Origin of the sequence: Stakelama sediminis (assembly GCF_014199335.1) — a bacterium.
GTDB lineage: Bacteria > Pseudomonadota > Alphaproteobacteria > Sphingomonadales > Sphingomonadaceae > Sphingomonas > Sphingomonas sediminis.
In genome coordinates, this window is record NZ_JACIJI010000008.1 from 1 (window position 1) to 54964 (window position 54964).

60 protein-coding genes and 1 tRNA gene (1 of these 61 cut by a window edge) are annotated in these 54964 nt (G+C 61.2%); 31 read left to right on the forward strand and 30 right to left on the reverse strand.

Features of this window, described 5'->3' with window-relative positions:
- Positions 1–64 precede the first annotated feature (64 nt).
- Positions 65–628 (forward strand): tyrosine-type recombinase/integrase, encoded by a 564-nt coding sequence (locus FHR23_RS14630; RefSeq protein WP_184005488.1) that lies wholly within the window; start codon positions 65–67, stop codon positions 626–628.
- 39 nt (positions 629–667) lie between these two features.
- Here the strand turns inward: FHR23_RS14630 and FHR23_RS14635 are convergent.
- Both FHR23_RS14635 and cpdR read right to left on the reverse strand, forming a co-directional pair.
- Positions 668–742: transfer RNA gene (locus FHR23_RS14635), tRNA-Val, on the reverse strand.
- Positions 743–808: 66 nt separating this feature from the next.
- Entirely contained in the window at positions 809–1186 is a 378-nt protein-coding gene (gene cpdR, locus FHR23_RS14640; RefSeq protein WP_184005490.1) for a cell cycle two-component system response regulator CpdR, read from the reverse strand.
- 100 nt (positions 1187–1286) lie between these two features.
- On the opposite strand from cpdR, the gene FHR23_RS14645 reads away from it, so the two are divergent.
- Positions 1287–2138 (forward strand): N-formylglutamate amidohydrolase, encoded by an 852-nt coding sequence (locus tag FHR23_RS14645; protein WP_343043176.1) that lies wholly within the window; start codon positions 1287–1289, stop codon positions 2136–2138.
- Between the two features lie 192 nt (positions 2139–2330).
- Here FHR23_RS14645 and FHR23_RS14650 read toward each other — a convergent pair whose 3' ends face one another.
- From FHR23_RS14650 to FHR23_RS14660, 3 genes are read right to left on the reverse strand one after another with little or no spacing between them, the layout of a single operon-like run.
- Positions 2331–2873 (reverse strand): cytochrome b, encoded by a 543-nt coding sequence (locus tag FHR23_RS14650; RefSeq protein ID WP_343043177.1) that lies wholly within the window; start codon positions 2871–2873, stop codon positions 2331–2333.
- A gap of 4 nt (positions 2874–2877) precedes the next feature.
- Entirely contained in the window at positions 2878–3657 is a 780-nt protein-coding gene (locus tag FHR23_RS14655) for a SapC family protein (RefSeq protein ID WP_184005492.1), read from the reverse strand.
- Positions 3658–3696: 39 nt separating this feature from the next.
- Positions 3697–5145, reverse strand: coding sequence for an FAD-binding oxidoreductase (locus FHR23_RS14660; protein WP_184005494.1), 1449 nt, complete (start codon positions 5143–5145; stop codon positions 3697–3699).
- Between the two features lie 79 nt (positions 5146–5224).
- Between FHR23_RS14660 and FHR23_RS14665 the strand changes: the two genes are divergently transcribed.
- From FHR23_RS14665 to FHR23_RS14675, 3 genes are all read left to right on the forward strand, one after another.
- Positions 5225–5683, forward strand: coding sequence for a hypothetical protein (locus tag FHR23_RS14665; protein WP_343043178.1), 459 nt, complete (start codon positions 5225–5227; stop codon positions 5681–5683).
- Between the two features lie 90 nt (positions 5684–5773).
- Entirely contained in the window at positions 5774–7144 is a 1371-nt protein-coding gene (locus FHR23_RS14670) for a DEAD/DEAH box helicase (protein ID WP_184005496.1), read from the forward strand.
- A 15-nt stretch (positions 7145–7159) separates the two neighbouring features.
- Entirely contained in the window at positions 7160–7369 is a 210-nt protein-coding gene (locus tag FHR23_RS14675; protein ID WP_184005498.1) for a DUF1289 domain-containing protein, read from the forward strand.
- 8 nt (positions 7370–7377) lie between these two features.
- Here the strand turns inward: FHR23_RS14675 and FHR23_RS14680 are convergent, their stop codons facing one another.
- From FHR23_RS14680 to FHR23_RS14710, 7 genes are all read right to left on the reverse strand, one after another.
- Positions 7378–7998: a glutathione S-transferase family protein gene (locus tag FHR23_RS14680; protein ID WP_184005500.1), complete on the reverse strand. Its 621-nt coding sequence runs from the start codon at positions 7996–7998 to the stop codon at positions 7378–7380.
- A 110-nt stretch (positions 7999–8108) separates the two neighbouring features.
- Positions 8109–8786, reverse strand: coding sequence for a DUF1013 domain-containing protein (locus tag FHR23_RS14685; protein WP_184005651.1), 678 nt, complete (start codon positions 8784–8786; stop codon positions 8109–8111).
- Positions 8787–8909: 123 nt separating this feature from the next.
- Complete coding sequence (locus FHR23_RS14690) at positions 8910–9935, reverse strand: glycosyltransferase family 4 protein (protein WP_184005502.1); 1026 nt, start codon at positions 9933–9935, stop codon at positions 8910–8912.
- 4 nt (positions 9936–9939) lie between these two features.
- The gene (locus tag FHR23_RS14695) at positions 9940–10827 is read right to left on the reverse strand and encodes a UDP-2,3-diacylglucosamine diphosphatase (protein ID WP_184005505.1); all 888 of its coding nucleotides are present in this window, start codon (positions 10825–10827) and stop codon (positions 9940–9942) included.
- 200 nt (positions 10828–11027) lie between these two features.
- On the reverse strand, positions 11028–12746 hold the full coding sequence (locus tag FHR23_RS14700) for a flotillin family protein (protein ID WP_184005507.1): 1719 nt from the start codon (positions 12744–12746) through the stop codon (positions 11028–11030).
- 3 nt (positions 12747–12749) lie between these two features.
- A complete protein-coding gene (locus tag FHR23_RS14705; RefSeq protein WP_184005510.1) occupies positions 12750–13379 on the reverse strand; it encodes an OB-fold-containig protein in 630 nt (209 codons plus the stop codon).
- Positions 13380–13479: 100 nt separating this feature from the next.
- Entirely contained in the window at positions 13480–14478 is a 999-nt protein-coding gene (locus FHR23_RS14710; RefSeq protein WP_246359925.1) for an NAD(P)H-quinone oxidoreductase, read from the reverse strand.
- Positions 14479–14556: 78 nt separating this feature from the next.
- On the opposite strand from FHR23_RS14710, the gene FHR23_RS14715 reads away from it, so the two are divergent.
- From FHR23_RS14715 to FHR23_RS14735, 5 genes are all read left to right on the forward strand, one after another.
- Positions 14557–14754: a DUF1192 domain-containing protein gene (locus tag FHR23_RS14715; protein ID WP_184005512.1), complete on the forward strand. Its 198-nt coding sequence runs from the start codon at positions 14557–14559 to the stop codon at positions 14752–14754.
- A 139-nt stretch (positions 14755–14893) separates the two neighbouring features.
- Entirely contained in the window at positions 14894–17218 is a 2325-nt protein-coding gene (gene clpA / locus FHR23_RS14720) for an ATP-dependent Clp protease ATP-binding subunit ClpA (protein ID WP_184005515.1), read from the forward strand.
- 85 nt (positions 17219–17303) lie between these two features.
- Positions 17304–18998 carry a GGDEF domain-containing protein gene (locus FHR23_RS14725; protein ID WP_246359926.1) on the forward strand — a complete coding sequence of 565 codons (1695 nt, stop codon included), beginning with the start codon at positions 17304–17306 and terminating at the stop codon, positions 18996–18998.
- Between the two features lie 70 nt (positions 18999–19068).
- On the forward strand, positions 19069–19275 hold the full coding sequence (locus FHR23_RS14730) for a hypothetical protein (protein WP_184005517.1): 207 nt from the start codon (positions 19069–19071) through the stop codon (positions 19273–19275).
- Positions 19276–19318: 43 nt separating this feature from the next.
- On the forward strand, positions 19319–21007 hold the full coding sequence (locus FHR23_RS14735) for a long-chain-fatty-acid--CoA ligase (protein WP_184005518.1): 1689 nt from the start codon (positions 19319–19321) through the stop codon (positions 21005–21007).
- Positions 21008–21067: 60 nt separating this feature from the next.
- On the opposite strand, the gene FHR23_RS14740 is transcribed toward FHR23_RS14735, so the two are convergent.
- The 3 genes from FHR23_RS14740 to FHR23_RS14750 form a co-directional block, all read right to left on the reverse strand.
- Positions 21068–21643 carry a sel1 repeat family protein gene (locus tag FHR23_RS14740; protein WP_184005520.1) on the reverse strand — a complete coding sequence of 192 codons (576 nt, stop codon included), beginning with the start codon at positions 21641–21643 and terminating at the stop codon, positions 21068–21070.
- Positions 21644–21873: 230 nt separating this feature from the next.
- Positions 21874–22056, reverse strand: coding sequence for a hypothetical protein (locus FHR23_RS14745; RefSeq protein ID WP_184005673.1), 183 nt, complete (start codon positions 22054–22056; stop codon positions 21874–21876).
- 128 nt (positions 22057–22184) lie between these two features.
- Positions 22185–23549, reverse strand: a complete 1365-nt coding sequence (locus FHR23_RS14750) for an NAD-dependent succinate-semialdehyde dehydrogenase (RefSeq protein WP_184005522.1) — start codon at positions 23547–23549, stop codon at positions 22185–22187.
- A 92-nt stretch (positions 23550–23641) separates the two neighbouring features.
- Here FHR23_RS14750 and FHR23_RS14755 point away from each other — a divergent pair, with 92 nt between their 5' ends.
- From FHR23_RS14755 to ychF, 7 genes are all read left to right on the forward strand, one after another.
- Complete coding sequence (locus tag FHR23_RS14755) at positions 23642–23887, forward strand: exodeoxyribonuclease VII small subunit (protein ID WP_184005524.1); 246 nt, start codon at positions 23642–23644, stop codon at positions 23885–23887.
- A 16-nt stretch (positions 23888–23903) separates the two neighbouring features.
- The gene (locus FHR23_RS14760; RefSeq protein ID WP_425506378.1) at positions 23904–24794 is read left to right on the forward strand and encodes a polyprenyl synthetase family protein; all 891 of its coding nucleotides are present in this window, start codon (positions 23904–23906) and stop codon (positions 24792–24794) included.
- A gap of 28 nt (positions 24795–24822) precedes the next feature.
- The gene (coaD, locus tag FHR23_RS14765; RefSeq protein WP_184005528.1) at positions 24823–25329 is read left to right on the forward strand and encodes a pantetheine-phosphate adenylyltransferase; all 507 of its coding nucleotides are present in this window, start codon (positions 24823–24825) and stop codon (positions 25327–25329) included.
- 92 nt (positions 25330–25421) lie between these two features.
- Positions 25422–26135, forward strand: a complete 714-nt coding sequence (locus tag FHR23_RS14770; protein ID WP_184005530.1) for a peptidylprolyl isomerase — start codon at positions 25422–25424, stop codon at positions 26133–26135.
- Positions 26136–26160: 25 nt separating this feature from the next.
- Positions 26161–27186: a tRNA preQ1(34) S-adenosylmethionine ribosyltransferase-isomerase QueA gene (queA, locus tag FHR23_RS14775; RefSeq protein WP_184005532.1), complete on the forward strand. Its 1026-nt coding sequence runs from the start codon at positions 26161–26163 to the stop codon at positions 27184–27186.
- Positions 27187–27306: 120 nt separating this feature from the next.
- Positions 27307–28254, forward strand: coding sequence for a cation diffusion facilitator family transporter (locus tag FHR23_RS14780; protein WP_184005534.1), 948 nt, complete (start codon positions 27307–27309; stop codon positions 28252–28254).
- A gap of 99 nt (positions 28255–28353) precedes the next feature.
- A complete protein-coding gene (gene ychF / locus FHR23_RS14785) occupies positions 28354–29454 on the forward strand; it encodes a redox-regulated ATPase YchF (RefSeq protein WP_184005536.1) in 1101 nt (366 codons plus the stop codon).
- A 27-nt stretch (positions 29455–29481) separates the two neighbouring features.
- Here ychF and FHR23_RS14790 read toward each other — a convergent pair whose 3' ends face one another.
- Positions 29482–30366, reverse strand: coding sequence for an SDR family oxidoreductase (locus FHR23_RS14790; protein ID WP_221227561.1), 885 nt, complete (start codon positions 30364–30366; stop codon positions 29482–29484).
- Between the two features lie 80 nt (positions 30367–30446).
- Between FHR23_RS14790 and FHR23_RS14795 the strand changes: the two genes are divergently transcribed.
- Positions 30447–31310 carry a helix-turn-helix transcriptional regulator gene (locus FHR23_RS14795; protein ID WP_246359927.1) on the forward strand — a complete coding sequence of 288 codons (864 nt, stop codon included), beginning with the start codon at positions 30447–30449 and terminating at the stop codon, positions 31308–31310.
- A gap of 56 nt (positions 31311–31366) precedes the next feature.
- Complete coding sequence (locus FHR23_RS14800; RefSeq protein ID WP_184005540.1) at positions 31367–31819, forward strand: MaoC family dehydratase; 453 nt, start codon at positions 31367–31369, stop codon at positions 31817–31819.
- Positions 31820–31828: 9 nt separating this feature from the next.
- Here FHR23_RS14800 and FHR23_RS14805 read toward each other — a convergent pair whose 3' ends face one another.
- The 5 genes from FHR23_RS14805 to petA form a co-directional block, all read right to left on the reverse strand.
- The gene (locus FHR23_RS14805) at positions 31829–32455 is read right to left on the reverse strand and encodes a hypothetical protein (RefSeq protein ID WP_184005542.1); all 627 of its coding nucleotides are present in this window, start codon (positions 32453–32455) and stop codon (positions 31829–31831) included.
- Positions 32456–32607: 152 nt separating this feature from the next.
- On the reverse strand, positions 32608–33153 hold the full coding sequence (locus FHR23_RS14810) for an adenine phosphoribosyltransferase (RefSeq protein WP_184005544.1): 546 nt from the start codon (positions 33151–33153) through the stop codon (positions 32608–32610).
- A gap of 136 nt (positions 33154–33289) precedes the next feature.
- Positions 33290–34132 carry a cytochrome c1 gene (locus tag FHR23_RS14815; RefSeq protein WP_184005546.1) on the reverse strand — a complete coding sequence of 281 codons (843 nt, stop codon included), beginning with the start codon at positions 34130–34132 and terminating at the stop codon, positions 33290–33292.
- A gap of 12 nt (positions 34133–34144) precedes the next feature.
- On the reverse strand, positions 34145–35440 hold the full coding sequence (locus FHR23_RS14820; RefSeq protein ID WP_184005547.1) for a cytochrome b: 1296 nt from the start codon (positions 35438–35440) through the stop codon (positions 34145–34147).
- Between the two features lie 32 nt (positions 35441–35472).
- Positions 35473–36057, reverse strand: coding sequence for a ubiquinol-cytochrome c reductase iron-sulfur subunit (petA, locus tag FHR23_RS14825; RefSeq protein ID WP_184005549.1), 585 nt, complete (start codon positions 36055–36057; stop codon positions 35473–35475).
- 195 nt (positions 36058–36252) lie between these two features.
- Here petA and FHR23_RS14830 point away from each other — a divergent pair, with 195 nt between their 5' ends.
- The 3 genes from FHR23_RS14830 to FHR23_RS14840 are packed head-to-tail and all read left to right on the forward strand — an operon-like array spanning position 36253 to position 38142.
- A complete protein-coding gene (locus FHR23_RS14830) occupies positions 36253–36702 on the forward strand; it encodes a tRNA (cytidine(34)-2'-O)-methyltransferase (RefSeq protein WP_184005551.1) in 450 nt (149 codons plus the stop codon).
- Positions 36699–37541: an oxygen-dependent coproporphyrinogen oxidase gene (gene hemF / locus FHR23_RS14835; protein WP_184005554.1), complete on the forward strand. Its 843-nt coding sequence runs from the start codon at positions 36699–36701 to the stop codon at positions 37539–37541. The genes FHR23_RS14830 and hemF overlap by 4 nt, the downstream gene beginning before the upstream one ends.
- 4 nt (positions 37542–37545) lie before the next feature.
- Positions 37546–38142, forward strand: a complete 597-nt coding sequence (locus FHR23_RS14840; protein ID WP_184005556.1) for a GNAT family N-acetyltransferase — start codon at positions 37546–37548, stop codon at positions 38140–38142.
- Here FHR23_RS14840 and FHR23_RS14845 read toward each other — a convergent pair.
- Both FHR23_RS14845 and FHR23_RS14850 read right to left on the reverse strand, forming a co-directional pair.
- Positions 38119–38868: a hypothetical protein gene (locus tag FHR23_RS14845; protein WP_184005558.1), complete on the reverse strand. Its 750-nt coding sequence runs from the start codon at positions 38866–38868 to the stop codon at positions 38119–38121. The genes FHR23_RS14840 and FHR23_RS14845 overlap by 24 nt on opposite strands.
- Positions 38865–39677 (reverse strand): hypothetical protein, encoded by an 813-nt coding sequence (locus FHR23_RS14850; protein WP_184005559.1) that lies wholly within the window; start codon positions 39675–39677, stop codon positions 38865–38867. Before FHR23_RS14850 ends, FHR23_RS14845 begins: the two co-directional genes overlap by 4 nt.
- 82 nt (positions 39678–39759) lie before the next feature.
- Between FHR23_RS14850 and lipB the strand changes: the two genes are divergently transcribed.
- The 3 genes from lipB to FHR23_RS14865 all read left to right on the forward strand — a co-directional run bounded on the left by lipB (position 39760) and on the right by FHR23_RS14865 (position 41681).
- Positions 39760–40452, forward strand: a complete 693-nt coding sequence (lipB, locus tag FHR23_RS14855; RefSeq protein WP_246359928.1) for a lipoyl(octanoyl) transferase LipB — start codon at positions 39760–39762, stop codon at positions 40450–40452.
- Between the two features lie 88 nt (positions 40453–40540).
- On the forward strand, positions 40541–40795 hold the full coding sequence (locus FHR23_RS14860) for a hypothetical protein (RefSeq protein ID WP_184005561.1): 255 nt from the start codon (positions 40541–40543) through the stop codon (positions 40793–40795).
- A gap of 181 nt (positions 40796–40976) precedes the next feature.
- Positions 40977–41681, forward strand: a complete 705-nt coding sequence (locus FHR23_RS14865; protein WP_246359929.1) for a hypothetical protein — start codon at positions 40977–40979, stop codon at positions 41679–41681.
- 150 nt (positions 41682–41831) lie between these two features.
- Here the strand turns inward: FHR23_RS14865 and queE are convergent, their stop codons facing one another.
- From queE to FHR23_RS14895, 6 genes are all read right to left on the reverse strand, one after another.
- Entirely contained in the window at positions 41832–42464 is a 633-nt protein-coding gene (gene queE, locus FHR23_RS14870; RefSeq protein ID WP_184005563.1) for a 7-carboxy-7-deazaguanine synthase, read from the reverse strand.
- On the reverse strand, positions 42461–43150 hold the full coding sequence (gene queC, locus FHR23_RS14875; protein ID WP_184005565.1) for a 7-cyano-7-deazaguanine synthase QueC: 690 nt from the start codon (positions 43148–43150) through the stop codon (positions 42461–42463). Before queC ends, queE begins: the two co-directional genes overlap by 4 nt.
- A gap of 156 nt (positions 43151–43306) precedes the next feature.
- Entirely contained in the window at positions 43307–43768 is a 462-nt protein-coding gene (locus FHR23_RS14880) for a DUF3617 domain-containing protein (protein WP_184005567.1), read from the reverse strand.
- A 61-nt stretch (positions 43769–43829) separates the two neighbouring features.
- A complete protein-coding gene (hslO, locus tag FHR23_RS14885) occupies positions 43830–44741 on the reverse strand; it encodes an Hsp33 family molecular chaperone HslO (RefSeq protein ID WP_184005569.1) in 912 nt (303 codons plus the stop codon).
- A 117-nt stretch (positions 44742–44858) separates the two neighbouring features.
- Positions 44859–45785 carry an ornithine carbamoyltransferase gene (argF, locus tag FHR23_RS14890; protein ID WP_184005571.1) on the reverse strand — a complete coding sequence of 309 codons (927 nt, stop codon included), beginning with the start codon at positions 45783–45785 and terminating at the stop codon, positions 44859–44861.
- Positions 45786–45833: 48 nt separating this feature from the next.
- Positions 45834–47030, reverse strand: a complete 1197-nt coding sequence (locus FHR23_RS14895) for an aspartate aminotransferase family protein (protein WP_184005573.1) — start codon at positions 47028–47030, stop codon at positions 45834–45836.
- Between the two features lie 223 nt (positions 47031–47253).
- On the opposite strand from FHR23_RS14895, the gene FHR23_RS14900 reads away from it, so the two are divergent.
- Entirely contained in the window at positions 47254–47922 is a 669-nt protein-coding gene (locus FHR23_RS14900) for a DUF2490 domain-containing protein (protein WP_184005575.1), read from the forward strand.
- Between the two features lie 37 nt (positions 47923–47959).
- Here FHR23_RS14900 and FHR23_RS14905 read toward each other — a convergent pair whose 3' ends face one another.
- Positions 47960–48796 (reverse strand): ABC transporter permease, encoded by an 837-nt coding sequence (locus FHR23_RS14905; protein ID WP_184005577.1) that lies wholly within the window; start codon positions 48794–48796, stop codon positions 47960–47962.
- 71 nt (positions 48797–48867) lie between these two features.
- On the opposite strand from FHR23_RS14905, the gene FHR23_RS14910 reads away from it, so the two are divergent.
- The 5 genes from FHR23_RS14910 to FHR23_RS14930 all read left to right on the forward strand — a co-directional run.
- Positions 48868–49524, forward strand: coding sequence for a GcrA family cell cycle regulator (locus FHR23_RS14910; RefSeq protein WP_184005579.1), 657 nt, complete (start codon positions 48868–48870; stop codon positions 49522–49524).
- 233 nt (positions 49525–49757) lie between these two features.
- On the forward strand, positions 49758–50186 hold the full coding sequence (locus tag FHR23_RS14915) for a TadE/TadG family type IV pilus assembly protein (RefSeq protein ID WP_221227562.1): 429 nt from the start codon (positions 49758–49760) through the stop codon (positions 50184–50186).
- The gene (locus FHR23_RS14920; protein ID WP_184005583.1) at positions 50183–51826 is read left to right on the forward strand and encodes a TadG family pilus assembly protein; all 1644 of its coding nucleotides are present in this window, start codon (positions 50183–50185) and stop codon (positions 51824–51826) included. Before FHR23_RS14915 ends, FHR23_RS14920 begins: the two co-directional genes overlap by 4 nt.
- 59 nt (positions 51827–51885) lie before the next feature.
- Positions 51886–53871: a DNA topoisomerase IV subunit B gene (gene parE, locus FHR23_RS14925; RefSeq protein ID WP_184005663.1), complete on the forward strand. Its 1986-nt coding sequence runs from the start codon at positions 51886–51888 to the stop codon at positions 53869–53871.
- A gap of 23 nt (positions 53872–53894) precedes the next feature.
- A protein-coding gene (locus tag FHR23_RS14930; protein WP_184005585.1) for a serine hydrolase crosses the window boundary here: on the forward strand, positions 53895–54964 show its 5' portion. 250 nt of this gene lie beyond the right edge of the window; the window shows 1070 of its 1320 coding nt (coding positions 1–1070); its start codon is at positions 53895–53897; its stop codon lies beyond the right edge, outside the window.

Sequence of the window (54964 nt, forward strand, 5' to 3'; positions counted from 1 at the left end):
GCCATTCATATCTGGGGGGCATTAGCCCACTCGCGTTTGAAGCCAAGGTGGCATAATGAGATAGGTGACCGGCACAAAACCGGTACAAGTCCAGAGCATCGCCCAAGAGCGCGGGCAATGGATGCAGAACGAGCGCCGTTTTGCGCTCAATCCCGAGGGGCGCCTTCAAACCAAGAAAGTCCGTCCGGTCTTGCCAGTTGTCGACGTCCTGCACTCCTGGCTTCTCGCGACCGATGAATGGTTGGTCTGCCGGGAAGTGAAATCGTTCGACGAGAACCAGCAAATTGACGTTAGCGAGCAGTTACGCGTCGCTAGCGTTCGATCGGCTTGGGATAGTGCTCGGGAGGCTCTTCGCCTTCCTAATGGCTGGGGGCCCAAGCTTATCCGACACAGCATGGCGACGATTCTTGCAAACCGAAAGGTCGATCTGGTCGAGCTGGAGATGGCACTCGGTCATCGCGTGCTAAGTAAGACCAGCAGCCGCTACGCGATCTTCGATCCCGATTATCTCGCGACAATCCGGCATGGAATTGAGGATGTCCTGGCCGATCTCATGAAGCGCTCCGGCGGCGCCCTTCACCCGAAACTCACCCGAGACCATGAAAACATCACGGTGCTCCGGGCATAGAGAAGCCCCGGAAACCGTATGGTTATCCGGGGCTTATCATGGTGGGCGTGGCAAGGATTGAACTTGCGACCCCTGCGATGTCAACACAGTGCTCTACCACTGAGCTACACGCCCTCCGGAGGCGCGCCGTTTAGCCGGGCACGGCCTGCCATGCAAGCCGCTTTCGCGCTTTTTTATCGGTCAGTTGCGTGTGGGGATACTTTCCGCCTCAAACAGGCGATCCACTTCCATCACCAGCTCCCGCAGGTGAAAGGGTTTGGACAATATGCGGGCATTGGGAACCGATTTACCCGCCTTCAATGTGACCGCCGCAAATCCGGTAATGAACATCACACGGATATCCGGAGCGATCTCGCCAGCGCGCTGGGCAAGCTCAATCCCGTCCATTTCGGGCATCACGATGTCAGTCAGCAACAGGTCGAACGGTTCATTTTCCAGCAGCGGAATCGCCGCAGTACCGCGATCGACCGCCGACACGAAATAGCCCGACCGTTCCAGCGCACGGGTCAGATATTCGCGCATCACGCTATCATCTTCGGCCAACAGAATTCTGAACATGCTTCCCCCACTCCGGACCACAGAATATGCCCGCACAGGTTAATATTTTCCAGTCCGCCAGCCATTGTCCGATGTCCCATATCGGCATAGGTTCAACGGTGTGACCTATGATCGGATCCCGGCCTTCACCTGCTTCGGCGCTTCAACGCCTGTCACCCCCGTCATCCTGTCGGTGCCGCACGCCGGGCGTACATATCCCGATGGCCTGCTGAACGCCAGCGCAGTGCCGGTGTCGACCCTGCATGGGCTGGAGGATCGCTATGTCGACCATGTCGCCGGGATCGCACGCCGCCACGAAACGCTGATCGTCGCAAACTGCCCTCGTGCCTGGATAGACCTCAATCGCGCGGAGTGGGAGCGCGATCCGCAAGTGGATGATGGTGCCGACCCCGCCGCGCAACCGCATGGCAGTGCCAAGGTACGCGGTGGCCTGGGGCTGGTCCCACGGCGGCTGGGTACCTGCCAGATGCTATGGCATCGGCCCTTTTCGGCTGACGATATTGAAACGCGGATCGCACGATGCCATCGGCCCTATCATCAGATGCTGGCCAATATACTGCACACCGCCCTGGCGCGATTCGGGACGGCGATCCTGCTCGATATCCATTCCATGCCGCCTATCTCGGCAGCCAATGCGCCGCGAATCGTTCTGGGCGATCGTTTCGGACGTTCGGCCGGATCGCGCCTTGTCGCCGCGGCCCAGATGGCGGCGGAAAATCATGGCTATACTACTGCGGTCAACAGCCCTTATTCGGGTGGATATATTCTCGACCGGCATGGCGCCGCTGATCGCGGCATTCACGCTATCCAGATCGAGATCGACCGGGCAACCTATCTGGACTCTGCGCTCAACCTTCCCGGTCCCGGCCTGAACGCAGTGGCCACCATGGTACGCGCCATGATCGACGCCGTCAGCGCGGAAGCCGTGCCGCAACCGCTGGCCGCTGAATAAAAAACCACCCCGTGCTAACGCACAGGGTGGCCAAGGTTCAGGGAGGAGACACGCCAGCGGCGTGTCGCGCGATCCCGTGAAAGGGGGGAACACGAAACCGCGTAAAGGAGATATAGGCTCCGCCAAATGCCCCTTCAAGAGCACAAAGACAAAAACGTTAAAATTTAAATTCAGATTTTTTACAAAGCCTTATCAGCGCCCGGAGCCGGGCATCATGCGCATCAGCACGCTGTCGCGCAGAATGAAATGATGGCGCAGTGCCGCCGCGATGTGAACGATCACCAGCGCCGCCATTGCATAGCCGAATATCTCATGAAATTCATGCGCACCGCCTGCCAGCACCTTGTCCACTGGCAGGATCGGGAAATTAAACAGGCCGAACCAGCTCACTGCTCTGGGATGACGGCCACCCGACATCATCATCCAGCCGCTCAGCGGCATCAGCACGATCAGCAGGTAAAACGCCCAGTGGGTCAGTTTCGATGCCACCTTTTCCCAGCCTGCCATGCCGAGCGGCAAAGGCGGTGCAGGATGCGCCAAGCGCCATATCCAGCGACCGATGCTGAGGATCAGGACCGTCATGCCGATGGCGAAATGCACCGGCATGACCCCCAGCCCTTTGAGCAGGGACTCATGGAAAAGTCCCAATATGATGTTGACGATCACCAGCAGTGCGATGGTCCAGTGAAAGAAAATGGCACCGCGGCTGTACCGCTGCGCTGCAGTAATCGTCACAGGCTTATACTCCCGCCTGGGGTTCAGGAACCTTACCCTGCTGCATCTGACGCGCGAACAATTCCCGCATCAGGTTGAGCGACATCAGATGCGCATAAATCAGCGGCAGCATGCCGTTCTGCACCATCTTGCGCAATTGGTCGCCGCGCATTTCGTTGATTTTATTCTCATCGACCATCTGAAACCCGCGATAGATGAAGGGCTGCGGCGCGCCTTCGGGCTGGATCGACACTTCGCCGTCCATCAGCAGGCCCATCTCACCGATTTCCTTCATGAACATCGCGGTGCGCTGACCGGCCTGTTCGAACTGCTCGTTGAACTGCAGAATGGCCTTGGTGAACTCGCTCGGCTGGCCGTCGGTGAACAGCGCTTCGCCATCATCGAACTTACCGATCACATCGTCGGCGCTGGGGTCGAAACACAGCGACAGTTCCTCTGCATCCGGCTGCAGCTTCGCCAGCAGGAAGGGATAGCGGCGAATATAGGCGGGAATATACAGATCCTGCTCGACCGGCTTGCCTTCGTCGTCGAAGAACAGATTGACGCCTTCGTTCAGGCCCAGCAGCGCCAGCGGCACCGGTTCGTCGCCCAGCGAAAACACGATCGGCATGCGCCGTTGCACCAGCGGAAATTCCTCGACCGTCAGCGGCACCGCATGGACACCGGCCAGAAACGGCGCGCTTTCGGCGCGGCGAAGCGTGTAGTCGGAATGTTCCTGCGACGACAGGGGGCGCAGATCCTTATAGAAAAGCGGAAGCGATTGTGCTTGCGGCGCGCTGGCCATTTCAGTCTCCATAAATAGTTTGTTCGGCGTCTATGGCGCTCAGGCTTCGGGTGCAAGCGTCACCAGCTTGCCGGGGTTACAAATTCCCTTCGGATCGAGCGCCCGTTTGATTGCCCGCAGGGCGTGCAGCCGCGTCGGCGGCGCCAGCCGTTCCAACTCCTTCAGCTTCATCTGACCGATGCCGTGTTCGGCCGAAATCGAACCGTCCGCAGCTACCACCAGGTCGTTGACAAAGCGGGAGATCACCGGCGCTTCCTCAGCATACCAACGATCGCGATCCGCCCCTTCGGGCGCACGCACATGAAAATGCACATTGCCGTCGCCCAGATGCCCGAATGCGGTTGCATGGGTGCCGGGAAAGCGCGTTTCAGCCGCTCTGGCAGCATCAATCATGAACGCGGGCATCGTCGCGACCGGTACCGAAATATCATGCTGCACTGCCGGACCGCTCGCCCGTTCGGCCTCTGACAGCGAATCGCGCAATTTCCAGAAGGCGTCGGCCTGCGCCTCATTCTGCGCCAGCACGGCGTCGCGAATCCGTCCGGTCTCAAGCGCCGCCGCCAGCGGCGCTTCCAGTGCGGCACGCGGATCGGGCGAATCGGTCCTTTCGCTGACTGCTTCGATCAGGACGTGCCAGGGATGCCGGTCCTGCAAAGGCGCGCGGGTATCGGGGATATGTTCCAGCACGAGAGCGAGCGAGTCGCCGGGAATAATCTCGAAACTCTCCACCCCCGCATCGCGCGCTTCCAGTTGCCGCAGCAGTGCCAGCGCATCCCGGGGAGTCTCCACGCCCGCCCAGGCCACAGCGCGCTTTACGATCGCTGGGCGCAAACGCAGGGTCGCGGCGGTAATCACACCCAGCGTCCCTTCCGCGCCGATCAGCAACTGATTGAGGTCATAGCCGCGATTGTCCTTCTTCAGAGCCGACAGACCGTTATGGATTTCACCATTGGGCAGCACCGCCTCAACCCCGGCGATCAGTGCGCGCATCGTGCCGTGCCGCAGCACCTGCGTCCCGCCCGCATTGGTCGAGCACAACCCGCCCACGGTGGCGCTGCCGCGTGCGCCCAGCGTCAGCGGAAAGCGCCGCCCCGCCGCCTCCGCCGCTTCGTGCAGCGTTTGCAGGATGACGCCCGCCTCCACCACCGCCAGATTGTCTTCCGGGTTCAGCGACCGGATGCTGTTCATGCGCCGCAGGGATAATATCAATGCCGATCCGTCGGGCGGTGGGGTTGCGCCCCCGACCATCGAGGTGTTGCCGCCCTGCGGAACGATCGCAACGCCCAGCGCATCGGCCCGCGCCATGATCGCAGCGACCTCCTGCGTATTTGCCGGAGAGAGCAGCGCCGGCGCATCCCCGTGATACCGCCCGCGCCAGTCGGTCGTCCATGGCGCAACCTCTCCGGGATCGACGGTCACCGCTTTTGCCCCGAACTTCTCAAGAACAAAATCAATGAGTTGTTGCTGCGCGGACGTTGTTTCGGGCATTGGAATGCTATCGGTCATGTGCAGCTAGGTGGGATAAATTCATCAACGGTTCAATTGTTTCGCGTTAGATGTCGTGATCGTGCGGGTATTCAGGGTTCTTTTCAGCGGGGCGATTCTGGCGGGCGGCATGGGGGCTGCACCGCCCCCTCCGTTCACGCCCGGCGCCGGTGTGCAGGTCACGATTCATCAGCGCATCATCATCCGCATCCCGCGCGTATCCGATCCCGCCGTGCCGGCCGCCCGGCTGGTGCCGCGTCAGATGCACTGGAAAGAAAAACATGCCGACCGGTGCGTAATCGCCGACCAGTTTGCCGGGGCGACGATTACCGACAGCAGCAGCGTCGACCTGATCACCCGCGACGGCAGGCGGATGCGCGCCATTCTCGATGACAAATGCCCGTCACTTGATTTTTACGCCGGTTTCTACCTGATCCCCGGACGCGACGGCAAAATATGCGCACGCCGCGATGTAATCCGCTCGCGATCGGGCAGAAGCTGTGAAATCGCAACGTTCAAGCGACTGGTTCCCGAGCGGTAGAATCGCGAAAAACTTGACATTCCGGGCAAAATCCGCAAGCCAGCACGACAGCTTTTCCGTGGTGTTTTCACCCGCTTTTCCGGACAGAATATGAATTTTGCCGACCTCGGCCTTTCCGACGAACTTTTACGCGCCGTAAATGAGTCCGGCTATACTGAGCCGACCCCGATTCAGGCGAGCGCGATCCCCTCCGTGCTGATGATGCGCGACGTGATCGGGGTGGCACAGACCGGCACCGGCAAGACCGCGTCGTTCGTGCTGCCAATGATCGACGTGCTGGCACAGGGGCGCAGCCGCGCGCGGATGCCGCGTTCGCTGATTCTGGAGCCGACCCGCGAACTGGCGGCGCAGGTGGCGGAAAACTTTGAAAAATACGGCAAGTATCACAAGCTTTCGATGGCGCTGCTGATCGGCGGCGTCTCGATGGGCGACCAGATCAAGGCGCTGGAAAAGGGTGTCGACGTGCTGATCGCGACGCCGGGCCGGCTTATGGACCTGTTCGGGCGCGGCAATATCCTGCTGACCGGCTGTTCGCTGCTTGTCATCGACGAAGCGGACCGGATGCTCGACATGGGGTTCATCCCGGATATCGAGGAAATCTGCACCAAACTGCCCAAACAGCGCCAGACGCTGCTGTTTTCGGCGACCATGCCCCCGCCGATCAAGAAACTGGCCGACAAATTCCTGTCGAACCCCAAAACCATCGAAGTGGCGCGTCCCGCCACCACCAACACCAACATTACGCAAAAGCTGGTTCCCGTCACCTCGACGAAAAAGCGTGCGGTGCTGCGCAGTCTGCTCGATCAGGACGATGTGCGGACCGCAATCATCTTCTGCAATCGCAAGACGACGGTGCGCGACCTCAACAAGAGCCTGAAGCGGTCGGGATATAAATCCGGCGAAATTCACGGCGACATGGACCAGTCGCAGCGACTGGCCGAACTAGACCTGTTCAAACAGGGTGAGGTCAATATTCTCGTCGCCAGCGACGTCGCCGCGCGCGGGCTCGATATCAAAGGCGTCAGCCACGTCTTCAATTTCGACGCGCCCTGGCATCCCGACGATTATGTCCATCGCGTCGGTCGCACGGGCCGCGCGGGCGCCAGCGGCACGGCCTATACCTTCGTCACAAGCGAAGATGCCGAAGCGATCGCCAATATCGAAAAGCTGACGAGTCAGAAAATTCCCAAGCTTGCGATGCAGGGCGACGACAAACCGGCGGACAAGGACGAAGCGGATGCCGCTAAACCGAAACGCCGCAGCCGTCGCAGGAAAGAGGAGGATGGACAAAGCACCTCCCCCGCGCCTGCACCGAAACCAGCGGAGACGAAGCCGAGACGCAGCGGGCGCAAGGCCACAGCCGAAGCTCCGCCTACCCGGCAGCCGGCGCATCGCGACGAGGGGCCCGCGGACTGGAACGGCCCTGTTCCGGCCTTTCTCGACGTCAAGCTGGGCGTCTGACGCCCACTGCTGCGCATGGATGACGACGATCTGATCGAGCACGTCCCGCCACCGGCGGTGCCAAGCCCGTGTGTCGCCGTCTGTCGCCTTGATCGTTCGACCGGCTGGTGTATCGGCTGTGGCCGTACAGGCGGTGAAATCGCCGAATGGCCCCGTGCCGCGCCGGATCGTCAACGCACAATCATTGCCGCCCTGCACGCGCGGCTCAACACCCTGAAAGCATAGGCCTAAGTTCACGCCTCGGCGGGCATCAGCGCATCATCCAGTTCATTGGCACGCTGATATGCCGGGCGCTGGGACAGGCGCGCGCCATAATCCCTGAATGCGGGTCGGTCGGTTATGGTGCCGAACTGCAATCCCCACAGGATTTGCGACCCCAGATATACATCAGCGGCGGAAAAACTCTCGCCTGCGATCCACGGCCCCGCCGCCACCGCGCCTTCCAGTGTGTCCATCGTCTGCTCGAACGTGCCATACCCGACCATGCGTTGTTGCTCCGCAGTGGGTGCGATGCCGCGCGCCTTTTCGGTAACGGCGTGCTCGACCGGCCCGGCGGCGAAGAACAGCCAGCGATAATAAGACGCCCGATCCTGCACCGGCGGCGCCAACCCAGCATCGGGAAAAGCGTCGGCCAGATAGGCGCAGATCGCCGCACATTCGGTCACGATATCGCCGCGATGCACGATCGCGGGCACCTTCGCCATCGGATTGACGGCGCGATAGGCCTCCGCCTTCATCGAGTCGGCATAACCCAGCACCACCGTTTCATAGGTGGCACCAGCCTCTTCCAGCATCCAGCGTGCAATACGCCCGCGCGACATGGGATTGGTGTAGAAAATCAGATCGGCGGCCATGGCACGACTCCCGTTGGAACCCACGGAACATTATGGGAACGCAATCGAGAGTCAATGCTCCTTTCGGATGCCGCCCTACCCTGTGCCGCACGCAAGCAGCATTATTCGTTTCAGCGTGCGAACGGGTCCTCGAACTTCGGCTTGGCTTCGGCTTCACCGTCACCCGCCTGTTCAGCATCGGCAGCAGCTTCTGCATCGCGTGCAGCCTGTTCGCGCTCGGCGCGCAATTCGCTGATCAACGCCTCACGATCCCCCTCCAGCCGCGTATCGGTAGGCGCCTCGATTCCCGCAGCCTTTGCCGCCTTGGCAACGATCGCGTCGAGCTCACGCTGCGAACACAGTCCCAGCGTCACCGGATCTTTCGGCACGATATTGGCGATGTTCCAGTGGCTGCGCTCGCGGATCGCCTGAATGGTGGTGCGCGTCGTACCGATCAGCTTGCCGATCTGCCCGTCGGAAATTTCCGGGTGGTTGCGGATGATCCAGGCGATGCCGTCGGGTTTGTCCTGACGCTTCGACACCGGCGTGTAGCGCGGGCCCTTCGTCCGACGAACCTGTTCCGGGCCCTTTTGCATCTTCAGCCGATAATCGGGGTTTGCCTGCCCCTTTTCGATTTCTTCCATCGTCAGTTCATGCGCGCGCACGGGATCGCGGCCCGTCAGCTTGGTCGCGGCGGTGTCATCGGCGATTGCCTGCACTTCCAGAATGTGCAGGCCGCAAAAATCGGCAATCTGCTCGAACGAAAGCGCCGTATTGTCGACCAGCCAGGAAGCGGTCGCGTGCGGCATCAGCGGCTGGGTCACGAAATTCTCCGTACAAACAATAAGGGCCGCCCCTCACGGAGCGGCCGGTTCCTGTCCGGCGATGTAATAGCCTGCGCGCCCAAGAGCAAGGTTTTCGCGCAATCGCCTTCAGGCCGCATCCCGAAGCGCCGGCGGCAATGGAACCAGCGCGCGCAAAAACTGCGCCGTGCTCGCCTCCCAGGTAAAGCCCCGTCCATAAGCGGCGCACATTCTGCGATCGAGCTTCACCGCGTCGGCAATCGCATCTTCCAGCCGGTCGGCCATCGCCCCGGTTTCGGGTGTGAGTATATCGACCGGCCCCGTCACCGGATAGGCTGCAACCGGGGTGCCGCAGGCAAGCGCCTCGATCATCACCAGCCCGAACGTATCGGTACGGCTGGGAAAAACGAACACATCGGCAGCGCGATAGATGCTCGCCAGTTCCGTCCCGAACCGCGCGCCCATGAAGATCGCCTGCGGGAACTCCGCCTCCAGTTGCGCGCGCGCCGGGCCGTCACCGACCACTACTTTCGTCCCCGGATGACCGGATTGCAGAAAGGCGCGCAGATTCTTCTCCACCGCCACCCGGCCGACATAAAGCTGGATCGGGCGCGGCAAATGGCCCAGCGCCGGATGCCGCATACCATGATCCGAAAAATGCTGCAGGTCGACGCCGCGCCCCCAATGGCGGACATGGGTCAACCCGTGATCGATCAGCGTCCGGCGGATCGACGGCGTGGAGGCGAGGATCGCCTGAGCGGGTGCATGGAACCAGCGGATGTAATGCCAGACCCATTGGGCCGGCAGGCCGGATCGCGCCGAAACATAATCGGGAAACTGGGTATGATAGGCGGTCGTAAACGGGAAATCGCGGCGCAGGCACCAGCGACGCGCCGCCACGCATAACGGCCCCTCGGTCGCCAGATGGATCGCATCGGGCGCAAAATCCTCCAGCATTGCCCCAACTGTCGCGGTACGCGTCACCGCCAGCCGGATTTCGGGATAGGTCGGACACGGCAGCGAATAAAAGCTGTCGGGGGAGATGACGAACACCTCATGCCCCTGTCGCTGCAACAGTGCGCGCACCGATTGCAGGGTACGGACCACCCCGTTGACCTGCGGCTCCCAGGCGTCGGTAATCAGCGCGATCCGCATGGCTTCAGGCCGCCGCGCGGGCGTTGTCGGCAGGCACGTCCGCCTGAGGCACCGCCTCGCGCGCCGCGATCTCATCGCCCCAGTGCAGGATTTCCATCCGCCCGTCGAAATGTTCGACCAGCGCGGTGCAGCCTTCCACCCAGTCGCCGTCATTGAAATATTCGACGCCCTGAATTTCGCGCATATCCGCGGTGTGGATATGACCCGCAACCACCCCGTCGACACCGCGCGACTTCGCTTCTCTCGCCACGATCTCCTCGAAGTCGGAGATGAACTCGACCGCGTTCTTCACCTTCTTCTTCGCATGTTTGGACAAGGACCAATAAGGCAGCTTCATCATCCGGCGATAGGCGTTCACCCAGCGGTTGAGTGCCATCATCATCGTGTAGGCGGCATCGCCCAGATGCGCGAGCCAGCGATGCGACAACATCACCGCATCGAACTCATCGCCGTGCAGCACGAGCAGACGACGGCCGTCGGCGGTTTCGTGGATCGCCTGACGCCGGATTTCGACGCCGCCGAAATTCATGCCGGTGAACTGGCGGAACATCTCGTCGTGATTGCCGGGAATATAGACGATGCGGGTATTGCGCTTGGCGCGCTTCATGATGCGCCAGACAATGTCGTTATGCGCAGGCGGCCAGTAGAATTTCTTCTTCAGTCGCCAGCCGTCGATAATATCGCCCACCAGATACATGGTATCGCTGTCGACATGGTCGAGAAAGTCGATCAGCATTTCCGCATTGCACCCGCGCGTGCCCAGATGGACGTCGGAAATCCAGACGGTCCGGTATTTGCGGCGCTTCGTTACTGTCTTTTCCGGGATCGACGGCTGCGCATCCGTGAAATCGGATAGGTCAGCGTCGAACGGTAATCTGCTGATCGTCGCCATGGCGTCGCTCCATGCCCTGCCGTTTGCGAGCATATGGCGCACCATTGTTACAGTTCATGGGTCTATAATTTCACATGTTTGTAATAAAGAATAGAAAATACAGAATCTATTCTTTGCCAGCTTCGATAATTTCCAGGTGCCCGAAGGCCATGGACACCGCCGCGGAGAAGCCGAAAACCCTTCGGCCTCCCCGCATCCGGTTATTCAGCGGCTTCTTCGACGCCCGTATCCGATGACGGCTGCGACCTTGTCACGACATTCGTAGCACCTTCTGCGGTGGCACCCTTGACCAGCGCGTCCAGCGACGTGCCGTCAAAGCCCAGTTCCTTCATCAGCCCGTCGAGCACGGGCGCCTGCGCACGATACCGCAGCGCTGCGGCGACCGCTGAATTGGCAAGGTTGCCCTCCCCACCGGCAACCACCCCATCATTGGCCGCTGCGCCGGCATGGCCGGTCAGCCCGTCCACCTGCACGATCTTGATGGAATCGATCGCCTCCATCGGTTTGGCCGCTTCTCGCACCAGTTCAGGCAGGACGCGCAACAGTTCAAGCTTGGTCTGCAACGACACTTGATCCGACGACAGGATGTTGGCCGCCTCATTAACGGCGCGCTGGCCTGCCGCCTCGACCTCGAAACGCACACGGTCGGCTTCAGCACGCAGTTTCGCGGCTTCCGCCTCACCCTCGGCCAGTTGCCGCGTAGCAGCGGCCCGGTCGGCTGCCGCCTGTTTCTCGGCCTCCGCTTCGACCTTCACCTGGATCGCGGCCCGTTCGGCCTCACGCGACGCCTCGATCAATTCGATGCGTTTCTGGCGCTCGGCAATTTCGGTTTCACGCGAAGTATTGACCTGTTCCTCAGCCGCGACGGCTGCAGCGCGCGCCTTATCGGCTTCCGAGCGCGCCTGACTTTCCTCGCGGCTCTTGTTCTGGACTGCGATCTGCTGTTCCTGACGCGCCAGTTCCAGCGCCTGTTCCTGGGCGATCCGCGCTTCCTTGACCGCACGATCGGCTTCAATCTGCTGGCTGTCGACCTGCTTTTTCGCCTCAATCCGCGCCTGATCTGCTTCACGCTGGCGCTTGGCCTGCTCACTGGCGACTTCGGATGCCTGCTCGGCACGCCGCACCTCGACCTCGCGCTCCTGCTCCAGACGGGCGAACTCCTCGTCTCGCCCGATCAGGAAGGACTGGCGCTGTGCTTCCAGATTCTTGGTCTCGATCTGAACGCGGGTATCCTGCTCAATATCGTTGCGCGCTTTCTTGCGAAGCTCGATCTGCTCGGTCAGTTTGGTCAGGCCCTCGGCATCGAACGCGTTGTTTGCATTGAAATGCTCGATCGAGGTCTGGTCCAGACCGGTCAGCGACACCGATTCCAGTTCAAGGCCGTTCATCGCCAGATCAGCGGAAGAAACCTGCTGCACCTTCTGCACGAAGTCGGAACGTTGCTCATGCAGTTGCGCCATGGTCATTCCGGCAGCAACCGAACGCAGTGCATCGACGAACTTGCCTTCGACCAGCTCCTTCAATGCCTCCGGATGCATGGTGCGCAGGCCAAGCGTCTGGGCGGCAGTCGCGATCGACTGCGCATCGGGCCGTACACGAACGTAAAATTCCGCCTTCACGTCGATACGCAACCGATCAAGCGTGATCAGCGCATCGCCATTCTTGCGCTCCACGGCAAGGCGCACCGTATTCATATTGACCGGCATGGTTTCATGAAACACCGGCAGGACCAGCGCCCCGCCGTTCATCACCACCTTTTCACCGCCGAACCCCGTTCGCACAAACCCGATTTCCTTGGTCGCACGCTTGTAGAGCTTGGCGAGGATCAGGCCGAGGATCAACAGCGCGCCAAGCGCCACACCGGCATAGATCAGGATCGGCACCATCGAGCCGGAGCCCTGGGTCGCGACTTCATTCATCGTTTATCCTCCGATACGCGGCAATCGATTGTCGCCGCGGGAAATGGCGCGGAACAATCCGTCCTCACGCCGCACGAGGATGACGGCATCGCCTTCCTCGAAAATCTGTCCGACGGTGTCGGGTTCGACCATGACGTAATGTGCCTGACCATAGCGGTCCTCGACGCGTGTCCGCGCAGGCGATCCCTGCATTGCGCGACCGGTTGTAATCTTTCCGAAGCGCCCCACCAAAGTATCAAGCGACACTGCGGTCGTTTCATCATGCGGAAGGATCGGCGCCAGCACCCGCGCACCCAGCCCGGTCAGCGGCAGCGCAAACAGCAATGCCGCCGGCACCGCAATCCAGCCGTTAAGCAAATGCCCCGTCAGATTATCGAGGACCTGCTGTCCGATCAGTCCTGTCAGACCGAAAATGGTCAGGAACACCACCAGCAGCATCAGCAGCGGCAGGCGGCCCAGTCCCAGCCAGCCGAGCAGATTCAAATCCCCGTCGGCATCGAAATCGATATCGTGGTCGGCATCCAGACCGAAATGCCCGCCAAGGCCGATCAGCTGCATCACGCCGATCAGGAGCATCAGTACGATGGCCGTTACAAAGACGATATTTTCCGACGCGCCGAGAAACGCAAGCACGACCAATCCCCCATGAGTCGTGCTCAAGATAGGATGAGCCGACACCCTGGTCTAGGAAAACCGGACGTGATTACACCTTGTTAGGTTCGATTCAGCCCGTTCAGGCGACCGTGAGCACGATCTTGCCGATATGGTCGCCGCCGTCCATGCGGGCGTGTGCCTTTGCCGCTTCGGCCAGCGGGAAGGTGCAGTCGATCAACGGCTTCAGCTTCCCCTCGACGACATAGGGCCAGACCATGCGCGACAGTTCATCGGCAACCATCGATTTGAACCCGGTATCACGCGCGCGCAGCGTCGACCCGGTCAGGGTCAGGCGTTTTTGCATGACCTGAAAGATCGGGATGGTCGCCATCGCTCCGCCCTGCACGGCGATCGAGACATGACGGCCATCGGCCGCCAGGCATTTCAGGTTGCGCGGGACATAATCGCCGCCCACCATGTCGAGCACCACGGCAACGCCCTTGCCGTCCGTGATCGCGGCCACCGCCTCCACAAAATCCTGCGTCTTGTAATTGATCGCGTGATCCGCGCCGTGGCGCTTCGCTGCCGCCACTTTCTCGTCCGATCCGCAGGTGACGATAATGGTCAGGCCGAACAAATTTGCGAGCGTGATCGCCATGGTGCCGATGCCGCTGGTGCCCCCATGGACCAGCACCGTATCACCTTCACAAGCGAAACCGCGCTCGAAAAGGTTTGTCCACACGGTAAACAGCGTTTCCGGCAATGCCGCAGCCTCCACCATGGTCAGCGCGTCGGGAACGGGCAGGCACTGTCCGGCGGGTGCCGCGACATATTGGGCATAGCCGCCGCCCGCGACCAGCGCACAGACCGCCTGCCCCAGCATTTCGCGCTCGACGTTCTCGCCCAGCGCCACCACCTCGCCCGCCAGTTCCAGACCGGGGATCGACGGCGCGCCCGGCGGCGGTGGATACAGCCCCTTGCGCTGCATGACGTCGGGCCGGTTGACCCCGGCGGCGGCAACCCGGATCAGCACCTCGCCCGTCCCCGGCACCGGCACCGGTCGCTCCACCGGCCGCAGCACTTCCGGCCCGCCCGCTTCTGCCGGGTCGATTGCCTGCATCTGGTCGGGAAGAGTCATGGGCAGCGTACCTCAAAATCGCCAGCGATCGCACGCGCCTTATTGACAAGGGGCCGCCCAGCGTCAACGCTGTCGGTCATGGACGTCGATGAGAATCTTCCGCGCCGTCCGGGCGATCCGCTCGCCGACATCGCCCGGCAAGACCTCGACCCGCTGTCGGTTGACGAGTTGCACGCACGCATTGCCGTGCTGGAGGCGGAAATCGCCCGCGCCCGCAAAAAAATCGAATATGCCGTTAACCATCGCGCAAGTGCCGAGGCGCTATTCAAACGATGAGCGTGATTGCACCGGGAGGCGGGAATCACGCCCTTTCATCCCGGTGCGGGGCCGTCACGCTTGATGCCGGCCCGGATCGACCCGACATAAGGGGAAACGGGCCGCGTATTCGTCTGGCCCGACTGGAGTACTGACTGACATGCCTAGTTTTGCATCCGCCCTCGAAACCACACTGCACAAGGCGCTCGAAGCTGCCGCGTCGCGCCGTCACGAATATGCCACGCTGGAGCATCTGCTGCTCGCGCTGGTCGATGACGAACATGCGTCGAAGGTGATGAGCGCGTGCGGCGTCGATCTGGGCGAGCTGAAAACCACCGTTGCACATTATCTCGATACCGAACTCGACGCGCTGAAAGTGGATGCTGTAACCGATCCCTCCCCCACCAGCGGGTTTCAGCGGGTGGTGCAGCGCGCGATCCTGCATGTGCAATCTTCCGGTCGCGACGAAGTGACCGGCGCCAATGTGCTGGTCGCCCTGTTCTCCGAACGCGAAAGCTATGCCGTCTATTTCCTGCAGCAGCAGGATATGAGCCGCCTGGATGCGGTCAGCTATATCAGCCACGGTGTCGGCAAGGGCGGCACGCCCAGCGAAACGCGCGAGGTGAAGGGCGCGGAGGAAGAAAAGCCTTCCAAGTCCGACGGCAAGAAGGGTGAAAGCGCGCTCAAGCAATTCACCGTCGACCTGAATGAAAAGGCCAAAGCGGGCAAGGTCGATCCGCTGATCGGGCGCGGGCCGGAGGTCGATCGCACGGTGCAGATCCTGTGCCGCCGGTCGAAGAACAACCCGCTCTATGTCGGCGATCCCGGCGTCGGCAAGACCGCGATTGCCGAAGGGCTGGCGCGCAAGATCACCGAAGGCGATGTGCCCGAGGTGTTGAAAGAAGCCGTCATCTATTCGCTCGACATGGGGGCGCTGCTCGCTGGCACGCGCTATCGCGGCGATTTCGAGGAACGGCTGAAACAGGTCGTCAACGAGCTGGAAAAGCTGCCGCACGCAATTCTGTTCATTGACGAGATTCACACCGTCATCGGCGCTGGCGCGACCAGCGGCGGGGCGATGGATGCGTCAAACCTGCTCAAGCCTGCGCTGTCGGGCGGCACGATCCGTTGCATCGGCTCCACCACCTACAAGGAGTTCCGCAACCATTTCGAAAAGGACCGCGCCCTGCTCCGTCGATTCCAGAAAATCGACGTCAACGAACCTTCGGTTGAGGACACGATCAAGATCCTGACCGGCCTGCGCAGTGCGTTTCAGGATCACCACGACGTCAAATATACGCCCGATGCGATCAAGACGGCGGTGGAACTTTCGGCACGCTATATCAACGACCGCAAACTGCCCGACAAGGCGATCGACGTGATTGACGAAGTCGGCGCGATGCAGATGCTGGTGCCGCCCAGCCGCCGGAAGAAAACGATCACGCCAAAGGAAATCGAGGCGGTGATCGCGACGATGGCGCGCATCCCTCCGAAATCGGTGTCGGCCGACGATACGAAGGTACTGGGCAATCTGGAGACCGATCTGAAGCGCGTGGTGTTCGGGCAGGACAAGGCAATCGAGGTGCTGTCCAGCGCGATCAAGCTCAGCCGCGCGGGGCTTCGCGATCCCGACAAGCCGATCGGCAACTATCTCTTCTCCGGCCCGACCGGGGTCGGCAAGACGGAAGTGGCGCGCCAGCTTGCGGAAATCCTCGGCATTCCGCTCCAGCGTTTCGACATGAGCGAATATATGGAGCGTCATTCGGTCAGTCGGCTGATCGGTGCACCTCCGGGCTATGTCGGCTATGATCAGGGTGGCCTGCTGACCGATGCGGTCGATCAGAACCCGCATTCGGTGCTGCTGCTCGACGAGATCGAAAAAGCGCATCCCGACCTGTTCAACATCCTGTTGCAGGTGATGGATAACGGGAAGCTGACCGATCACCACGGCAAGACGGTCGATTTCCGCAACACGATCCTGATCATGACAACCAATGCCGGCGCGTCCGACATGGCCAAGGAATCGATCGGTTTCGGCAATATCAGCCGTGAGGATGTTCAGGAAGAAGCGGTGAAGAAGCTCTTCACCCCGGAATTCCGCAACCGCCTCGATGCGATCGTACCGTTCAGCTATCTGCCGACCGATGTGGTCGCGCGGGTGGTCGAGAAGTTCATCCTGCAACTCGAACTTCAGCTTGCCGACCGGGAGGTGCATATCCGCCTCGACGACGCGGCCAAGGGCTGGCTGACCGAACGCGGGTACGACAAGCTGTACGGTGCACGCCCGATGGGCCGCCTGATCCAGGAAAAGATCAAGCAGCCGCTGGCCGAGGAACTGCTGTTCGGCAAGCTGGTCCATGGCGGCGAGGTCAATGTGAAACTGAAGGACGAGGCGCTCGCCTTCGAGATTACCCCCGCCCCGCCGCGAAAGGCGAAAAAGAAACGCGGCGGCGGCAAGAAAACCGAACCCGCCAAGGCGAAATAGACAATCCGGGCCGGGGTAAATACTCCGGTCCTTTTTTATCGGCCATTTACCACTTTTTGGGGATCGCAAGCCTACAGCAATCGGCATGGAACCGTTCTTCCGGCCATGGCTGATGCTGTGCGTTGCCGCTTTTGCGGCAATGGCCGCTACCACCGCGCCTGCGCATGCGTCCGGCGGGGTTACCGGGGTGGCGGTTTCAACCTGCGTTCGCCCGGACGCAAAGGGCCTCACCGCACCTGCACTGTTTCGCAATCCGGGGGAATTCAATTGCTCTCGCAAGCAGATCGATTTCGGACGAGGCGATTACTGGGTACTTAGCGGCCCGCTCGACAAGATACCCGATCTGACCCGACGAACACGCGTTCGTATTGCCAGTGTGTGGCAGGATTCGATCACGCTCTACGCGCTTTATCCCGACGGTCGCATCCTGACGCTCCCACTGACCGAAAAGGATATTGGTCGCCATGTCCAGTTGGGAGCGATCGTCGAATGGAGGCTGCCGCATCATGCGCAGCCGCCGGTACGGCTCTTATGGCATGTGCGCGATTCCGCCAATTTGCGCGGGATCGTGATCAGTCCGCATCTGGCGCTGCCGCGTGAAAGCGTTCGCGCCAATCTGGAAATGGCGGCGATCTATGCGGCGTTCGGCGGTCTGGGCCTTGCGCTGCTGATCTACAACCTCGCCTTGTGGGAGGCATTGCGGCATCGTTTTCAGCTTGCTTATTGCGCAATGGTCGCCTCACTCAGCCTGTATGCGCTCAGTTCGTCGGGCGCACTCAACTGGCTCTTCCCCGACCTGCTCAATAACGACCGGATGCGAGTCAATTACGCCATGCTCGCCACGGCCACGCTGACTGCCATGCTGTTCGCCCGAACCTTTTTCGAACCGGAAGTGACGCGCGGCTGGACCGGTCGAATCGTAACCGCCGCCAGCGCCCTGCTGCTGACCACGGCATGCCTTTTCGTGCTGTTCGCCCCCTGGCACATTCAACTGTTCGACCGACTCTATAGCTGGTCCTTTTTTGGCATGCTGATTGCCATTGTCCCGATCATCGTCCGCGCTCGAAAACAGCGCAGCCCCTATTTGTGGCTGTTCGCACTTGCCTGGTCGGTACCGGTCGCATTCGCCTGCCTGCGTCTGGCAATGAACACGCTGTTCGTGCAGTGGAACTTCTGGGTCGACAATTCGACGATCCTGTCGATGAGCTTCGAAGCCATCATGTCCAGCGCCGCCATCGCCTATCGCATCCGCGTGCTGAGCAAGGAGCGGGATGAGGCGCGAACGCGGGAAATGGCGACCCGGATGCTGGCCGACACCGATCCGCTGACGGGGCTGCTCAATCGCCGCGCCTTCCTCAGCAGGATCATGCAAAGCGAAGGCAAACAGATGCTGCTGCTTGCCGATATCGACCATTTCAAACAGGTCAATGAAACGCTGGGTCATGACGGCGGGGATGAGGTACTGCGCCTGTTCGCGCGCGCCTTGCGCGATACCACGCCTGCCAATGCGCTGATCGCCAGGCTGGGCGGCGAAGAATTCGCGATTGTCGTTCCCTGTAACACGGGAATCGACCCGGACCGCCTCCTCGCCCGGTTACGCGCCGCGCGGATGCCCTTTGACATGACGGTCACGACCAGTATCGGCTGCTGTTCGGGACCGTTGATCGGGGAGACCGACTGGAAACGCCTCTACAGAATGGCAGACCGCGCACTCTTCGCGGCCAAGGCGGCAGGACGCGACCGGGTTCGCCATGCCGAACGCATTGCTGAAGCCGCATAAGCGCCGAAGCGGTATAAGGCTTGCCGACCCCCTACTCTGCCGATAGCATTCGCGCGCAAGGAGAGTGTGGATGCAGCCAAAACGCAAGCTCGCTATCGCAGCGGTTGCCGGCACTTTATTGATGCTCGGCATGGCGCATCCGCCGCACGCCGATATCCGCATCCTGACGCATGACCGGTCCGACTATCATCCGCAGCGTTTTCAGGCGGCGGTCGATCTGGGCGTCGCCGCTTTTTCGGTTCTGATCACATGGACCGCACGACACGCAAACCCCTGATCTTCGGTTGTCACAACCCCGACAGCTGCTTACATCTATGTCAATGAGAGATGCCGAAACTGCCTGGCGCAACGCCTATCAACACCCCGGTCCCTGGAACCGGACCTTCCCGCCCCTGTCGCTGGTCGACATGTTCGAACAGGCCGCACAACGGCGGGATCAGGCACCGTTGCTTGATTTTCTCGGTCGTAAATACAGCTATGCCGAAACGCTCGACGGGGCGCGGCGCGTTGCCTGCGGGTTAAAGGATATGGGCTATGGGGCAGGCGATCGAATCGGCCTGTTCCTGCCCAATGTGCCGCATTATGTCGCCGCCTATTACGGCATCCTGATGCTGGGCGCGACGGTGGTGAATTTCTCGCCGCTCTACACGGCCGAGGAACTGGCGCATCAGGTTGCGGATTCGGGCACGCGCGTGTTGTTCACCATTTCCGCCACCGCCCTGTTGCCGACCGCGCTCAAAGTGCTCGACGACAGCGCGCTCGAACGGCTGGTGGTCGGGTCGGTCGCGGGCGCGCTGCCGCCGACGAAATCGCTGTTCTATCGCCTGTTTCGCGGCAGTGAGGTCGCAAAGCGCCCCCATGATGATCGCATCACTGCCTTTTCCGCACTGATCGACAATGACGGCGGCTGCACAAAGGCCGATATCGATGCCACGAGTCATGTCGCGCTGATCCAGTATACCGGCGGCACTACCGGCAGCCCGAAAGGCGCGTTGCTGACGCATCAGAACATGTCGTCGGCCGCACGCATGTCGGCCGCACTCGATCCGAAGCTGGGCGAAGTCGAGGACCGCATCCTCGGCGTCCTGCCGCTATTCCATGTGTTCGCCAATACCTGCGTGCTCAACCGCACCGTGGCAACGGGTGGGGAGATCGTGATGCTGCCGCGCTTCGACGCCGCGCAGGTGCTGGCGACGCTGGACCGGACACAGGCGAACGCCCTGCCCGGCGTGCCGACCATGTATCAGGCACTGCTCGACCATCCGAAAACCGCGCAGACCGACTTTTCCTCGCTACGCGTCTGCATTTCCGGTGGCGCCCCGCTGGCCGCCGAACTGAAAGCACGGTTCGAAACCGTAACCGGCGCGAAACTGGTCGAAGGATACGGCCTGTCGGAAACCTCTGGCGTGGCAAGTTGCAATCCCTATGAGGGGCTGAACAAGTCCGGTACCATCGGTCAGCCGATGCAGGGCACGCGGATCGCGCTGGTCGATAAGGAAGACCCGAACAGCCCCCCGCCCGACGGCGAGCCGGGAGAGATCGTGGTCAATGGTCCCCAGATCATGAAGGGGTACTGGAACCGGCCCGATGCCGATGCCGGAGTCTTTATCGACGACGCACAGGGACAACGCTGGCTGCGCACCGGCGATGTCGGCACCATCGACGATGACGGCTATATCCGCATTGTCGACAGGCTGAAGGACATGATCGCGGTCAGCGGGTTCAAGGTATTCCCGAGCGAGGTGGAAACCGTGCTCTATCGCCACCCGGCGGTGAAGGAAGCGCTGGTGATCGGCGTACCCGACACCTATCGCGGCGAAAGCCCGCGCGCCTATGTCACGCTCAACAAGGATGCGACGGCGACGGAGGAAGAACTGCGCGACTGGCTCAACGGCCAGTTGGGCAAGCACGAACGCGTCGATCAGGTGGTCATCCGCAAGGAACTGCCGAAAACGCTGGTCGGAAAACTCGACCGCAAGGCATTGCGCATAGAAGCCGGGATCGCGTGAGCATTGCGCCCATAAGAGGACAATTCAGGTGGCTATGCGATGCCGCTAGTTTTTACTCTTTCATCGGCTGATCTTGTTCTGACTATCTTCTCCGGCGTCGAAATTCTCCTCAAGCGCTGCTTGGACAGCAAGAATGATTCCTTTTGGAATCCGAAACAGGCCGAACTTTCCACGCATCATGCAACTGGCCAAAACCATGCGTGCCGCTGGATGGCCGCGTCTGGCGGCAGTCCGCAACATCGGGAAAATCGTCCGGTACGTTTCCTTACTCTTCGACCTTCGATGCCGATACCAGGCCTGCCAGAAAATCGCGGGCGTCCAGTCCTGATTTACCCCTATTTGCAGGATTGCCTCGCAAGCCCCATGATCTTCGCGCGCATATGCTGATCTTGCGCATTTCAACATCGCAATCTGCGATCCGCCGGCAAAGGCACGCTTGAACCATTGCTCCGCTTCGCCAGAATTTTGCGGAACACCGCGTCCGGATTGGTAGCACCGACCCACCTCGATCATTGACCAAACCGAACCGAGTTCGGCCAGATCAAACCAAATTCTAATGGCAGACGTAAAATTTTCTGCTTCGTAAAACGCAAATGCCTGGCGAATGCGCTCCATGTCCGGCTCGCGTTGGGCCATTTCCTCATGATTAGCGTGATTTCGATCCCATTCCGACGACCTGCGCCATGTAATATCCGTAGGACTCTGTCCGCCGTGGTCAGCAACAAATTCCTCGAGCCATTTTCGGGTAAGGTTCGTGTAGGGCGTTATCAACGTTGGGGTTTTCCAAAACGGGGCCGACCCCAGCTACCATATCAACGCCCGGCATTCATGGGCAGATCGTAAAATAGCCCGGTCGTAACCACTCATTACTGCTTATCGGCACGCAAATCCGGTATCCGTGACAATTTGGTCAGCAGGATCGGAATATCGTCGGTGATGAAGGTATCGCGCGGCAGTTCATATCCCTTGCGTAATGCACGACGCATCTGCTCGTGACGCTCCCCTGTCGGATGTGCGCCGCGTTCCCGTAACTCGAACTCTGTACTCATAACCCACCCACTCACGCCCGCCCTCTCCTGCGGGCGGCGACTGCGTAGTAAAAGGCTGACGAGCGGGTTCGTTCCGCCGGATCGGACAAAAACCGCCCGGCAGATGCTCCGGTACGCCAACTGGTGTTTCAGTCGTTCAGCAGCACCGATTTCAGGTTCATGAATTCGTGCATCCCCCACGGCCCCAGTTCGCGACCATGGCCGGACAGCTTCACCCCGCCGAAGGGCGCTTCGGGGGTGGAGGCAAGCATCTGATTCACCGCCGTCATGCCCGCCGCGATGTCACGCTCGAACCGCTCCTGTTCCGCCGCGTCCTTCGTCCAGACGCTGGAGCCGAGGCCATAGGGGATGTCGTTCGCCAGTGCGATTGCCGCGTCGATATCGGGCACCTTAAACAGCATCGCGACGGGACCGAAAATTTCCTCCTTCGCAATATCGCTTTCCGGCGGCACATCGGTCAGCACGCCCGCGCTCATATAGGCGCCAGGCTTGTCCAGCTTCGCGCCACCGCATAGCAGGGTTGCGCCCGCCTGCTTCGCACGTTCGATCTGGTCCAGCACCGTATCGCGCTGCTCAAAGCTCGACAGCGGCCCCATATCCGTTTCGTCATGCATCGGGTCATCGGCCTTGACCGCCTTCATCCCCGCCACGAACTTTTCGGCGAAAGCGTCATATATATCCGCATGGACGATCATCCGCTTGCCGCAGATGCATGACTGGCCGGTATTCTGAATCCGCGCGGTGACCGCCTGCTTCGCCGCTTCGTCGATATCGGCCGAGGGCATCACGATGAACGGGTCCGATCCGCCCAGTTCCAGCACCACCTTTTTCAGCGCCCGGCCCGCGGCTTCCGCAACCTTCTGACCCGCGCCCTCGCTGCCGGTCAGCGTCACCGCCGCCACGCGCCGGTCGGCGATGATGTCCGCCACCTTGCCCGATTTGACCGGCAGGTTCTGGAACAGCCCCTCGGGCGCGCCGCCCTTCAGCACCATATCCTCGATCGCAGCGCCGACGCCCTGCGTGATCGAGGCATGTTTGAGCAGGCCGACATTACCCGCCATGATCGCAGGCGCCAGAAAGCGCACCACCTGCCAATAAGGGAAATTCCACGGCATCACCGCCAGCACCGGACCGATCGGCAACCAGCGCCCGATCGCCCTGCCCTTCGCCACCTGCACCTCGAAGGATTCCAGAAATTCCGGGCCGTGTTCGGCATAATGACGAAAAGCGGCAACGCATTTTTCGACTTCTGCGACCGCACTTTTCAGCGTCTTGCCCATTTCGCGTGTAGCGATTTCCGCCAGCCGGTGCTTGTTGCCCTCAAAAGCATCGCCGATATGCGACAGCAGCGCTGTGCGATCCTCCAGCGTGCTGATCCGCCATTGCCGCCACATCGCATCGGCACGCGCCAGCGCACTTTCGACTGCGGCATCGTCCATCTCCGCAATCTCATCGAGCTTCTGTCCGGTGGCGGGATTGACGTTCTGAAACATGCTCTTCCTTTCGGCCTCTTGGATCCCAACCATAACGCCGCCACATCAACAGGAGTTGCAATCCCCATGGCAGCCGGGCCATAGCATCCCTTATGAGCGAGGAACGCGACGTTTCGGAATATTCGTTTGAGGAAGCCCTGAAGGAACTCGAACGCATTGTCGGCAGGCTGGAAAGCGGGGAGGCTGAATTGCAGGAAGCAATCGACCTTTACGAACGCGGCGACCGGCTGCGGCGGCAATGCGCCGCGCGTCTGGATGCGGCACAGGCGCGGATCGAGGCCATCCGCACCGATGCCGCCGGCAATCCGCAGGGCACGGCCCCTTTCGATGCAGGATGATCCGGGTATGAGCGGCATGTCCATGGCGCTGGTGCGCGCATTGAAGGATGTGGCCGCCGACATCGATGCCCGCTTCGACCGCGCCCTGACCCTGCCTGAAGACCCGCGCGCCGACCTGTTCAAAGCCATGCGTCATGCCGCAATCGGCGGCGGCAAACGGCTGCGTCCATTGCTGGTGTCGGCTAGTGCGCGCATGTTCAACGTCAATGCCGAGAGCATTGGCCGGGCGGGCCTCGCGCTCGAATGCATCCATGTCTATTCGCTGATCCACGACGATCTGCCGGCGATGGACGATGACGATATGCGTCGCGGCAAACCGACGGTGCACAAGGTTTTCGATGAAGCGACCGCGATCCTTGCCGGGGACAGCCTGCTCGCGCTTGCGTTCGAAGTGCTGGCCAATCCGGCAACCCATGCCGATCCTTCGGTGCGCGCCGACCTGGTACTGGCGCTTGCCGCCGCCGCCGGACCGCATGGCATGGCTGGCGGGCAGATGCTGGATCTGGAAGCCGAGCGCACGACGCTGGACCTTCCCGCCATCACCCGGCTCCAGGCGCTGAAAACCGGCGCGTTGATCGGCTGCGCGGTCGAATTCGGTGCAATTCTGGGCCGTATCCCGCCGGAAGGGCGCGTGGGGCTACGCGGCTATGCCCATGATATCGGTCTCGCCTTTCAGATCGCCGACGACATTCTCGACGTCGAGGGCGACGAAGAACTGATGGGCAAAAAGCTGCGCAAGGACGAAGCGGCAGGCAAGGAAACCTTCCTGACCCTGATGGGGCTGGAACGCGCACGCGAACAGGCGCGCCTGCTGGTCGATCAGGCGATAGAGCATCTGCATGACTTCGGTGAACGGGCTGACCTGCTGCGCGACATTGCCCGCTTCACGCTCGAACGGAAGAATTGAGCCGCCCGCTCATGAATGGGGGACGATCATGACGATACGCACCGGCGTCTATCCCGGCACTTTCGATCCCATTACCCTGGGCCATATGGATATTATCCGGCGTGGGGCAAAACTGGTCGACCGGCTGGTGATCGGCGTCACTACCAACCCATCCAAATCGCCGATGTTCTCCGTCGAGGAACGCATGGCGATGGTCCGGCGGGAGGTGGCGGATATCGGCAGTGAAATACATGTCGTCAGCTTCGATGCGCTGCTGATGGACTTTGCCGAACAGGAAGGCGCTTCCGTCATCATTCGCGGTCTGCGTGCGGTCGCCGACTTCGAATATGAATATCAGATGGCGGGCATGAACCAGCAGCTTAACAACCGTATCGAGACGGTATTCCTGATGGCCGACGTCGCGTTGCAGCCGATCGCCAGCCGCCTGGTCAAGGAAATCGCCCGATTCGACGGCGACATCTCAAAGTTCGTCAGCCCCGCGGTTTGCACCGAGGTCGCAGAGCGTGTGGCACTGAATCGTCAAAAGAAAGGCTGATTGCGGTTCTTCCGTCCGGTATTCACGTTGGCGTCAGCCGTGGAATGGTTTAAGCCACGCGCACAAAGTTCAAGAGCGGGTTCTATATTATCATGCGTTTGATTGCGTTTTTGCTGGCGGTTTTCGCCGCTGTGGGCATCACTGCGGCACCGGCATCGGCCCAGATGTTCAAGACCGATAACAACAAGAATGCGCCGAAACCGACCGATAAGGATGATCTGTGGATCCTCGACCTGTCGACCGGCGGGCGCGTGACCATCCTGCTGCGCCCCGATGTCGCGCCGAAGATGGTGGCACGCGTGAAGAAGCTGACCCGCGAACATTTCTATGACGGCACGATCTTTCACCGCGTGATGGATCAGCCGTTGCCGATCGCCCAGGGCGGCGATCCGACGGGTACCGGCACCGGCGGCTCAAAGCTTCCCGACGTGCCCGCGGAGTTCAACTATCTGCCGCATGTACGCGGCGCGGTTTCCGCAGCGCGCGCGCAGGACAAGAACAGCGCCAACAGTCAGTTCTTCATCCTGTTTCAGCCTGCGCTTGAACTCGACAAGAAATATACCGTGTTCGGCCGCGTGATCAGCGGCATGCAGTGGGTAGACAAAATCCATCGAGGCCAGCCGCCGGCAGATCCCAGCCGCATCCTGCACGCCTATATCGGTTCGGATAATCCCCCACCCTATCAGCCCGCACCTGCGGTGACCCCGGCCAACAATCCGGACGCCAATATCGTCCTGCCCGGTATTGCCCCCGCAAAGAAGCAGCCTGCTGATTCCTCGTCCGAGCCGAAACCTTCTCAGCAATAAGCACTACCCAGACGGAGCAGGGCGCGTGCGCGTCGACGATTTCGATTTCGATTTGCCGCCGGAACGCATCGCCCTGCGTCCGGCGGTTCCGCGTGATTCGGCGCGGCTGTTACGGGTCGGCGCGGACGGACTTTCCGACGCCATTGTCAGCGACCTGCCGAAGTTGCTCCGGCGCGGCGACTGCCTGATCTTCAACGACACCCGCGTCATTCCTGCCCAGCTTCAAGGCAAGCGCGGTGACGCCACCATCGGTGCCACCCTGCACAAACGCGAAGGTCCGCGTCGCTGGCGCGCCTTTATCCGCAACGCCAAACGGCTGCGCGACGGCGACAATATCGATTTCGGCAATGGCGTCGAAGCGATGGCTGGCGATCGCGCGGAAGACGGCAGCTTCGCACTGACTTTTGCAGGCGAAGATCCGGTCGAATTACTGCTGGAGCGTGCAGGGCATATGCCACTGCCGCCCTATATCGCGTCGAAGCGGCCGACCGACGAACGCGACGCCGACGATTACCAGACGATGTTTGCGCGCGAGGCCGGAGCCGTAGCCGCCCCCACCGCCGCGCTGCACTTCACGCCGGACCTGATCGCGGCGCTCGACGCGGCGGGCATCGAACGTGCCACGCTGACACTGCATGTCGGCGCGGGAACGTTCCTGCCGGTGAAGGCGAACGACACCGCCGACCACAAGATGCACTCCGAATGGGGCCGGATCGACGCGGATACCGCCGCACGATTGAACTCCATCCGCGCAAAGGGCGGTCGCCTGATCGCGGTCGGCACCACCAGCCTGCGCCTGATCGAAAGCGCGGCTGCTGAAGACGGCACCGTGCAGCCGTTTGAGGGCGACACCGACATCTTCATCACGCCGGGCTATCGCTTTCGCGCGATCGAGGGATTGATGACCAATTTCCACCTGCCGCGCTCAACCCTGTTCATGCTGGTATCGGCGCTGATGGGGCTGGAACGGATGCAGGCCGCCTATGCGCATGCCATTGCGCACGGCTATCGCTTCTACAGCTATGGCGATTCCAGCCTGCTGCTGCCCTGAGCCGTATCACCGGACATCAGAACCGGTTGTTGCGCGCACCACACGCCGTGAATAGAATCAGCATGCTGCATTGCATCACGTCCTAGTATCACCTGCCCCGTCGCCTCTATGGCATTCGTCATGAGTGCGAATCACGCCGGACATCACCACCATCACGCCCATGGCGGGCACAGCCACGGGCATCATCATGCGCCCGCTGATTTCGGCCGCGCCTTTGCCATCGGCGTACTGCTCAACACGGCCTTTGTCCTTGTCGAAGGGGCGGCCGGGCTATGGGTCAATTCGGTCGCACTGCTCGCCGATGCCGGGCATAATCTTTCCGATATTCTGGGACTGCTGATCGCCTGGGGCGGGGCCGAACTTTCCAAGCGCCCTCCGTCCAAACGCTTCACCTATGGCCTGCGCGGGTCGTCGATTCTGGCGGCACTGGGCAACTCCCTGCTGCTGCTGGTCGCGGTCGGTGCCATTCTGGCCGAAGCGATCAAGCGGCTTGCCGACCCGCCCCCCGTTGCCGGGCAGACGGTGATGATCGTCGCCGCCATCGGTATCGTCATCAACGGGCTGACCGCCTGGCTTTTCGCATCGGGGCGCAAGGGCGACATCAATGTCCGCGGCGCGTTTCTGCACATGGCCGCCGATGCGGCGGTTTCGGCGGGCGTGGTCGTCGCGGGCGGAATTATCCTGTGGACGCGCGCGGAATGGATCGACCCCGTGGTCAGCCTGCTGATCGTCGCCGTGATCCTGTGGAGCACCTGGGGATTGCTGCGCGATTCGCTCGGCATGGCGTTGCAGGCGGTGCCGCCGGGTATCGACCATGACAAGGTTGCCGCCGCGCTCACCGCGCTTCCCGGTGTCGCCCATATCCACGACCTGCATATCTGGCCGATGAGTACCACCGAATCGGCGCTCACCGCGCATCTGGTGATGCCGGGCGGGCATCCCGGCGACATGTTCCTCATCGACCTGCAACACCGGCTGATGCACGATTTCGGCATCGGCCACACCACGGTCCAGATCGAGCTGTCGGTCGATTCCGATTGCCATTTGCAGCAAGTCGATACGGTCTAAGGCCCTCCCTGTCTCTTCCATTGGCGGTGAAAGCCAGCTAATCGGGCGCCACGCGCGCGCAAACGCGCACGGTTTTCATTCTTGCATACGGGAAAATTCATGGGTTTCCGCTGCGGCATCGTCGGCCTTCCCAATGTCGGCAAGTCCACGCTCTTTAACGCGCTCACCGAAACCGCCGCGGCGCAGGCGGCCAACTATCCCTTCTGCACGATCGAGCCGAATGTCGGGCAGGTCGCGGTTCCCGATCCGCGCCTCGACAAGCTGGCGGAAATTGCCGGGTCAGCGAAGAAGATCGAAACCCAGCTTGCGTTCGTCGACATTGCCGGGCTGGTGCGCGGCGCGTCGAAGGGCGAAGGGCTGGGCAACCAGTTTCTCGGCAATATCCGGGAGGTGGATGCGATCGTCCACGTCCTGCGCTGTTTCGAAAATGACGATATTCAGCATGTCGATAATCATGTCGATCCGATTGCCGATGCGGAGACGGTCGAAACCGAGCTGATGCTCTCCGACCTGGAAAGCCTGGAAAAGCGCGTGCCCAATTTCGTGAAGAAGGGGCAGCAGGGCGACAAGGAAGCGAAGATCGCCGCCAGCGTGCTGGGACAGGCACTCGACCTGCTGCGCGAGGGCAAGCCCGCGCGGCTGACCGAGCCGAAGGATGTCGAGGAAGCGAAGGTTCTGGAACAGGCGCAGTTGCTGACCGCCAAGCCCGTTCTTTATGTCTGCAACGTCAATGAGGACGAGGCGGCCGAGGGCAACGTCTATTCCGCGCGCGTGTTCGAAAAAGCAAAGGCCGAAGGCGCGGAGGCTGTCGTCGTCTCCGCCGCGATCGAGGCCGAAATTGCCACCATGCCCCCGGAGGAGCGCGGCGAGTTCCTGGCCGAACTCGGACTGGAAGAAACCGGCCTCGCCCGTGTGATCCGCGCGGGGTACAAGCTGCTCCACCTGCTCACCTTCTTCACCGTCGGACCGAAAGAGGCCCGCGCATGGACGGTCGAAGACGGTGCCAAGGCGCCACAGGCGGCGGGTGAAATCCACACCGATTTCGAACGCGGCTTCATTCGCGCCGAAACCATCGCCTATGCCGACTATGTCGCATTCGGCGGCGAGAGCGGCGCGCGCGAGGCGGGCAAGCTTCGCCAGGAAGGCAAGGAATATCTGGTGCAGGACGGCGACGTGATGCTGTTCCGCTTCAACGTCTGACCATCCCGCACCGCCAAGTCGCCCCGATCAGGCCGTCCAGATTTTCGCCGTTTCCAGATCGGCCATAACCCCTTCTTCGCGCGGCTCCCATCCGAGCAGAGCACGGGTATGGGCGCTCGACGTCGCCATATCGAGCTGAATAAAGGTTGCCAGCCAGCCGAAATGCGCCTGCGCTTCTTCCGCAGAGATCGACACCACAGGAACGCCGAGTTTACGGCCGAATAGTTCGGCAAGCGTTTTCGTGGGGATGGCCTCTTCCGCTACGGCGTGAAACGGCCCGCCCTCGGCACCGCGTTCGATCGCCAGACGATAGACCCGCGCCGCATCGGCACGATGCACGGAGCACCAGCAATTGCCGCCGTCACCGATATAGGCCGATTTTCCGCTCTGCCGGGCGACATCGATAAACATATTGATGAACCCGAACCGCATTCCGTCGCCATGGACCTGCGGCAACCGCAGCGACGATACGCGAAGCCCTTCTGCCGCCAGCTCCAGTGCGAGTTTGTCGCTCTGGCGCGGGAACCCGGCTATCGGCTTGTCGCTTTCCAGTCCCAGCCGCCCCGATTTTTCCAGCGCCGTCCCGCCGGTGACGAGCATCGGTTTTTCACTGCCGCGCAGCACCTCGGCCATCGCGTTAATTGCCGCCGCGTCGATGGCGCAACTTTCCTCGAACTTCGAAAAATCATGGACGAAGGCCGTGTGGATGACTGCATCCGCGCTCTCTACACCTCGGCGCAGACTGTCCAGATCGGTCAGTTCGCCGCGCAGTACGGTTGCGCCTGCCTGTTCGACCTTGGCTGCCGAATCGTCGGAACGCGCAAGGCCGGTAACCTGATGGCCGTTGGCGATCAGTTCGTCGACAACCGCAGAGCCGACAAAACCACTCGCGCCGGTAACAAAAATTCGCATGGGATCACTCCATTTTTGGGTTGCGATCTCCATCTGGCGGTTCGATTATCCGGTTAAAGTAGAGACATTATACAGGTATAATGATTAACTGGATCATGGCTTCCTCTTCCGACCCAAATCCATTGGGCGATTATCTGAAAGATCGTCGCGCCCGGCTGGACCCCGCCGTTTTCGGCCTGCCCGCTTCGCGCCGTCGCACGCCGGGGCTGCGACGCGAGGAGGTCGCACAGCGCGCGCATATCAGCACCACCTGGTACACCTGGCTGGAACAGGGGCGCGGCGGGGCACCGTCCGCAGATACGCTGAACCGCATCGCCCGCGCGCTGATGCTTACCGATGTCGAACGCGAACATCTGTTTCTGCTTGCGCTGGGTCGTCTGCCCGAAAGGCGCTATCGGGAAAGTGAAGGCGTAACGCCGCGCCTGCAGCGCGTTCTGGACGCCATGTCCTATTGTCCCGCGATCATCAAAACGGCGGGCTGGGATGTCGTGGCATGGAACCGGGCGGCGGCTGCCGTGCTGACCGACTATGGCAAGCTGCCACCCGATCAGCGGAACATCCTGCGTCTCATCTTCTGCGATCCGCGTGTCCGCGCACATCAGTTCGACTGGGAAAGCGTGGCACGGGGCGTGGTCGGCGCGTTTCGAGTCGATACGCTGCGCGCCGGCGCCAGCGAAAAAGTGGCGCCTCTGGTCGAAGAACTATGCCGCACAAGTCCGGAATTTGCCGCGCTATGGCAGGAGCATGACCTGCTCCATCATCATGGCGAAGGAACGAAGCGCATTCGCCATCCCGAACTGGGAACCGTCACTATCGAATTTTCGACCTTTGCTGTGGACGGTCGCCCTGACCTGGGGATGCTGGTCTATAATCCTGCGACGCCCGAAGACGCGGAGAAGCTGCGGACGATCATGGAAGAAACGCCGGACATGCCTGCACGGTAAGGGCTTACAAGACGATAGGGCTTGCCATCCCAGCCGGGCTGTCCGACAGCTGGGCCATGCGCTATTTTGAAGATATCGAAGTCGGCGAAACCCGCCATTTCGGCAGCTATCCCGTCAGTCGCGACGAAGTGCTCGACTTTGCGTGCAAATATGATGCCCAACCCTTTCACCTGTCGGATGAAGCGGCCGCAAAAACGCATTTCGGACGCATGTCGGCCAGCGGCTGGCATAGCTGCGCAATGACGATGGCAATGATCGTCGAAAATATGAAATCCGCCGATGAGGCCAGTCTGGGCGCGGCGGGAATCGACGAGCTTCGCTGGCTGAAGCCCGTCTATCCCGGCGACACGCTACGCTGCGAAACGCAGGTGCTGGAAAAGCGCGCATCGCGCAGGCGCCCGGAAATGGGTAGCGTGCGCACGCAAATGACCGTCTATAATCAGGACGATGTGGCGGTACTGCGCTTCATTTCGCTCGGACTTATTCGACGTAAACCTGCCGACAACTGATTGCGTCGGTCAGTGGGAACGGTGATGTCCGTCGCGCCCACCACGTCCGCGCTCGCCGCCACGACCGCGCTCGCCCGAAGCTCTTGGCTGCGTTCCTCTGTCGCCACGTGACCAGTTCTGGCGTTGCTGGTTATCATAGCGGTATTGTTGCGGCTGATCGCGTTGCCGGTCACCGCGCTGATATTGCGGCTGCCGCTGATCACCCCGCCGATATTGCGGTCGGTCACCGGATTGCCGGTTCCGGTCGAACCCGCGCCAGTGATCGTTCATCTGATCGCGGTTGCCGCGCCACGACTGACGACGCTGTTCCCAATAACGCCGTTGCGTATTATTCCAGCGATAGGGGCGACGATATTGATCGTACACATAGATGCCGCTGCCGGGATAATAATAATTCCCGTACCAGCCCCAGTAAGGATAATAGCCATATTGGGAATAATAGCCGTTATCATAATAACCGTCATAGTAGCCATCGTCGTAATAGCCACCATCATAATAGCCGGGGCCGTAATAGCCGCCCGAACCATAGCCGACCGACACCCCGCCATAGCCATAACCGTCATCATAGGCGCAGGCCGAAAGGCCCAGCCCCAGAACGGCGGCGATTGCAAGATTCCTGACGATACGCATGCGCATAGAAACTCTCCCGTCCATGTCGCACCGAACTGGCCGAAGGCTCGGGCTGATAGAGTAAATATAATGCTATAACGTCAGCCGAAAAGTACCGGTTCCCAAATCGGGACAAAGCGCGACCTTCGGTTTCGCGCCTGACTTCAACAGGGCTGTTTTCAGTCGCCTTCGAACGCGACCAGCGATGTCACCGAGATATTGTCCTGGCGCAGCGCAGCGGCACCGCCCAGATCGGGCAGGTCGATCACGAACGCGGCCTGTCGCACGGTCGCGCCGGCCTTGCGCAACAACCGTACCGCCGCACGCGCAGTGCCGCCCGTTGCGATCAGGTCGTCGACCAGCAGGACATTGGCACCCGGCGCGCAGGCATCCGCATGAATAGTGATCCGGTCGGTGCCATATTCCAGCGCATAGTCTTCGGCGATGGTGGCACCGGGCAGCTTGCCGTCCTTGCGGATCAGCAGCACGCCCGCACCCAGGGCGAGCGCCAGCGCCGGTGCAAACACAAACCCGCGCGCCTCGATACCCGCGACCAGATCGACCGGCCCTTCGACTTGTTCCAGCATCCGTTCGACAGTCAGCGACAGTCCCTCGCCGTCGAGCAACAGCGTGGTGATGTCGCGAAACTGAATGCCCGGTTTCGGAAAGTCGGGAATCGTGCGGATACGCCGCCGGATATCCTCATTCGCCGCAATCGTCGCCATGGCCGCAACCTGTCCTGTGTGAGGTGAGGCGTACTGCGCCTCCCGATAAGAGACCAAGCGCATAGCGTGCCCGCGACGACAGGTGCAAGCCCCGGCATTGTTCCCCTCCCCTTGCTGGGAGGGAGGGGAACCAGCCTCAGTGTTTTATATCGCGCCAGATGTTTTTATACGCGCCGAACGCCAGCCCGATAAAGATCAGCAGGAAGATCACGGCGGCGACACCGGCACGGTGCCGTGCTTCCAGCTTCGGTTCGGCGGCCCAGACCAGAAACGCCGCCACATCCTTCGACATCTGATCGATGGTGGGACGCGTGCCGTCCATATACTGCACCTGTCCCTCTTTCGTCAGCGGCGGCGGCATCGCGATGTTCAGATTGGCGAAATACGGATTGAAATGCAGGCCGTCGGGCACCTTGAAATCCGGGAATTCCTTCATCAACGACTTGCCGTCCTTGGTGAACGTCTTCGGGTTGCGATAACCGGTAATCAGCGCGTGGATATAGGCCGCCCCGCCTTCTCGCGCCTTGGCGATCATCGACAGATCGGGCGGGCTTCCCTGCCCCGGATAATAGACGATCGGGAAGGTGTCGGCGGGCACGCCGGGCCGGGTGTCACGATCGCCCGTTTTAGGATCGAAGGTCGGCACCTGATACTCGGCGGCGATCGTCTTTACCTGCCCCTCGCTATAGCCGATATCCTCCAGATTGCGGAACGCGACATGCTTCAGCGAATGGCAGGCGGAGCAGACTTCCTTATAGACCTGAAACCCGCGCTGAAGCTGGCGGTCGTTGAACTTGCCGAACGGCCCGTCCGATTCGAGATGCAGCGGTGTCGGGTGGACGTGAAACGCCTCATCGACCGTTTCCTGCGGCGGGTTGCTCACCAGCCCGCTGACCGTACCGACCAGCGCGATCACCAACATGACGACAAAGGCGGCGCCGATGAAATAATTCAGATTGCGCAAAAACAGCGAACCCATATCCTCGCCTCCTTATTCGGCCGGAACGGCAGCGCCGTCCCGCGTTGCGCCATGACCGTCATGCTTCGCCAGCACCGCTTCGGTGATCGAATTGGGCAGCGGGCGAGTCTTCTCGATCCGCGAAATGATCGGCACGATGATCAGGAAGTGCGCAAAATAATAGGCCGCCGTGATCTGTCCTAGTATCAGGAATTTGGGCGTCGCTTCCGAGCCGCCGACATAGCCGAGCAGCAGCACGTCAACCACCAGCACCCAGAAGGCGATGCGATAGGCCGGGCGATATTTCGCCGAGCGCACCGGCGACCGGTCCAGCCAGGGCAGGAAGAACAGGATCAGGATCGACCCGAACATCGCCAGCACGCCCCACAGCTTCGCAGGCAGGATGAAATCCGCCGTAAAGGATCGCAGGATCGCGTAGAACGGCCAGAAATACCATTCGGGAACGATATGCGCGGGCGTCGATAGCGGGTTGGCCGGAATATAATTGTCCGGATGGCCCAGCATGTTCGGCGCGAAGAACACCAGCAGCGCGAAGATCAGGAAGAACACGCCCATGCCCCAACCGTCCTTGGCCGTGTAATAGGGGTGGAACGGCACGGTATCCTGCTCGCCCTTCACGTCCACGCCTTCGGGATTGTTCGATCCGGGAATGTGCAGCGCCCAGATATGCAGGATGATGACACCTGCAATTACGAACGGCAGCAGATAGTGGAGCGAGAAAAAGCGGTTGAGCGCGGCGTTATCCGGCGCGTAGCCGCCGAGCAGCCAGATGCGGATATTTTCTCCCACCAGCGGGATAGCGGAGAAGAAACCGGTGATGACCTGCGCGCCCCAGAAGCTCATCTGCCCCCAGGGCAGGACGTAGCCCATGAAGGCGGTCGCCATCATCAGCAGGAAGATCACCACGCCGAGCAGCCACACCATTTCGCGCGGCGGCTTGTACGATCCGTAATACAGGCCGCGGAAGATGTGGATATAGACGACGATGAAGAACATCGACGCGCCGTTGGCGTGTGCGTACCGCAGGAACCAGCCGCCATTGACGTCGCGCATGATGTGTTCGACCGAATCGAACGCCACCGCGCCGTTCGCCGCATAATGCATAGCGAGGACGACGCCGGTGATGATCTGCACCGCCAGCGCAGCACCGGCAAGCACGCCGAAATTCCACCAGTAATTCAGGTTGCGCGGAACCGGATATCCGCCACCGATCGCGCCATAGACCAGTCGCGGCAGCGGCAGGCGATTATCGACCCACTGCATGACCGGGTGTTTCGGCTCGTACTGCTTAGCCCAGGGAAAGCTCATTCTCTTTCACCCCCTCCTGCTTTTCTTTTTATTCAGCCCACCTTGACCTTTGTGTCCGACAGGAAGGCATATTCCGGTACGAACAGGTTCTTCGGGGCCGGCCCCTGCCGAATGCGTGCGGCGGTGTCATATTCCGATCCGTGGCACGGGCAGAAATAGCCGCCATACGGACCGCGATATTCGCCCTCGCCTGCGCCCAGCGGCACACAACCCAGATGGGTGCACACGCCCAGCGTGATCAGCCAGTTCTTATGCCCCGGCTTGGTGCGTTCCTCCAGCGTCTGGGGGTCGCGCAGCACGCTCAGCGGCACCGCATCGGCTTCGGCGATTTCCTTTTGCGTCAGATTGCGTACGAACAGCGGCTGTTTGCGGAAACTGGTCTTGATCGCCTGTCCGGGCTGGATCGATGTCAGATCGACCTCGGTCGACGACAGCGCCAGCACATCGGCCGACGGATTCATCTGATTGATCAGCGGCAACGCGATGACGCCCGCGCCGACCCCTGCAAACGCCACTGCGCCGATCGCCAGATAGTCGCGGCGCCGGGGATCCTCTACGGTATCCTCGAACGGCTCCGGTGATTCTCCGGGTGGTACAGCATTATCGACTGTTGCCATGCATCAACCCCTGTTTATTCGTGCGCGTCGCGAGCCTTTCCCCAAAAGGCTGCAAGTAAACATCGCTTGCGCCGACCTGCCCTGTTATTTTTTCGGCAGCGTTTCGGTTGATAACCATCCCGGCACCTCTTTGCCAACAGCATTTTTCTGCAATCGCTTGTTGAAACGCTGTTTCGGACGCTATGGCGACGCATAATGCGCATCGCTTTGTTCCAGCCCGACATCGCCGGGAATGTCGGCACCGTCATTCGTCTCGGTGCCTGCACCAATGTGCCGGTCGATTTGATCGAGCCGATGGGATTCGCCTATTCGGATCGCGCGCTGGCCCGCGCGGGCATGGATTATGCCGATCAGGCGCAGGTGACGCGCCATGCCGACTGGGACGCGTTTCTGGCTACCCGGACCGGGCGCCTGATCCTGTTCACCACCCATGCGGATACCGGGCTCTATCACTTTGATTTCGAATCGCAGGATACCTTGCTGTTCGGATCGGAGGGCAGCGGCGCGCCGGATTTCGTCCACGATCGTGCCGACTCGCGGCTTCGTATTCCGCTAGCACCCGGTATGCGATCCTTGAATCTGGCGGTTTCAGCGGGCATCGCGCTGGGCGAAGCGCTTCGACAGACCGGAGGATGGCCCGCATGATCGAACTCGACGACCAGCAACAGCGCGCGCGCGACTGGTTCGAACAGTTGCGCGACGATATCTGCGCCGCATTCGAAGAGATTGAGCGCGAGGCGGGATCGGACGCCGCCTTCACCTATACGCCCTGGGATCGCACCGATCCTTCCGGCGAACCGGGCGGCGGCGGCGTGCGCGGCGTGATGAAGGGGCAGGTGTTCGAAAAAGTCGGCGTCAACGTCTCCACCGTCGGCGGCACGTTCGAAGGCGACTTCGCCAGGACGATCCACGGCGCGGATGCCGACCCCCGCTTTTTCGCCACCGGCATCAGCCTCGTCGCGCATATGGCCAATCCGCATGTGCCCGCCGTGCATATGAACACGCGTTTTCTGGTGACGACGAAACGCTGGTTCGGCGGTGGTGCCGACCTCAACCCGCCAATTCCCTATGCAGAAGATACCGAGGCGTTTCACGCGCGGTTGAAACAGGCGTGCGACGCGCATGATCCGGCCCATTATCCGAAGTTCAAACAATGGGCGGACGATTATTTCTACATCCCCCATCGCAAGGTGCATCGCGGCGTCGGCGGCATTTTCTACGATCATCTGGAGGGCGATTTCGACACCAATTTCGCGTTTACGCAGGATGTCGGCCGCGCCTTTCTCGGCATTTTCCCGGCCATTGTACGCCATCGTCGCAACACGCCCTTTTCCAACGCGGACAAGGCGCGCCAGCTTGCATGGCGCGGGCGGTATGCCGAGTTTAATCTGGTCTATGATCGCGGCACGCTGTTCGGGTTGAAAACCGGCGGCAATATCGACGCAATTCTGATGAGCCTGCCGCCGCTTGCCGCATGGGACTGATACGATGGCGCTGATCCCGGTTGCGGCGGAAGACCTCGCCACCGTCGTCACCTCGCTGGAGATGACGACACGTCCGCTACCTCGCCCGCTTCCGCCCTCGCCGTTTCAGCTTGTGCACTGGACCGCCCCGACAACGGAACGCTATCGTACGCTGTTTCGCCGGATCGGGTCGCCATGGCTATGGTATTCGCGACTGGTCATGACCGATGCCGAATTACACACGCTCCTCGACAATCCGGCAATCGAAGTCTTTGCGGTTACGGATCGTGCCGGCGTTGAACTCGGCATGCTCGAACTCGATTTTCGCGAGCGCGGACAGTGCGAACTGTCCTTTTTCGGGCTCGTCCCCGAACTGGCGGGCAAGGGACATGGCCGCTGGCTGATGGCGCATGCGCTGACCCGCGCATGGCGATCGGGAGTCAGCCGGGTCTGGGTACATACATGCACGCTGGACCACCCCCACGCGCTGGGCTTTTACCGCGCAAGCGGGTTCACGCCCTTCCGCCGGACGATCGAGACCTTTCCCGACCCCCGGCTGATCGGTATTCTGCCGCGCGATGCCGCGCCGCAGATCCCGCTATTTGAAGACATGGCTTCCTGATCCGGTAAGCTGTCGATAGACGGTGACCCGCAACAGCAGTTGCGCGACAGCGATCAGCATTCCTACCCCCGCAGCGATCGCGGCGAAAATCGCCACGGTTACCGGGTTTTCACCGCCTCCGCTCAACGCCTGCCGGAACATCTCCGCCACGCTGACCGCGACCTGTCCGGTGAAAAAAATCGCGAGATAGGCGAACATCAGCACCCAGCCATGGTTGCGCGTCAGATCGAAACTGCGCCGAATCGCATCGATCGGGTTGGTTCGTCCTTCGGCGACCACCACCAGCTCGGCCAGAAACAGCCGCCCCAGCAAATACAGCCCCGGTACGATCAGCAGCACCAGCCCGAACGCCACCGCAATCGAAATCAGGATTGCGGTTATCAGCATCGGTGCCCAGGCGAGCAGCCCGGCGCGCAATCCGTCGCGAATCGTCGGCTCGCGCTTAACGATCAGCGCATAGAGCACCGCCGATCCCAGTGCAGAAAACACCGATATCGCCAGCGACCAGGGCGCGGCGCGCGACAGCATCTCGCTCCACGCCTGTAAAACGGCCGTCGGGTCGGGCGTTCCGGTTCCCTGCCCCACGGAAGCAGGCGGACGCAGAAACATCTGCGATGCGAATAACGGCAGGAAGAAGAACGGCGCCGCCACCCGCAACAGCCAGTCACGCAAGGCGCGCCAAAGGGCTATTGCGTCGCGAAACGCGGCGCTTAGGTCAAATTTCATACGGGAACCGCCACTCCATCAGAACTATCCGCGCTCGCCAGATACAGCGTCGCCAGAAATGCCGCCTGCAACACCGTGAAGCAGGTCGTGACCAGCGCCACCGCTATGGCGGTCAGGACACCCGCCACCGTAATCGTTCCGTCGTGCCCAAACAACAGCAGCATGATCGATCCGAACACGGTTTTTGCGGCCAGATGGGCAACGATCAGCATCAGAATATAAAGCAGAAACACTCCGATGATTGCCGCCGCCAGCCCGGCCGTCAGTCGCCACGACCGGCCGATCGCCCCGGCACCGCGCCGTTCGGCGACCACCACCGGCATGGTGAGCGCAAGCCGCGCCGAAAGATAGAGCAGCACCGGCACCAGCAAGATGGCATAGAGCACTATCAGCGCCAGCATTCCGGGCGACACCGCAGCCATACCGGTTTTTGCACCGGTCCAGAAACCGCTTGCCGCCAGCATCGCCGCAATCGGCGCGGCCAGAGCGATAAAGATCAGCAGGATCAGCAGGCTGACCCCGATCGCCGCCGGATATCGCCGCAACGCGATCATCCCCGCATGCCTGGCCGAAGCAGGTTCGGACACCAGCGCGATAATCGCCAGTTGCGCCCAAAGCACGATCAGCGCCGCGATCAGCGAAATGCCGGACAATGCGACGATCAGGCCTTCGGGAGCACCGGGTTCGCCCAGCGGTTCAAGCGTCTGGGTAATCATCATCGGCACAAAGATACCGGCGAGTGCGATCGGTAGGATCGCGCTGAAATGTCCACTCAGGAACCGGCTTGTGCGGTCCCAGATATTTCCCATCTTGACCATCGATCCTTGCGCCCTCAATTGCCGTAAGACCCTTTGCCCTCGCCTTATTTACCCAAGCATTTCCGGATTGCCAATGCAGCCTGCACCCGCCTCTCCTGCCGAGATAGCCGATATGCTCGATATCGAATGGCGTGCCGAGGTCGAACCGGTGGCCTACCCCGATGCGGTCAGGACGATGGAAGCACGCGCAGCGGCAATCGCCGCGGGGGAGGCGCGCGAACTGATCTGGCTGGTCGAACATCCACCCTTATATACTGCGGGCACCAGTGCCGATCCGTCCGAACTGCTCGATCCGCGTTTTCCCGTGTACAAGACCGGGCGCGGCGGACGCTATACCTATCACGGACCGGGTCAGCGCATCGGCTACCTGATGCTGGACCTCAACCGGCGCGGCCGCGATGTGCGTGCGTTTGTCCACGGCCTCGAACAATGGCTGATCGATACGCTGGCCGAATTCGACATTCCGGCCCGCGCCGAACCGGGCCGCGTCGGCATCTGGACCGGCTCCGGCGCGCAAGAGGCAAAGATCGGCGCGATCGGAATTCGGGTTCGTCGATGGGTCACTTTGCATGGTTTTGCGATCAACCTGTCTCCCGACCTGACACATTTCGGCGGCATCGTTCCGTGCGGCCTTCCCGATTTTGCCGTCACAAGTGCCTGTAAACTTGGAAAGAAAATTTCTCCTGAAACTTTTGACGCAACTTTGGCGTTGAACCTCGCAACATTTCTCGCATCCCTTTCCACAGCTTTTGAAAACGACACTTGAGCGGGGGGGGCGAAGCGTTTAATGTCTAGCGCGGTTTGGGTATTAACGAGCAACAGCAAACCAACCAGAATTTTTTAGGGAGCTCTAAATGCGTGCACTCATCTCCAAGGTCGTAACCGGTTCGATGATCGCCGGCGCGGCGCTGATGGTTTCGGCCTGCGGCGGAACCAGCCACACCACGACCGACAATTCGACGATCACCGACATGAATTCGACCGACATGATGGACGGTACGATGACCGACAACATGTCGATGGTTGACGGCACCATGGGCAACGACTCCATGATGATGAACGACAGCAACATGATGATGTCGAACGACACCATGACCAACGGCATGTAATTGCCGGCTGTACGGTTTACGAAAGGCCGTCCGGGCAACCGGGCGGCCTTTTTTGATTCTTAACGAGCTGTCTGGATGGCAGCGATCGCCAATCGTCGCAAGAAATGCAAAAAGCCCTTGGGAAATGATGGTAAATTTCCTACTCCTGCCATTCGCCGGATCGGCGGGGTGAGAGGATTTTATGCGCGTATTTCGTATCATGGCCGTAACCTTCGCGGCATTTCTTGGATTTGCGGCAGCTCCGGCATCCGCCCAGTTTTTTGTGAAGCCCGTCGACCTGAACGGTCCGCGCGTAACAGGTGCGGAACCGGGCATATTGGGACAGGCCTTTCCCGGCGCGACGCAGGCCGAATTACACGCGGCTCTGGTCTGGAATCTGAGAGCGGCGCTCAACGTAGCGGCATTGCAATGCAATTTCGCACCGGATCTGCTTGTGCGGGAGCAATATAACGCGATCCTCGATACACACGCCACCGAGCTTAAACAGGCTTATGATACGCTGGGCCATTATTTCGAGCGTACCAGCAAGTCGAAGCGGGCCGGGCAGACCGCGCTCGATCAATATGGCACCCGGCTTTATTCGGGACTTTCAACCGTTGGCGGACAGCTCAGCTTCTGCGAAACCGCTGCCAAGGTGGGCAGCAAGGCACTGTTCGCGCCTCCCGGCGGCCTGACCAACATCGCCGAACAATATATGTATGAAATCCGCCGCAGCCTGCTCAACTGGGGAGATCAGGTATTCGCCAATTTCTATGTCTATTTCCCGGCACCGCAACTGCCGGATTTTACCAATGACCGTTGCTGGGACCAGGGCGAATATCAGGACCGGAAATGCGGCCCCTATCCCTATCGCAACGTCAGCCCGCCCGCGGCAATCCGCGGCTGAACCGCTCTAGGACGGATCGACATTCAGAAGATGATGTGACGAAAATGGTGGATTTTCGTGACCCGGCGCGCAGCGTACTTTCAGTACGTGAGCACTGGAAGCACGGAAAGCCGCCTTTTGCAGGCCATCAGGGCTGAATGGCGATCCGTCCTAGCGCAGGCCGAGCATCTTGTGTGACTGGAGCGTCAGCCGCCAGCGCGGACGCTCCAGCACCAGCGCAATTGCGGTGCGGGTATTTTCCTCACCCGCCTCGCTGTCCATCGGCTGCACCAGAAAATTAGCGAACTCCCATTCTTCCAGCGCATCGACGTCCGTGCCCGCCTGCGGCCAGACCAGTTTCAGCTCATCGCCCGAACGCTGTACCACTTCGCTGCCTGCCTTGGGGCTGATGCAGACCCAGTCAATTCCCGGATGCGCGGCCAGCGTGCCATTGCTTTCGATTGCGATCTCGAAGCCGGCATCGTGAAGCGCATCGACCAGCGCATCATCGACCTGCAACATCGGCTCGCCACCGGTAAGCACAACATAGCGCTCCGCCGCCTCGGCACCCCAGCAATCGGACACCGCCGCCGCCAAAGCCGCAGCATCGGGAAATTTTCCGCCGCCATCGCCATCGGTGCCGACAAAATCGGTGTCGCAGAACCGGCAAACCGCACTCGCCCGGTCCTGTTCGCGTCCCGACCATAAATTGCACCCGGCAAAGCGCACGAATACCGCACGCCTGCCGCTACGCACGCCTTCACCCTGCAAGGTCAGGAACAGTTCCTTGACCGCATAGCTCATGGTCGGGTGACGTATCGGGTCGGATCGGGAACGCCCGCTTCTTCAAACCCCTTGGCACGCAAGCGGCAGCTATCGCACAGTCCGCAATGCAACCCGCCGGGCGCCGGATCATAGCATGACCAGCTGATTCCCATGTCGAGGCCCAGCCGATCGCCTTCACGGACAATATCCGCCTTGGTCATATTCTGCAGCGGCGCACGGATCCTGAACGGTTCGCCTTCGACTCCAGCCTTGGTCGCCAGTTCGGCAAGTTTTTCGAACCCTGCGATAAATTCCGGGCGACAGTCGGGATATCCCGAATAATCCAGCGCATTGACGCCGATGAACAGGTCGCGCGCCTCGCACGCTTCTGCCCAGCCCAGGGCCAGCGACAGGAAGATGGTGTTGCGCGCAGGCACATAGGTAATGGGGATGTCGCTGCCCACGCCTTCCTTCGGAACATCGATATCATCGGTCAGCGCCGACCCGCCGAACGCACGCAAATCGAGCGGCAACACGACATGGCGTGCGGCATCCAGCATCTTCGCGACCCGTCGTGCCGCGGCCAGTTCAATCTGATGGCGCTGATTATAATCGATCGACAGCGCAAGAATGCGATAGCCTGCCTCCTTCGCAAGCGCCGCAGACACCATCGAATCGAGGCCACCCGAAATCAGGGCGACCGCCAGCTTTTGTTCCTGTTTCATGACGATGCAGCTAGGACGCCGCGCACGCGGGCGCAATGGGCATCAAGAAAAGGGCCGCGTAAAAAGCGGCCCAGTTGGTTTGGGAAATTCTGCCAGAAAGAAATGTGCGTTTGGGAGCACGATTCGATGTATAGCGCACCAAAGGTAAATGCCCGCTTAACGGCGTTCGCCTGCGCTACAACTTCCTGTCCGCCGGCCATCGAACTCCGTATGGAACGGCAGGCCGTCCGCCAGCCCTTGCGTCGCGACCTCGATGCGCCGCGGCGTTTCCACGGTAATCGTGGTTCGGCCGTTTCCGCTTCCCGAACAGCTATACTCCACCGTCGCCTGATCCGCTTCATTCGCAAGCACCAGATAGGAGCATCGTCCCGTCGGATGCTGAATACGGATCAGTTTCCGGGTATCCGGAAGGCATAGTTTGCGAACAGCCCCGCCAGTGGTTCCGCTTTCGCGAAACTCCCATTGCCCCGCATCAAGCCGTTTGACAGCCTTCAACTCGGACGGGCCGCTTGATTGCGCAGCAACCGCGCTACCGCTCGCCACCAGCAGCAATACCGGCGTCATGCGTACGAAAGAACGCGCCTTTTGCACCAGTTCGAGAGAGCGAAAGCTTTTCATTACTCAAAGGTGGGGAGCGGGTTGGCGCCTTACAATAACAGCCGAACGAATTTAGTTTCGGTTAGTTAACGAAGCTGCTGAGCGGCACCGGAAAAACCTTCGAACAAAAAGCGCAGTCGACGGCGATATTCCCCTTTTCATCGGCCATGTCCTGCCGCTCCGTATCCGAAAATTTCGCCAGCACCTGGCGGATATAGTCAGGATCGCACCGGCATCCGCGTGTCAGATCGACTGCACTCAGCGTGCGCACTTCCCGTTCCTCATTGAACAACCGCCAGATCAGCGTTTCCAGCGGCAATTCGGGATCGGCCAGTTCGTCCGCGCCCATCGTCGCAGCGAGCGTTTCGACATGTTCCCATTCGGGGTGGTCGAGCCGGGTATGCAGGCGTTCGCGTCCCTCTTCGCCTTCGGGAAGGTGCTGGAGGAACAGGCCGCCCGCCACCAGATTCCCGTGGGCATCGCGACGTGTGCCGAGGCGGACGAGGCTGGGAATCTGCTCGGACTGATAGAAATAGCTCTGCGCGGCTTCGGCCAGCGACGCGCCGTCCAGCGGCACGATGCCCTGATAGCGCTCATCGGTTGCCGCCTGATCGAACGTCACCGCAAGATAGCCGTTGCCGAACAGCGCGAACAGCGACGGTTCGTCCGGCCCTTCGGCCAGCCGGTCGGCGTCGAACTGCACATAACCACGCAGCTCGCCACCGCGATAATCGCACACCAGCAGGCTGACGATCCCGTTCTGCGTCTGCGCCTGCAACGTCAACTGGCCATCGACATCCTTCAGCGTCGACCCCAGCAACGCGGTCAGCACTAGCGCCTCTGCCAGCAACTGCTCGATGACCGGCGGATAGGCGTGCGCCGACAGCACTTCCCCCAGCACCGGCCCCAGCCGCGCCAGTCGTCCGCGCGCATGCTGGTCGGGAATGGTGAAACCGATTGCACGGTCGAGATCGGGGGTGGTTGCTTCAGTCACGTCAAATCCTCGTCATCCCTGCGCAAGCCGGGATTTCCTGCCCATTACGCATTTTGCCGGAAAGGCTCCGGCCTGCACCGGAAGGACGAAGGTAGGAAGCCGCGTCGGCGTTACAACTCAGCCAATCTGGCCGAAGCACCAGCGCAGGATCGATTTTTGCGCGTGCAGGCGGTTCTCCGCTTCCGGCCAGATCAGCGATTGCGGCCCGTCAATCACCTCTGCCACCACCTCTTCACCGCGATGCGCGGGCAGGCAGTGGAGGAACACCGCATCGGGCTTTGCCGCCTGCATCAAGATCGGCGTGACCTGATAGGGCAGCATGGCCTTCAGCTTTTTCTCGGCATGATCCTGCCCCATTGAAATCCAGGTATCGGTGACGATGACGTCCGCGCCGGACACCGCCGCCGCCGGATCGCGGGTAACACTGGCACGACCGTCGGCACCGCTTACGAAAACGGGGTCCGGATCATAGCCTTGGGGACAAGCGGCGGCGACGTCGAACTGCATCAGGCCGCCCGCTTCCAGAATCGAATGCAGCACATTGTTGCCGTCGCCCAGCCATGCCCATTTCAGTCCCGGCAGCGCCTTGCCCGCTTCGATCACGGTCAGCAGGTCGGCGACGATCTGGCAGGGATGCGATGCGTCGGTCAGCCCGTTGATGACGGGGACGCTGGCATATTCGGCCATCTCCTCGACCTTCGCATGATCGTCGGTGCGCACCATGATCGCGTCGCAATAGCCCGACAGCACGCGCGCGGTATCGGCAACCGTCTCCCCGCGCCCAAGCTGGGTGGAGGCTGCATCGAGCACCAGCGCAGACCCGCCGAGCTGGCGCATCGCCATGTCGAAACTCACCCGCGTGCGGGTCGAGCTTTTTTCGAACACCATCGCCAGCGTGCGCCCCGCCAGCGGGGCATCGGCATCGGGTTTGCCCTTCGGCCATCCGGCGCGCGCCTGTTTACGGTCCAGCGCATCGGCCAGGATCGCGGCAACCCCGTCGCCGCCCGCATCGCTCAGGTTCAAAAAATTCCGATAGTCACTCACGAGGTTTCTCCCCCGGTCGGAGGCGCACCCGGCGCCTTCCGGTTAATCTCAATCATCGGCAGGCGGCGTATAGACGCGCGCTGCTTCGCTCAGTTTTTCGATGCACTCGCTGATATGATCTTCCTCGATCACCAGCGGCGGCAACATGCGCACGACATTGTCCCCGGCCGCGACCAGCAACAACCCGTGATTATCGCGGCAATGCGCGACGAAATCGCGGCTCACCGCCGGTTCCTTCAGCTTGAGACCAAGCATCAACCCCATGCCGCGCACGCTGTCGAACAACTGGTCGTGATTGGGAATCATCTGTTCCAGCCCGGAACGCAGGCGCTCGCCCATCGTCTTCACCCGGTCGAGGAAACCGTCTTCGAACATCACGTCGAGGATCGCCTCGCCCGCCGCCATCGCCAGCGGATTGCCGCCATAGGTCGAACCGTGGGTACCGAACACCATACCCTTGGCCGCTTCCTCGGTGGCAAGGCACGCCCCCAGCGGGAAGCCGCCGCCGATCCCCTTGGCCGAGGCCAGAATGTCGGGCGTGATGCCATATTGCTCATGCGCGAACCAGGTTCCGGTCCGGCCATAGCCGCACTGGACCTCGTCCAGCACCAGCAGCAGCCCCTTCTCATCCGCCGCCTTGCGCAGCCCTTTCAGAAATTCCTGCGTCGCGGGACGGATACCGCCCTCGCCCTGCACCGGCTCGACCAGAAACCCGGCAGTATTCTCATCGACCAGCGCCAGCGCGGCGTCGAGATCGTTGAACGGGGCATAGGCGAAACCGGGCAGCAACGGCTCGAACCCGTCGCGCATCTTCGGCTGATTGGTCGCCGAAATCGCGCCCAGCGTACGTCCGTGAAACGCGCTGTTGAACGTAATCAGCGTATGTTTCTGCGGATTGCCGTCGGCATAGTGGTAACGCCGCGCGGTCTTGATCGCGCACTCGACCGCTTCCGCGCCCGAATTGGTGAAGAACACCGTGTCGGCAAAACAATGGTCGACGATCCGCTTGGCCAGCTTCTCGCCCTGCGGGCTGCCGTACATGTTCGACACATGCATCAGCGTTGCCGCCTGCTCCTGAATGGCCTTGGTCAGGTGCGGATGGCCGTGGCCCAGCGCATTAACGGCGATGCCGCTGGCGAAATCCAGATAGCGTTCGCCGCGCTCGCCGATCAGGTAGCAGCCCTCCCCTCGCACCGGACGCACATCGCACCGCGGGTAAACGGGCATGAGCGGGGTGATAGTCATGGGCACTGCTCCTTCAAACTGACCGAATCGAACTCCGGAAAACACAAAGGGCGGTCCAACCGACCGCCCGGATGCCGTGTACGAGCCAGAGGTGGCGGGCGTCAATATGCCCGCCTTCAGAGCAAAACCAACGTTGCAATTTTTACACTTTTATTACACAAAAGTTTCTGCTATTGTAATATTGCATAAGTTCTATATTGGGCGCGGCATGTTGACCCGAAACATGCTTCGACTCGTCGTTTTGCTTGCCTGCTGCACAGCACCTGTCAGCGCCTGGGCCAAAGATGATGCGCAACTGTGGACCAATACCAGCGCCAAGGTAAAACTAGGCGACGGCTGGAGTATTTCGCAGGAGCTGACCGCGCGGTTCAGCGACAATCGCAACGGCCTGTATGAGCTGGAAAGCGATACGCTGCTCAACTACCAGATCAGTCCGATGATTATGATCGGGGCGGGCTATGTGCATGATCCCAACTATGCCGGTGGCGATTTCACCGTGATGGAACATCGTGCGCGCGAAGAGGTGACCTTCAACAATCTGATCCATATCGGGCCCGGCGCAATCAGCGCGCGGATGCGGCTGGAAACCCGCTGGCGTGACGGTGCAACCGGGACCGGATGGCGGCTGCGTCCCTATGTCAAATATTCGCTGCCACTCGGGTCACACGGCATCAAATTCTCGATCAGCCATGAAAGTTTCGTCAATCTCAATTCCGTACCCTACCAGAAGATCACCGGCGAGAACCGGATGCGGAATATGGCCGCACTCTCTTTCCCGGTATCGAAGGTCGCCGGGCTGGAAGTCGGATATATCGAACAGCACGGCTTCGTTCCCGGCGGTGCCGACAGTGACGATCACGTCGCATCGGTGGCGCTGAAACTGTCGCTTTGATCGGGCAGGGCCGGCTGAACGCCTGAGCGCGCGCCGATCAGTTCTTGATCTTCCAGCCGCGTTTCAGCAGCGTGTAGCACAGCAGGCCCAGCACGATATCAAGGCCAAGCACCACCAGCGCGCCGATCAGAACCGGCGAGTCGCTGATCCCCAGAAAACCGTAGCGAAAACCGGAAATGATATAGAAGAACGGATTGGCGTGGCTGATCGCCTGAAATGCCGGTGCCAGCCGGTCGATCGAGTAGAACGTCCCCGACAGCAGCGTCAGCGGCGCGATCACGAAATTGGTGACGGCGGCCGAATGGTCGAACTTCTCAGCCCAGATCGACGTCAGCACACCCATGAACGCGAGAAACAGCGATCCCAGCAGGCCGAACCAGATAATGGCCCAGATATGATGCGGCGTGGCATGCACGCCCGGCCACAACAGCATGGCCAGCCAGACCGTTCCGCCGACGCACAGCGCACGCGTCACCGCGCCGCCTGCCAGCCCGGCAAGCAGTTCGCCCACCGAAAGCGGCGGCATCAGGTAATCGACGATCGTCCCCTGTATCTTGCCGACAAGCAGGGAAAAGCTGGCATTCTGGAACGCGTTGTTGAGCATCCCCATGATGATCAGGCCCGGCGCGATAAAGTCGGCGAAGGACACGCCTTCCACCATGCCGCGGCCCCGCCCGCCCAGCGCAAGGGTGAAAATCACCAGATACAACAGGGTCGTGATCGCCGGTGCCCAGACAGTTTGCAACTGCACCTTGAAGAAACGGCGCACCTCCTTGATATAGAGGGTCCACAGACCGGCCCAGTTGACATTGCGGAATACCGCAATACCGGGTTCGGTCAGTCTGTCGTCACCGGAAACGGGCTGGTCGGTCATGGCTTTTCGCCTAGCCATTGCCGCGAAGTCCTGCAACCCGGTGCTGCGCACATGTTTGAGGATTTTGACGAATGAGCTGGACCGAAGAACGCATTTCCACGCTTAAAAAAATGTGGGAATCGGGCATGACGGCAAGCCAGATCGCCGAGGAACTGGGCGGTGTCAGCCGTAATGCAGTGATCGGCAAGGCCCATCGGCTGGGCCTGCAATCGCGCCCGTCCCCTGTGAAGAGCAATGAGGGCGACGCCAAACCGGCCAAGGCCGCCAGGCCTGCCCCCGCCCCGAAGGCGGCATCCAAACCCGCACCGCCGCCCTCTCCGGCACCGGCTCCCGCGCCACCGCCCCCGGCCGCGAAGGCACAGGAGGAGGACGCAGAAGATGAAAAGCCCCGGCCTATGGTTCGCTCTGTCGGCCCCGGCGGCTTTGTGCGTCAGAACCCCGGCGATCAGGCCCCCCCGGCAACACCGGCACCGCCGCGGCGGCTGGTGCCCGCCAAGCCGTCACCGGAGGTTGCCGACAAAACGTCGCTGCTCGACCTCAATGACAAAATCTGCAAATGGCCGATGGGCCATCCCGGCGAACCCGACTTTCATTTCTGCGGAGACAAGGTGAATCCGGGCTTCCCCTACTGCGTCGAGCATTGCGGCCACGCCTATCAGGCACAGCTCCCGCGCCGCGACCGCCGCCCGCCGCCGCCGCTGCCCTATGGCGGCCCGCGCGTGCGCTGAGTCCGGTATCATAGCCCAAATCACAATATTGCGTCGCAGCACATTTGTTGCGGCGCAATATTTTTGCGCGTTTAGTAAGTAGAGTATGCAATACTAAGGGTTTATACTTAGTAATTTCCCTTACCATATCTGTTTTCTTCTAGTTTCCGGCATCGATATTACGCAATTTTTGCAAGTCCGGTCTTGGGATCGGGTAGAGTAAAGCAAACGCCCGGTGCCGTACGAATCGGCCCATGGTCTTTTCATTTCACCCATTCGCAACCTTGCCCACGGATCGCCGCGGTGTGGCACTGGTGGAATTCGCGATTACACTGCCGTTGTTGCTCTATCTGATCCTCGGCATTCTCACATACGGACAATATTTTCTGCTGGCCCATAGCGCCCAGCAACTTGCCAATGATGCCGCCCGCTCGACGATTGCGGGACTCACCGGGGCCGAGCGCGCCAGCCTCGCCGGAACCACCATTTCCCGCGAAGCAGCTTCGCTCGATAGCGTGAAGCTGTCCGATATCAGCCACAGCATTCGCGAAGATGGCAAGGATGTCATGGTGACGGTGCGGATCGACGCCAGCCGCGTCCCCCTGATTTCCACACATCTTATCCCGGTGCCCGATCCCATGATCGAGCGGCGGGCCGTTATCGCCAGGGGAGGTATTTCATGAAGCGACTATATGCACGGCTGCGACACGACCGGCGCGGCAATGCCGCGATCCTGATCGGCGCAGCCCTGCCGATGCTGCTGGGTGCAGGAGCACTGGCGGTCGATCTGGGTTCAGCCCAGCTTGAAAGCCGACGCTTGCAGGGAATTGCCGATTCCGCCGCCCTTGCCGCCGCCACTGATGCCGCTGATGCGCAGGAACGTGCGCAGGACATGGTCGATGCGTCGGGATGGGATCGCAAGATCGACGTCGTCACCACATCCGGCACCTATGACCGCTCCGACAGCGACATCGCCACCCGCTTTTCATCCGGCGGCGTCCACCCGAATGCAGTGAAAGTCACGCTGACCACGCAATCCCCGACATTTCTGGCGCGTTTTTTCGGCAAGGACAGCATCACGGTCGTACGCAAGGCAACGGCAACACGCGCCAATCTGGCAAGTTTCAGCATCGGCACGCGGCTGCTCAAACTCGATGGCGGATTGCTGAACGCCTATTTGTCGGCGCTGACCGGCAGTCAGGTCTCGCTCAGCGTCATGGATTATCAGGCTTTGGCCAGCGCGAATGTCGACTTGCTGGGGTTTCTGAAACAACTCAATACACAGGCAAATCTGAAGGCGGTCAGCTTCAACGACATTCTGAAATCCTCGGTCAGCGGCCCGCAGGCACTGGCCGCTGTCGGGGGCGCGTTACCGGCAGGCACCGCCCAGAACGCCCTTACCCGGCTCGCCAGCGCAGCCAGCGGCACCGGCAAACCGCTGTCCAGCCTTATCGACCTTGGACCGCTGGGCACGCAGGACGATGGCGGCGGTGCGCTGGTCCGGGTCAATGCCCTGTCGCTGGCGACCGCGCTGCTCGAACTGGCCAATGACAAGCGGCAGGTGGCGTTCGACCTGTCGGCGGCGGTACCGGGGATTGCGCAGTCGCGGGTCTGGCTGGCGATCGGACAGCGGCCTGAAAGCTCGCCATGGATCGCGATTACCGATAGCGGCAATCCGGTCATCCGCACCGCGCAGGCCCGCCTCTATATCGAAAACCGGACAGGTTCGACGGCACTGCCCGGTCTCAGCACCCTCGCCAGCATCGACCTGCCAATCTATGCCGAACTGGCGAGCGGTGAGGCCCGACTCGACAGGATTTCCTGTGACGGGAATGCACGACATGTCACGATCGATGCGCGCAGCGGACTCGGCAAGGCGGCAATCGGCACCATCGACACCGGTACGCTGGACGATTTTTCCCGTGAACCGGCGATCAGCGACGCCCATCTCATCAACGCCCTGTTGCTGAAGGTCGACGGCAGCGCCACGATCGACCTTGGCGGCGATGAGCCATGGCATACGCTTCGTTTCAACGACGCCCAGATCGCCGACGGCGACCCGCAAACGGTATCGGGCAGCACAGCGGTACAGGGTATCGTGTCCAGTCTGGCATCCCGGATAAAGCTGAAGGTCAGCGCGGCGGGCCTGCTTTCCGTCAATACCGGTCCGATCGGCAACGCCGTGGCATCGCAGCTTACCACCGTGGCCCCCGCGCTGGACGGACTGGTCAATCTGGCGACCGGTGCGCTGGGCGTGCATTATGGTCAGGCAGACGTCTGGGTGACGGGTGTGCGCTGCGGACAACCGGTGCTCGTATCCTGACATAGCGCAGCTATCGGACGCTCTTGGCAAGCGAAGCCGTGCGCTCCTATAGCTATGCCATGTCCGACGACGATCTGTTCGCTTCCGCCCCCGCCGAATCATCCAGCTACGATGCATCTTCGATCGAAGTGCTCGAAGGGCTGGAGCCGGTACGCCGCCGCCCCGGCATGTATATCGGCGGGACCGACGAGCGCGCGCTGCATCATCTCGCCGCCGAAGTGCTCGACAATGCGATGGACGAAGCGGTGGCGGGCCATGCCAGCCGGATCGAGATGACGCTGGAACCCGGAAACCGGCTGACCATCACCGACAATGGTCGCGGCATTCCGATCGACCCGCATCCGAAATTTCCCGACAAGTCGGCACTGGAAGTCATTCTTTCCACGCTGCATTCCGGCGGCAAGTTTACCGGCAAGGCCTATGCGACATCGGGCGGCCTGCACGGGGTCGGGGTCAGTGTCGTCAATGCACTGTCCTCCGATACGGTGATTGAGGTGGCGCGCGACCGGCAGCTTTATCGCCAGCATTTTTCGCGCGGTGTGACATTGGGTCCGCTCGAACATCTGGGCGGCACGCCCAACCGGCGCGGCACGATGGTGCGCTTTACGCCCGATACGGAGATTTTCGGCAAGGAACTGAACTTCAAACCGGCCCGCCTCTATCGGCTTGCGCGCTCCAAGGCCTATCTGTTCGCCGGTGTCGAAATCCGCTGGAAGTGCGACCCCGCGCTGATCGAGGGTACGGACATCCCGGCCGAGGCGGTGTTCCAGTTTCCCGGCGGGCTGGCCGATCATCTAAAGGAACAGGTGGGCAAGCGCGAATGCGCCTCTGCCGACTTTTTTTCCGGCAGCCAGGATTTTCCCGACAGTCAGGGCAAAGTCGAATGGGCGGTCGCTTGGCCGCTATGGAGCGACGGCAGCTATAGCTGGTACTGCAACACCATCCCTACCCCCGATGGCGGCACGCATGAAACCGGGCTTCGCGCTGCGCTGACCAAGGGCATTCGCGCGTTCGGCGAACTGATCGGTCAGAAAAAGGCGAAGGATATTACCGCCGACGATGTGATGACGGGCAGCGAACTGATGCTGTCGGTATTCATCCGCGATCCGCAATTTCAGAGCCAGACCAAGGACCGCCTCACCTCCCCCGAAGCCGCCGGGCTGGTCGAGCGCGCGGTACGCGATCATTTCGACCATTTCCTCACCGCCAATATGGAGCGCGGCAAGGCACTGCTCGGCTATGTCACCGAGCGCATGGAGGAACGCCTGCGCCGCAAGCAGGAGCGTGAGGTCAAGCGCAAGACCGCCACCTCCGCACGCAAGCTGCGCCTGCCCGGCAAGCTGACCGATTGCGCCTCGGACGACCCCGAAGGCTCCGAACTGTTCATCGTCGAAGGCGATTCGGCGGGCGGCTCCGCCAAACAGGCACGCGACCGCAAGACCCAGGCGATCCTGCCGATCCGCGGCAAGATCCTGAACGTCGCCTCGGCAACATCGGCGAAGATCCTCGCCAATCAGGAAATCGCCGACCTGATTCAGGCGCTGGGATGCGGCACGCGCAAGGACTGCGACCCCGCCAATCTGCGCTATGAACGCATCATCATCATGACCGACGCCGATGTGGACGGCGCGCATATTGCCACGCTGCTGATGACCTTCTTCTTTCAGGAAATGGCCGATATTGTCCGGCAGGGGCATGTCTTCCTGGCTCAGCCGCCGCTCTATCGCCTGACCGCCGGGACCAAATCGCTTTACGCCCGCGACGATGCGCATCGTGCGCAGATCGAGGCGAACCAGTTCAAGGGCAAGAAGGTCGAGGTGGCCCGCTTCAAGGGACTGGGCGAAATGAACCCGGCCCAGCTTCGCGAAACCACCATGGACCCGAAAAGCCGCAACCTGATCCGCATCACCCTGCCGCAGGAATATGAGGAGCGCGCAGGCGTGAAGGATCTGGTCAACCGGCTGATGGGCAATAACCCGGCCCACCGCTTCGCCTTCATTCAGGAAAATGCCGGGCGGCTGGATGAGGAAACAATCGACGCTTAACGCCCGTGACGGGAGAGACTGGAATGATCCGCCTTGCCAGCGCAATCACAGCGGTGCTGATACTATCCGCAGCACCGGCAGTCGCCCGAACACCCTTTCAGGACACGATGAACAGCATCGATGCGTCGGTTTCCCTGACCGACCGGATCGGCGAACTCATCCCGATCCTGAAGGGCGAAGGCAACTATAACGCCTACTTCTCCGCCGCATTCCGCGAACAGGTGCCGAAGGCAAAGCTGGATGCACTGATGAAGCAGGTGGAGGCCGCTATCGGCACGCCGGTTTCCATCGAAAAGATCACCCCCGCCACGCCCTTCGCCGCAACCCTGCGTGTCGGGTTTACCAAAGGTGTGGCGACGATGCGGATCGCCGTCGATCCGAACACGCCGCATCGGGTGACCGGCCTGCTCATCACCGGCACCGAACCGCGCGGCGATACGCTGTCGCAACTGGAAGCGTCGTTCAAAACGCTGCCGGGACAGTCCGGCTATGCCATCTATGCGCTGAGCGACGGGGCACCGAAACTGCTGGCCGGTATGAAGCCCGAACTATCCGCCCCGCTCGGTTCCAGTTTCAAATTATGGGTGCTGGCCGCCGCCGCGCAGCAGGTTGCGGACGGCACGCGCCACTGGTCGGATATTCTCCCGCTGGTGCATACCAACCTGCCCGGCGGGACACTTTCAAGCTGGCCGGATGGTGCGCCGCTGACGCTGCAATCGCTGACCACCTTCATGCTTTCGCAAAGCGACAACAGCGCCACTGATACGCTGATCGGTGCGCTGGGACCGGACAAGGTCGACGCGATGGTCAGCGCAACCGGCGTGGCTCAGCCGGATCGCACCCTGCCCGTCCTGACCACCGCGCAGGCGTTCGCCCTGAAAGACCCGGCCAATGCCGAAATCCTTGCCGCATGGCAGAGCGCGACATCCCCGGACGCGCGGCGGGCCGTGCTTGCGCAACACAAGGCGGCGCTCGCCAAGCCGGTGCGTGAATCGGTCTTTTCCGGCAAACCGGTGGCGGTCGACAGCGTTGAATGGTTCGCCAGTCCCGCCGATGAGGCAAAGGTGCTCGACTGGCTGCGCCGTAATGCCGG

Excerpts from the sequence above, each read along its gene's own strand:
- FHR23_RS14740 (WP_184005520.1), bottom strand. The coding sequence starts at position 21,643 with ATGGCCCAACGCGAGCCGGACATGGAGCGCATTCGCCAGGCATTTGCG.
- FHR23_RS14715 (WP_184005512.1), top strand. The coding sequence starts at position 14,557 with ATGGACGTCGATGAGAATCTTCCGCGCCGTCCGGGCGATCCGCTCGCC.
- FHR23_RS14655 (WP_184005492.1), bottom strand. The coding sequence starts at position 3,657 with ATGGCCAGCGCGCCGCAAGCACAATCGCTTCCGCTTTTCTATAAGGAT.
- coaD (WP_184005528.1), top strand. The coding sequence starts at position 24,823 with ATGACGATACGCACCGGCGTCTATCCCGGCACTTTCGATCCCATTACC.
- queE (WP_184005563.1), bottom strand. The coding sequence starts at position 42,464 with ATGAGCTATGCGGTCAAGGAACTGTTCCTGACCTTGCAGGGTGAAGGC.
- FHR23_RS14670 (WP_184005496.1), top strand. The coding sequence starts at position 5,774 with ATGAATTTTGCCGACCTCGGCCTTTCCGACGAACTTTTACGCGCCGTA.
- FHR23_RS14820 (WP_184005547.1), bottom strand. The coding sequence starts at position 35,440 with ATGAGCTTTCCCTGGGCTAAGCAGTACGAGCCGAAACACCCGGTCATG.
- cpdR (WP_184005490.1), bottom strand. The coding sequence starts at position 1,186 with ATGTTCAGAATTCTGTTGGCCGAAGATGATAGCGTGATGCGCGAATAT.
- parE (WP_184005663.1), top strand. The coding sequence starts at position 51,886 with ATGTCCGACGACGATCTGTTCGCTTCCGCCCCCGCCGAATCATCCAGC.
- FHR23_RS14790 (WP_221227561.1), bottom strand. The coding sequence starts at position 30,366 with ATGCGAATTTTTGTTACCGGCGCGAGTGGTTTTGTCGGCTCTGCGGTT.
- ychF (WP_184005536.1), top strand. The coding sequence starts at position 28,354 with ATGGGTTTCCGCTGCGGCATCGTCGGCCTTCCCAATGTCGGCAAGTCC.
- FHR23_RS14735 (WP_184005518.1), top strand. The coding sequence starts at position 19,319 with ATGAGAGATGCCGAAACTGCCTGGCGCAACGCCTATCAACACCCCGGT.
- FHR23_RS14680 (WP_184005500.1), bottom strand. The coding sequence starts at position 7,998 with ATGGCCGCCGATCTGATTTTCTACACCAATCCCATGTCGCGCGGGCGT.
- FHR23_RS14865 (WP_246359929.1), top strand. The coding sequence starts at position 40,977 with ATGCGCGTATTTCGTATCATGGCCGTAACCTTCGCGGCATTTCTTGGA.
- queC (WP_184005565.1), bottom strand. The coding sequence starts at position 43,150 with ATGAAACAGGAACAAAAGCTGGCGGTCGCCCTGATTTCGGGTGGCCTC.
- FHR23_RS14920 (WP_184005583.1), top strand. The coding sequence starts at position 50,183 with ATGAAGCGACTATATGCACGGCTGCGACACGACCGGCGCGGCAATGCC.
- FHR23_RS14880 (WP_184005567.1), bottom strand. The coding sequence starts at position 43,768 with ATGAAAAGCTTTCGCTCTCTCGAACTGGTGCAAAAGGCGCGTTCTTTC.
- FHR23_RS14690 (WP_184005502.1), bottom strand. The coding sequence starts at position 9,935 with ATGCGGATCGCGCTGATTACCGACGCCTGGGAGCCGCAGGTCAACGGG.
- FHR23_RS14730 (WP_184005517.1), top strand. The coding sequence starts at position 19,069 with ATGCAGCCAAAACGCAAGCTCGCTATCGCAGCGGTTGCCGGCACTTTA.
- FHR23_RS14810 (WP_184005544.1), bottom strand. The coding sequence starts at position 33,153 with ATGGCGACGATTGCGGCGAATGAGGATATCCGGCGGCGTATCCGCACG.
- FHR23_RS14850 (WP_184005559.1), bottom strand. The coding sequence starts at position 39,677 with ATGGGAAATATCTGGGACCGCACAAGCCGGTTCCTGAGTGGACATTTC.
- clpA (WP_184005515.1), top strand. The coding sequence starts at position 14,894 with ATGCCTAGTTTTGCATCCGCCCTCGAAACCACACTGCACAAGGCGCTC.
- FHR23_RS14700 (WP_184005507.1), bottom strand. The coding sequence starts at position 12,746 with ATGAATGAAGTCGCGACCCAGGGCTCCGGCTCGATGGTGCCGATCCTG.
- FHR23_RS14900 (WP_184005575.1), top strand. The coding sequence starts at position 47,254 with ATGCTTCGACTCGTCGTTTTGCTTGCCTGCTGCACAGCACCTGTCAGC.
- FHR23_RS14895 (WP_184005573.1), bottom strand. The coding sequence starts at position 47,030 with ATGACTATCACCCCGCTCATGCCCGTTTACCCGCGGTGCGATGTGCGT.
- FHR23_RS14750 (WP_184005522.1), bottom strand. The coding sequence starts at position 23,549 with ATGTTTCAGAACGTCAATCCCGCCACCGGACAGAAGCTCGATGAGATT.
- FHR23_RS14755 (WP_184005524.1), top strand. The coding sequence starts at position 23,642 with ATGAGCGAGGAACGCGACGTTTCGGAATATTCGTTTGAGGAAGCCCTG.
- FHR23_RS14910 (WP_184005579.1), top strand. The coding sequence starts at position 48,868 with ATGAGCTGGACCGAAGAACGCATTTCCACGCTTAAAAAAATGTGGGAA.
- FHR23_RS14685 (WP_184005651.1), bottom strand. The coding sequence starts at position 8,786 with ATGCCGCACGCGACCGCTTCCTGGCTGGTCGACAATACGGCGCTTTCG.
- FHR23_RS14795 (WP_246359927.1), top strand. The coding sequence starts at position 30,447 with ATGATTAACTGGATCATGGCTTCCTCTTCCGACCCAAATCCATTGGGC.
- FHR23_RS14830 (WP_184005551.1), top strand. The coding sequence starts at position 36,253 with ATGCGCATCGCTTTGTTCCAGCCCGACATCGCCGGGAATGTCGGCACC.
- FHR23_RS14745 (WP_184005673.1), bottom strand. The coding sequence starts at position 22,056 with ATGAGTACAGAGTTCGAGTTACGGGAACGCGGCGCACATCCGACAGGG.
- FHR23_RS14845 (WP_184005558.1), bottom strand. The coding sequence starts at position 38,868 with ATGAAATTTGACCTAAGCGCCGCGTTTCGCGACGCAATAGCCCTTTGG.
- lipB (WP_246359928.1), top strand. The coding sequence starts at position 39,760 with ATGCAGCCTGCACCCGCCTCTCCTGCCGAGATAGCCGATATGCTCGAT.
- FHR23_RS14710 (WP_246359925.1), bottom strand. The coding sequence starts at position 14,478 with ATGACTCTTCCCGACCAGATGCAGGCAATCGACCCGGCAGAAGCGGGC.
- petA (WP_184005549.1), bottom strand. The coding sequence starts at position 36,057 with ATGGCAACAGTCGATAATGCTGTACCACCCGGAGAATCACCGGAGCCG.
- hemF (WP_184005554.1), top strand. The coding sequence starts at position 36,699 with ATGATCGAACTCGACGACCAGCAACAGCGCGCGCGCGACTGGTTCGAA.
- FHR23_RS14780 (WP_184005534.1), top strand. The coding sequence starts at position 27,307 with ATGAGTGCGAATCACGCCGGACATCACCACCATCACGCCCATGGCGGG.
- FHR23_RS14905 (WP_184005577.1), bottom strand. The coding sequence starts at position 48,796 with ATGACCGACCAGCCCGTTTCCGGTGACGACAGACTGACCGAACCCGGT.
- FHR23_RS14915 (WP_221227562.1), top strand. The coding sequence starts at position 49,758 with ATGGTCTTTTCATTTCACCCATTCGCAACCTTGCCCACGGATCGCCGC.
- FHR23_RS14770 (WP_184005530.1), top strand. The coding sequence starts at position 25,422 with ATGCGTTTGATTGCGTTTTTGCTGGCGGTTTTCGCCGCTGTGGGCATC.
- FHR23_RS14695 (WP_184005505.1), bottom strand. The coding sequence starts at position 10,827 with ATGGCGACGATCAGCAGATTACCGTTCGACGCTGACCTATCCGATTTC.
- FHR23_RS14800 (WP_184005540.1), top strand. The coding sequence starts at position 31,367 with ATGCGCTATTTTGAAGATATCGAAGTCGGCGAAACCCGCCATTTCGGC.
- FHR23_RS14860 (WP_184005561.1), top strand. The coding sequence starts at position 40,541 with ATGCGTGCACTCATCTCCAAGGTCGTAACCGGTTCGATGATCGCCGGC.
- FHR23_RS14760 (WP_425506378.1), top strand. The coding sequence starts at position 23,904 with ATGTCCATGGCGCTGGTGCGCGCATTGAAGGATGTGGCCGCCGACATC.
- FHR23_RS14725 (WP_246359926.1), top strand. The coding sequence starts at position 17,304 with ATGGAACCGTTCTTCCGGCCATGGCTGATGCTGTGCGTTGCCGCTTTT.
- FHR23_RS14675 (WP_184005498.1), top strand. The coding sequence starts at position 7,160 with ATGGATGACGACGATCTGATCGAGCACGTCCCGCCACCGGCGGTGCCA.
- FHR23_RS14815 (WP_184005546.1), bottom strand. The coding sequence starts at position 34,132 with ATGGGTTCGCTGTTTTTGCGCAATCTGAATTATTTCATCGGCGCCGCC.
- FHR23_RS14840 (WP_184005556.1), top strand. The coding sequence starts at position 37,546 with ATGGCGCTGATCCCGGTTGCGGCGGAAGACCTCGCCACCGTCGTCACC.
- FHR23_RS14805 (WP_184005542.1), bottom strand. The coding sequence starts at position 32,455 with ATGCGCATGCGTATCGTCAGGAATCTTGCAATCGCCGCCGTTCTGGGG.
- FHR23_RS14660 (WP_184005494.1), bottom strand. The coding sequence starts at position 5,145 with ATGCCCGAAACAACGTCCGCGCAGCAACAACTCATTGATTTTGTTCTT.